Genomic DNA, 56,613 nt, shown 5'->3' on the forward strand with positions numbered 1-56,613 from the left:
TGCCATCCCCAGCATCCGGGCCGGAGCCAGTGAAGCCATGCGGATGGCCTCGTCCAGCGGTACGCCGGCCAGCTGCACCATGTTGCGCACGGCGCCGAGCAGGGTGAGGGTGCTGCCCGCCAGGCCGCCGGTGTCGGTGCGCACCACGCCGTCCTTCATCTCCACCCGATAGTCGCCGAGCAGGTAGTGACTGTCCGGCATGCCGGCGGCGCGCATGGCATCCGTGATGAGCAGCAGGCGATCCCTGGCGCAGCAGTGACAGAGTCTGAGCACGCTCGGGTGAACGTGGTGGCCGTCGGCGATGAGCTCCAGCCAGGCATCGGGATGCACCAGCCCCGCGCCGACCATGCCGGGTTCTCGGTGGTGCAGGCCGCGCATGCCGTTGAAGCAGTGCACCAGTCCGGAGGCTCCCGCCGCCAGTGCCGCCATGGTGGTGTCATGATCGGCGGCGGAGTGACCCAGCATCACCCGGATGCCGGCCTGTTTGAGATGACGGATGGCAGCGAGTGCTCCGGCCTTCTCGGGGGCGAGGGCGACCACCTTCAGGGTGCCTCGCGCCACCTGTTGCAACTGGTCGAGCTCCGCCAGAGCCAGCTCCCGGAACAGGGCTGGATCGTGGGCGCCCTTGTTGTCCGGGGTGAAGTAGGGCCCCTCCAGATAGCTGCCGAGCAGCTGCGCGCCCGGCAGGGGGCTCGCCATGGCATCGGCGATACGACAGAGGGTGCTGAGGATGGCGGGCAGCGGGGCGGTGACCGTGGTGGCGAGGAAGGCGCTCACCCCTTCTGCCGCCTTGGCAAGGGAGAGGCGGGCCAGGGCGTCGGCCGCCTCATCCATCACGTCGACGCCGGCCCCGCCGTGGACGTGGCCATCGATGAGGGCGGGCACCAGCAGCTCGACCTCCCGCACCGGGTTGTCGGCCGGGATGGGGCCGATGGCGGTGATGACGCCCCCTTCATGGGTCAGTACCTGGTGTGTCAGCCAGCCCTGCTCGGTCAGCAGGCGGCGGGCGCGGATCCGCTCTGCCATCTAGATCCCCTCCTCGGCCAGGGTCTCGGCCCGCTCGCGCGCCAGCTCGTCCACCAGGCTGGTGAGGCCGCGATGACCGCAGCACAGCGCCTGTTCGCGAAACTGGGACGGGGTCAGCTCGCCGCGCTCCATCACCATCTCCAGCAGCAGCTGCAGATTGGTGCCGGTGACCACCTCTCTCCCGGGCTGGCGCAGCGCCAGGGTGGAGGCGACCCGAAACGGGGTTCCCCCCAGCAGGTCGGTCAGAAAGACCACCCCATCCCCTCGTTCCACCTGGGTCAGGGCGGTTTCGCACTGATCCTGCAGCAGGGCCGTGGTGGAGGACTCGGGAAAGTCGATGGCGACCACCGCCTCCTGCTCGCCGAGGATCTGCAACATGGCCTGTTCCATGCCGCTGGCGAAGCCGCCGTGTCCGCAAATGATGATGCCCAACATAATCTGTTCCTTTACAGCAAAGGGCCGGCCTGGTGCCGGCACCGGATTAGAGGAAGCCTGCAAACTTGCCGACGATGCCGAGCACGACCGTGATGACGATGAGGCGCAGCGGGCTCCAGCCGCGGCGGATCAGCCCATACATGGCCAGGGTGTAGAGCAGCGGCAGGAAGGCGGGCATCAGCTTGTCGAGCACGTCCGCCTGCAGCTTCACCACCGCATCGCCGGCGGTGATCTCCAGGGTGGTGCCGAGCCGCACATAGGTAGCGACCAGGGCGCCGATCACCGTCATGCCGACGATGGAGGCGGCATGGCCCACCTTGCGGGTGTTGGCCTTGATGAGCGGAATGGCGGCCACCCCCATGCGATAGGCGTAGTGCGCCAGCCCGAAGCGCAGGCCGAAGTGCACCAGGTTGAACAGCAGGAAGAAGACCACAGCCCCCATGATGGAACCCTGCAGGGCAAGATCTGCCCCGATGCCGCCGCAGATGGGCAGCAGGGTGAGCCAGAACATGGCATCGCCGATCCCGCCGAGCGGGGCGCCGACCGCGATCTTGGTGCTCTGGATGCTGTTGACGTTCTGCTTGGAGCGCTCCATCGCCAGCACTATCCCCATCACGAAGGTGACCAGGAAGGGGTGGGTGTTGAAGAAGCCCATGTGGCCCTTCATCGCCCGGGAGAGATCCTTGGGATTGGTGTGGATCTTTTGCAGGGCTGGCAGCAGGCCGTAGAGCCAGCCGGAGGCCTGCATCCGCTCGTAGTTGAAGGAGGCCTGCAGCAGCAGGGATCGCCAGGCGAAGCGGTTGATGTCCTGGCGAGTCAGCTCGGCCCCCAGTTGTTGATCTTCGTAGACGTCGTCGGAGACGGCGCGGGTCGGTTGCGGCTCGGCCGCCTGGGCCAGCCGGGTGGCGGTGCTGTTAGATGCCATCTTCAGTTTCCTCCTGGATGGGGCGGGCTTGTGGCGCCGGGTCCTTGCGCATGAAATCGATCAGAGCCATGGCCAGGGCGGCCGCGGCGATGGCCAGCACTGGCAGCTTGAGCCAGGCGGCGGCAACGAAACCGAGGATGAAGTAGGGGATGTAGACGTTCTTCATCATGATCTTGAGCAGCACGGCGAAGCCGATGGCGGGCATGATGCCGCCGGCGACGCCGAGGCCGTCGATGAGACGGGCGGGCAGCACGTCGATGGCGCTCTTGGCGTGTTCGGCCCCGAAGTAGGTGGGCAGGAAGGCGCACAGGAAGTAGAAGGAACCGAGCGCCAGCAGCGCCAGGTAGTTGACCCGCTCGATGCCGCGCACATCCCCCTGTTCCGCCATCCGGTCACAGCGGGACATGACCCCCGACATCACCGAGAAGAGGAAGGTGATCCCCATCTGGACCGCTACCGCGAACGGCACCGCGACCCCGACCGCCACATCCGGCTTGACCCCGGTGGTGATGGCGAAGGTGGCGCCGACTATGGTGCCGATGATGACGTTGGGCGGCTGCGCCCCCGCCAGCGGAGCCAGCCCCATCCAGACCAGCTCCAGGGTGCCGCCTACCAGAATGCCGGTGGGCAGGTCGCCGAGGATCAGGCCCACCAGCGGGCCCAGTACCACGGGCCGGTGGAAGTGGGTCAGGCCGTTGAACAGGTCAAGCCCGGCGAAGAACGCCAGCATGCCCAGCAAGAGCCCTTGCAACAAACTGATTTCCATCACAATTGTCCTTAATCAGATGAGGTTGAAAATGTCCTGTGCCGGTTCGGTCGGCACCCCCTGGACAAAGCAGGCGACATGGGCGTCCTGCAGGGCGCGAAACGCCGCTATGTCCGACTCGTCCACCGATACCGTCTTGTGGATCTGACGCTTGCCGTCGGCGTAGTGCATGTTGCCGACGTTGATGCGGGGGATGGGCACCCCGCCCTCCACCAGGGTGCGAAAGTCCGCCGGACTCTTGCACACCAGCAGGATCTTCTGGCGATCGGCGGCCTTGCCAATGTTGTCGATCACCTTCTGCAGCGGCCAGAAGCGCACTGCGATGCCTTCTGCCAGCACCATCTCCATCAGGTTCTGCTGGATGGGGTCCTCTGCGACTTCGTCGTTGGCTACCAGCACCAGATTGGCGCCGGCGAAGCCGACCCATTGCACGCCGACCTGACCGTGGATCAGGCGCTCGTCGATACGGCTCAGCACTATGTTCGGCATCAGACGCCTCCTTGCTGGTTGAACGGATAGATGTTGACCCCCTGCACGACCCGGTTGACCCGCCCGCTCGGGCAGGGATTGTCCGGGGTGATGCCCAGCACCAGCGCCGTGTGGAAGGCGTAGTACTGGGCGTAGAGCAGGTAGCAGAGCGCCAGCTCGGCGTCGTCACCGTTGAGGGGGGTGGGCAGATAGATGTGTTCGCCGGCGCTGATGAGCGGATCCGGCCGATCGGCCAGGGCGACCACCCGGGCGGCATGGCCGTCCTGGCGCAGCTCGCCGAGCAGATCCAGGTCGTACTGGCGGGTATAGGGATCGTTGGACACCATCAGCACAATCAGGGTCTGCCGATTGATGGCCGACTTGGGCCCGTGGCGAAAGCCAGTGGGGGAGTCGTGCATGGCCATCACCTGGCCGGCGGTGAGCTCCAGCAGCTTGAGGGCCGCCTCCTGGGCCACCCCCTGCAGGCTGCCGCTGCCAAGGTAGATGACCCGCTCCGGCAACGGCCGATCCCACTCGGGCACCTTCAGCTCGGCCTGGGGCAGGATGGCGTCCCCCAGCGCGATGAGCGGCTGGCTGGCGATCGGGTTGAACTGGCGCGGCAGGAATACCGCCAGGCAGCTCAGCATCATGCTGGTCAGGCTGCTGGTCATGGCAAAGCTGCGGTCGTGGGTCTGGGGCGGCATCAGCAGCGCCAGGGAGCGGGCATCCTTCTGGCAGCGGCGATAGAGCTCCCCCTCACCGTTGCAGGTCAACACCAGGTGGTGGCACTCGCTCAGCAGCTGGCTGGCCAGCTCCACCGCCGCCACGCTCTCCGGGCTGTTGCCGGAGCGGGCGAAGGAGATGAGCAGGGTCGGGCAGTCCTGTGCCAGGTATTCGCCCGGATCGGTGACGATGTCGGTGGTGGCGATCGCCTCGAAGCGGCCGTTGAGGCGGGCACTGAGATAGGGGGCGAGGGCGCGGCCGGCAAAGGCGGAGGTACCGGCTCCGGTCAGGATCACCCGCAGGTTGCCCCGCGACAGCAGGGGCAGCAGGAAGCGCTCTATGGTGGCGCGGCACTCCTCCACCATGGTGAGGGTCTCCCGCCAGGTGGCGGGTTGCTGGCGAATTTCACGGGCGGTGGCCAGGCCGTTGGCCGACCGCAGCGTCTCTTCTGGATAACCAAGGATCATCTCTACAACTCCTTATACAACCGGGGTCAGCCGGGAGTGGCTGGCGGGGGCGGCGCTGCAGGCCGCCGCGTATTGGCGCAGCACCTCCTGCACCTGATCGAGAATGAGGTCGTGAACCCGGGGCGACAGCGTGCCCTGGCGCACCTTGCGGTATTGCAGCGGCAGGTGCTGGCTGAGCAGCGGCAGGGGAATGGGTTCGGCGGCCAGGTTGGCCAGCAGCCGGGCGTAACAGTCGTCGACCCGGCTGTCGGGCCAGTAGTAGCGAATGCGATCGGAGTAGCTGTAGCCGCGGGCCAGCCGGCACTCGTTGGGGCTGCCCTGATAGTGGCTGCGCCAGAAGTCGGGGCGCTCCAGCATGGTCTCTTCCAGCACCTGGCGCAGGCCCGAGCAGGACTTGGCCACCACCAGCTCCTCCTCGATGGCGGCGAGGGCAAACAGTGCCTCGCGCAGGGCAAAGGTGAGGGCGGGGCCAACCTTGAGGATGGCGAAGTGATCGCGCACCAGCTGGCGGTAGGCGTCCGGGGTCTGGTAATCGGTGGAGTGGGCCTCGAACACCAGATGGGGATAGGCCTCGATCATCCGGCTCAAGGGGGCGGCCCGCTCGGGACGGTAGTCGATGACGTGGGTGTGGTCGAACTCCACGCCGGGCTGTACCACCAGACCGATCACCCGCGGCCAGAGCTGGGCCAGCCCGGCCTGCTCGAAGGCCTGCTGGTGGGCGGCCAGGGTGTGGTGCGCCGCCTCCGGCGTGGTGACAGCCAGCTCGGCCAGCTCTTCGTGGGCGCCGCCCGGTACCGGCACTTCGGTGCCAATCACATAGATCAGGTCGCTGTGGCCAAACTGCCGGATGGCGGTCTGCTCGGCCACGTTTGCCAGCCGGGCGGCACGCACCGCCACCAGCTCGTCGGTCAGCGGCACCGGATCCCCCTGGCAGGACATGCTGCAGTCGAGGTGGATCTTCTTGAAGCCGGCCGCGACATAGCTGGCGATGAGATCCTCGGCGTGGGCCATGGCCTGTGCGGCGGGCTCGCTCTGCCAGCGGTTGGGGCCCAGGTGATCCCCACCCAGTACCAGCCGCTGCACGGGAAAGTCGCACTCGGCGGCGAGCCGGTGCAGCAGGTCGCGAAAATCGGCCGGCGTCATGCCGGTGTAGCCGCCAAATTGATCCACCTGATTGGAGGTGGCCTCGACCAGCAGCAGCTGGTCCCCTTGCGCCGCCAGTCGCAGGGCCGCCTCCAGCACCAGCGGATGGGCGGAGCAGACGGCGTAGATCCCGACCTGTTCCCCCTGCTTGTGTTGTGCGACCAGATCCAGCATTGATTTCATTTCCCTCTTCCTCTTGGCCTGAACAAGATGCTTTGCTTTCGATTTCTTTCTTTACCCTAGGCGTACGGCGTTCGAAACGAAATAAAAGCGTGTTCACATCTTGAGCAAGATCACAAAAAGAAATGAATCGAAAGTTACATGGCTGTTTTAGGGAGTCTGACGGCACTTTTCAATTCAATGAAAGCTTGATTTGCCATCGAGGCTGAGTGTTAATAGGAAAACGTAACGAAGTGAAAGCTCTACTTTCACCACAGGACTCCGGCAGAGAGACTATGCAAATCACCGAAAAGAGCGTGCTCGGCACCAGCGAGCGACGGGAGCGCATCATTCAGCAGCTGCGCAGCAATGGCAGCGTTCAGGTCAACGAGCTGGCCGGCCACTATCAGGTATCTACCGTCACCATCCGCAACGATCTGGCATTTCTGGAGAAACAGGGGGTGGCGGTGCGCGCCTACGGTGGCGCCCTGTTGTGTGAATCCGGCCAGCCGGTGGCCGAGCGCACCATCGCCGACAAGAGCGTGCTCAACACCCCGGTCAAGCAGCGCATCGGCGCCATGGCGGCGAGCCTGGTGCAGCCGGGCTGTCGCCTCATTCTCGACTCGGGCACCACCACCCTGGAGGTGGCACGCCACCTGCGCGATCACCAGGAGATAGTGGTGATGACCAACGGCATGAACGTGGCGAATGCCCTGCTGGAGGCGGAAGGGGTGGAGCTGCTGATGACGGGTGGTCACCTGCGCCGCAAGTCGCTCTCCTTCTACGGCGCCCAGGCGGATCTCTCCTTGCAGAACTATCACTTCGATCTGCTGTTTCTCGGGGTGGATGGCATCGATCTGGAGCGCGGCGTCAGCACCCATCACGAAGACGAGGCCAGGCTCAACCGCTGCATGTGCCACGTGGCCGAGCGGATCATCGTCGTGACCGATTCCAGCAAGTTTGGCCGGCTGAGCCTGCACAAGATCATCGATACCCGGCGCATCCACACCCTGATCACCGACGACGCCATCGCGGCCGAGACCCTGGCCGGTCTGCGTCAGGCCGGGATAGAGGTGCTGCTGGTGGAGGCCTGAGTCGGGACTCGACGAAGAATGTGAAAGAGGGACGCCGCGGCGTCCCTCTTTCGTGGTCGGGGGCGAAGCTCAGCGTTGCTCGGGAAAGTAACGCTCGAGTAGGGCAGTGAGGATGGCCTGGCTCTCGGCATCCGGTTCACCGCTGACCAGGGCGGGCCGAAAGTGAAGCTGGAAGGCGCGCAGGGCGGCGCGGCTCTGCTCGTCCCAGTTGCCGCTCGGGGCGATGCCGTAGCCGTAGCGGGCCAGTCGTTGCTGCCAGCCGAGGGCATCCCAGGCCGGCGCCGGCTGCTGGCGCAATTCGGCCAGCCGGGTTTCGTCGGGCCAGGCTCCCACCCCGTAGTGCAGGGCTAGCTCGCGCCAGGGGAAGTGGGGGCCGGGGTCCTGTTTGCGCTCGGGGGCGACATCGCTGTGAGCCAGCACCTGGGTGGGGGGGATCTGGTAGCGCTCGACCAGCTCGCGGGTGAGGGCGCCGAGGGCGGCTATCTGCGCCTGGGTGTAGGGCTGCCAGCGACGCTGGTGGGCGGGCAGCAGCTCGTCTTGTGGCGGGTAGCCGAGGTTGACGATCTCGATGCCGAGCGAGCTGGCGTTGAGGCCCGCATATTGATGCCAGCGACTGCGGCCGGCATGCCAGGCGCGCTGGCTGTCGGGCACCAGCTGGTAGACCGGCAGCGGCCGCTGATGGGTATCGCGCGGTATCAGGTAGTGGGCGCTCACCTGATGGGCCGGCTCGGTCAGCAGGCGCAGGGAGTGGCCATCGTCTTCGTCCGTGTAGTGCAGGATCAGAAAGGCGATGCGCTCGTTCAGGCTGGCACTCTGATAGTCGTTGTTGAGCCGATAGGGGGCGGGCTGGCAGGCGCTGAGCAGCAGGGCGAGGCAGAGCGCAAACCCGTGGTGACGGGTGCGCGGGAGGTGAATACCCAGTTGCCATGGCCGGCGCCACCCACCGGCCGCCTGCTGGCGGGATGACGGTGAGTGTAGACGCCGGCCCATGGTTCAGCCGCGATACTTGGCGGTGAGACCGATGAGGAAGTTGCGCAGGATCTGATCCCCGCAATCCTGATAGTGCTTGTGGTCCCGTGAACGGAACAGGGCGCTCAGCTCGGATTTGGAGAGGTTGAAGTGGGCCAGCTTGAGGGTGCCCAGCATGTCCTCTTCCTTGAAGTTGAGGCCGATGCGCAGCTTGCGCAGGATCATGTTGTTGTTGATCCGGTTCGGGATCACCTGGGCTGGCGCATCTTCCCGTGCGCCGCGGCGCACCAGGATGAAGCCGTCGAGGAACTGGCTCAGGGCCGAATCCGGACAGGCGGCAAAGCCCGCTTCCTGCTCTTCCCCTTCCTCCGCCTCTTTGATCAGCCAGCCGTGCAGCTGGGCATGGGTGACGGTCAGGTTGCCCTTGGCAAACATGTCGACCATCTGGTCGTTGCTGATGCTGAGGGCGTAGCGCAGGCGGCGCAAAATATCGTTGTTGGTCATGTCGACTCCTGTGGAAACGGCGCAACTTTACCATCTGGCGGGGCCCGCGTCAGAAAAAGCGGGTTGCCCGGTTCAGGATAGATAGCGTGGCGCCTCCTGGCGTACCTGCTCCATTGCATCCTGCAGCTCCAGCAGCTCGGGCTCGAGTTCGGCCACCGGCACCCCGTCGCGCAACTGCTGTTCCAGCTGGGAGAGCAGCCGCTGCAGGCCGGGGACGCCGGAATAGGCGCAGCCGCCGTTGAGGCGATGGAGCTGGGCCAGCACCTCGCTATCCTCCACCTGGCCGGCAAGCGCCGCCTCCAGCACCGGATCCACCTCGTCGAAACTGGCCATCAGCATGGTCAGCATCTCCTTGGCCAGATCCAGCTTGCCCGCCGCCTGACGCACCGCCAGCGCCCAGTCGATCTGCTGGCTGGCGTGATTCTGGTGGCGACGATGGGCAAAGTCGGTGATGAGCTTGGCCAGCATGGCCTCGTCGATGGGCTTGGCCAGGTAGTCGTCCATGCCCTGGCGGATCAGCCGCTCCCGCTCGCCGGGAATGGCGTGGGCGGTGACCGCGACGATGGGCGTCTCGGTGTTGAGCGACTGGCTGCGAATCGCCTGGGTGGCGCTGATGCCGTCCATGATCGGCATCTGGATATCCATGAAGATGATGTCGAACGGCTGGCTCTGGGCCAGTCTGACCGCCTCCTTGCCGTTCTTGCACACCACCACCTGGCTCACCATCTCCTTGAGCATGGCGGCGATGAGCTTGAGGTTGGCGGCGTTGTCGTCCACCGCCAGCACCTTGATCTCCTGCACGCTGCGCGGGGAGGGGGTCGGCAGCGGGGCGCTGCGGACCGCCTCGGGGGAGAGCAGGGCGTGCAGCAGCTTGCGATGGTTGATGGGTTTGGAGAGGCAGTGCTGGGCGCCGTGGGCCAGCATGGCCTCGTAGAGCGAAGGCTCGTGGCTGTTGAGCAGCACTATGGTGTTCTGCTGGCGATCCAGCCCGTCGAGGCGCGCCACTACCTGCTGCGGGCTGTGCTGGGTGCCGCTGCCGATGATCACCATGTCCTGGCTGCTCATGTCGGGCCAGGGGGCGTCGCTGGCGAGGGATTGCACCTCCAGCTGCCACTCCGCCAGCAGGGCGCAGAGGGCCGAGTGGCTGAAGGGATCCGGCTCCAGCAGCCAGACCCGCTTGCCCTGGATGCGATCCAGCGGCAGCTTGTCGGTCTGGGGCAGGGGGGAGACCTCCAGATCCAGGCTGAAGGAGAAGACAGAGCCCTTGCCGAGCTCCGATTCGAACCGGATCTGGCCACCCATCTGCTGCACCAGCTTCTGGGTGATGACCAGGCCAAGGCCGGTGCCGCCATAGCGGCGGGAGATGGAGGAGTCGGCCTGGTTGAAGGCCTGGAACAGCTGGCGCTGCTGCTCTTCCGAGATGCCGATGCCGGTGTCGCGGATCAGCACGTTGAGCCGCACCTTGCTGCCGCTGGCACTGCCGATCTGCTCGATGCGCACATCCACGTTGCCGTGCTCGGTGAACTTGATGGCGTTGCCGGTGAGGTTGGTCAGCACCTGCTGCAGGCGCATGGGGTCGCCGGTGAGGTAGTCTGGCACCTCGGCATCCACCTGCAGGGAGAGCTCCAGCTGCTTGTCGTGGGCGCTGGGGCCGAGCAGGTGCATGGTCTCGTTGAGAGTGTCGCGCAGGCTGAACGGAATGTGTTCCAGCTGCAGCTTGCCCGCCTCCAGCTTGGAGAAGTCGAGGATGTCGTTGATGATGCCGAGCAGGTTGCGAGCCGACTTCTCGATGGTCTGCATGTAGTCGGTCTGGCTCGGGGTCAGGCTGGTCTTGAGCAGTTGGCGGGTAAAGCCGATGACCCCGTTGAGCGGGGTGCGCAGCTCGTGGGACATGTTGGCGAGGAACTCCGACTTGACCCGCGCCGCCTCCTGCGCCCGCTTCTTGGCCATGTCGAGCTCGACGTTCTGGATCTCGATCTGCTCCAGCGTCTCGCGCAAGTCGGAGGTGGCCTGATCGATATTCTGCTGCATCTCCTCGTGGTATTCCGAGAGCGCCTTGGCCATGGCGTTGATGCCGTTTTTCAGCATGTCCAGCTCGCCGGTGAGCTGACCGCTGACCCGGGTATCGAGCCGCCCCTCCCTGATCTTGTGCACCGCCTGCACCATGTCGGTGATGGGCTGGGTCACGCTCTTGACCAGCCTGAAGCCAAACAGGGTACTGAAGGCGATGCCGATGAGCACCATGATCACCGCGAAGAAGGTGTCGCGATATTGCAGGATCATGGCCCGGTCGGTGGTCATCTGCATGGAGATGTAGCCGATCATCGGGGGTTCCACGTCGCTTGGCAGCGGGAAGCCATCCATGCTGGTCTCGGCCTGGATCGGGGTGCGCAGTATGATGTCGTCGCCATAGAGGGTGACGCTGGTGAGCTCGGGGATCTGGCTGCCGTCCGGCAGCCGCAGCCGGGTGAAGTCCCTGTGGTAGTTGGACGTCACGAACAGCTGGTTGTCCTGGGTGAAGACGGCGATGGACTTGATGAGCGGCGAGTTCTTGCGGTGGGTGAGGCCGATCAGCCGCTTGAGCGACTCGCGGCTGTGCTGGGTCATCCCGTATTCGCTGGCGATGGCCAGCGGCTCTATGATGTTGATGCCCTGATCGATCAGGTTGTTTTCCAGCTGCTGGTAGCGGTGGAAAGTGAAATAGCCGGCCATCAGGCCGCCGATGATCAGGGTCGGCAAGATGGTAAAGGCCAGCACACGCGCCCGAAGGCCGTATTTGGTCATGCGGATGGTCCCCCGATGAGCAGGGTTGGCAATGGCGTAAACGAGCGGGAGCGGGCCCACAGGCCGTATTTGGTCATACTATTATTCTTGTGGGACAATAGCCTGCTGCAGATTCCACAATCATGACATAGCCACCTATAGGCACCAAGTTTTATGGCCCAGTTTTTCAAGCCCCAAAAGAAATCCACCCAGCCCCAACGCATTGAATTTACGGTAGACAGCCTGGATCACCACTGCGTCGGGATCGGCCGCCACCAGGGCAAGGCGATCTTCATCGAAGGGGCGCTGCCCGGTGAGCAGGTCAAGGCCCGCATCCTCGAAGACAAGAAGCAGTATGCCCACGCCGCCCTACAACAGGTGGTGACCCCGGCGGCCAATCGCATCGCCCCCTTCTGCAGCCACTACCGCGAGTGCGGCGGCTGCAGTGCCCAGCACCTGGCCGAAGCGGATCAGCGCGCCGCCAAGGAGGCCGGCCTGGTCAGCCTGTTCGAGCGGCTCGGCAACATCCAGCCCCCGGCGCTGGAGCCCGTGCTGGGTGGAGAGTCCCGCGCCTATCGCCGGGTCTGCCGACTGGCCATCAAGTTTGATAAGAACGGCCGCTGCACCCGGGTGGGCTTTCGTCGTCGTCAGTCCAACGATCTGGTGGAGATCGGCGGTTGCCCGGTGCTGGCCGAGCCGCTTTCTGTTCTGATCAGCCCGCTGCGCGACTGTCTCAACCGTCTCAAGAGCCAGCGCGAGCTGGGCCATGCTGAGCTTATCCAGGCCGAGCAGGGGATCCTGATGCTGCTGCGTCATACCGGCCGGCCGACCGAGGCGGATCGGGCGCAGCTGATCGAGTTTGCCAAGACGCAGGGGATCGACCTCTATCTGCAGGCGGCCGACGAGCAGATTGAGCCGCTGCACCAGCAGTTTGCCCCCTCCTACTCGCTGGATGGCCTGTCTCTTGCATTTGCTCCCGGTGACTTCATTCAGGTCAATGCGCCGGTCAACCAGCGCATGGTGGAGCAGGCGCTCTCCTGGCTGGAGGCAGGCAAGGATGACAAGGTGCTCGATCTGTTCTGCGGCATCGGCAACTTCACCCTGCCGCTGGCCCGTCAGGCCCGCGAAGTGGTGGGGGTAGAAGGGGAGCTGGCCATGGTGGCGCGCGCCGAAGAGAACGCCCGTCGCAACGGCATCAACAATGCCCGTTTCTACAAGGCGGACTTGAGCGGCGACATCGCCGGCATGTCCTGGGCACGGGAAGGCTTCGATCTGGTGCTGCTGGATCCGGCCCGTCCCGGTGCGTTCGAGGTGATGGAGCACGTCGTGAAACTTTCACCCAGACGGGTGGTCTACGTTTCCTGTAATCCGGTCACCCTGGCGCGCGACAGTCAGGTGCTGGTGAAAGGGGGCTACCGGCTGGTGCGCCTCGGCATGCTCGACATGTTCCCCCACACCGGCCATCTGGAGTCCATGGCGCTGTTCGAGCGCAAGTAACGGGCGCTGCGGGGCAGATGAAACGGTATGGCCGAAGGGGCGTCGGCTCGCCAGGTTGGGTGGCATTTGCCCGGTCCATAACGCTGTCTGGGCGGCCATGATTGGGGTAATCTAGACCCTCGTAAATCGGCAGGGGCTGGCGGAGAACTCTATTGTCTTTCTTGACAATATGCCTTGAAAAAATCTCCGCATATCCCCATTTGAGGCATTCTCATGAGGGGGAGGGGGCGACAGCCTTCGGCCCAATAATTTAAAGGATTGATACCATGGTTGCGGTTCGCGATATTCATTTGAAAGACAACTTCACCCTGGAGGAGTGGGTCAGCTCGCTCACCCTGAGTGACAGTGACAAGGATCAGCTGCGAACCGTCTACCAGTACTGTCTGACGCTCGGTGACGAAGCGCTCACCAACCGCCTGCTGGTCCGCGGGGTCGAGATGGTGGGTATCCTGCTGATGCTCAGCATGGATCTCGGCACCCTCAAGGCCGCCATCATCTACCCCTTCGTCGAAGCCGGTCTCATCAGCCAGGAGCGGATGGACGAGGACTTCGGCCCCAAGATCGCCAAGCTGGTGGAAGGGGTGCTGGAGATGGAGGCCATCCGCTCCCTGCAGACCCTGCACCGCAGCGAAACCTCGCCGGAACAGGTCGACAACGTGCGCCGCATGCTGCTCGCCATGGTCGAGGATGTGCGCGCCGTGGTGATCAAGCTGGCGGAGCGGATCGCCTGCCTGCGGGAAGCGAAGAAGGCGGATGAAGAGACCCGGGTGCTGATGGCCCAGGAGATCACCAACATCTACGCGCCGCTGGCCAACCGGCTCGGCATCGGTCAGCTCAAGTGGGAGCTCGAGGATCTCGCCTTCCGCTATCTGCACCCGGATACCTACAAGCAGATCGCCAGGCAGCTCGACGAGAAACGGCTCGATCGGGAGCGCTACATCCGCGAGTTCGTGCAGTCCCTGCGTGATGCCCTGAAAGAGGCGGGGGTCGAGGCCGAGGTCTACGGCCGGCCGAAACACATCTACAGCATCTGGCGCAAGATGCAGAAGAAGCACCTCGAATTCAACGAACTGTTCGACGTGCGGGCGGTGCGGGTGGTGACCAAGCGGCTGCAGGATTGTTATGCGGCGCTCGGCATCGTTCATACCCACTTCCACCACATCCCCCGTGAGTTTGACGACTATGTCGCCAACCCCAAACCCAACGGCTACCAGTCCATCCACACTGTGGTGGTGGGGCCCGAGGGCAAGACGGTCGAGATCCAGATCCGCACCGACCAGATGCACCAGGATGCCGAACTCGGCGTCGCGGCGCACTGGCGCTACAAGGAAGGGGCGCAGGCCGGCGGCAAGGCCAACACCTTCGAAGACAAGATCGAGTGGCTGCGCAAGCTGCTCGCCTGGCAGGAAGATCTCTCCGAGAGCGGCTCCCTGCTGGAGGATCTGCGCAGTCAGGTGTTCGAGGACAGAGTCTACGTCTTCACCCCGAAAGGGGATGTCATCGATCTGCCGGCGGGCGCCACCCCGCTCGATTTTGCCTATCACGTGCACAGCATGATCGGCCACCGCTGCATCGGCGCCAAGATCGACGGCCGCATCGTGCCGTTCACCTATGCGTTGCAGACCGGCGATCAGGTGGAGGTGATCACCCAGAAGGAGCCGAACCCGAGCCGCGACTGGATGAACCCCAACTCCGGCTTCCTGCGCTCCAGCCGGGCGCGGGCCAAGGTGGCCACCTGGTTCAGAAAGCTGGATCGAGACAAGAACATCGCCGCTGGCAAGGAGCTGCTGGAGAAGGAGCTGGACAGGCACAACCTGACCCTCTCCAAGGTGGACAAGGTGGTGCTGGAGCGTTTCCATGCCGACGAGCTGGAAGATCTGCTGGCCGGCATCGGCAGTGGCGACATCCGCATCAACCAGCTGCTGAACTACCTCGACACCCGCTACAACAAGCCGACGGCGGAAGAGGAAGATCGCCGCCTGCTGGAGAAGCTGGAGCAGAAGGCCAACGTGCCGTTCCGGCCCAAGCCCAAGGATCACATAGTCGTGGAAGGGGTCGGCAACCTGATGACCCATATCGCCCGTTGTTGCCAGCCCATTCCGGGGGACGGCATCCAGGGCTTCATCACCATGGGTCGCGGTGTCTCCATCCACCGGGAGGACTGTGAGCAGCTCAAAGAGCTCTCCCGTCGCAACCCGGAGCGGCTGATCGACGCGGTATGGGGGGAGAACTACTCCGGCGGCTACGGCCTCACCATCCGCATCCTCTCCAATGACCGCTCCGGCCTGCTGCGCGACATCACCACCGTGCTGGCCAACGAGAAGATCAACGTGATGGGGGTGCGTTCGCGCTCCAACGTGCGCGAGCAGACCGCCGAGATCGACATGGAGCTGGAGATTTACAACATCAACGCCTTCAACCGGGCGTTGGCCAAGCTCAGTCAGCTCAACGACGTGATCAGCGCCAAGCGCCTCTGATTGTCATCAACAACCAACTCGTGATCGACCGCCAGGTCGGTCACTGTTTTCCCCTTGCGTTACGAATCAAGAAGCGAATATCCCATGTCCCAACGTTACGACCTGCCTCAACTGCTCGACATCATGGCCAGATTGCGCAACCCGAACGGGGGTTGCCCCTGGGATCTGAAGCAGAGCTTCCAGACCATAGTGCCGCACACCCTGGAGGAGGCCTATGAGGTAGCCGATGCCATCGAAACCCAGGATTGGGACGGATTAAAGGGTGAACTGGGCGATCTGCTGTTTCAGGTAGTGTTCTACGCGCAGCTCGGCAAGGAACAGGGGCTGTTCGATTTCGCCGATATCGTCGATACGGTGAGCGAGAAGCTCATTCGCCGCCATCCCCATGTCTTCTCCGATGCCGATCTTGGCGACGAACAGGCGGTGAAGGTGAACTGGGAGGCAGAAAAAGCCAAAGAGCGGGCCGCGCTCGACAAGGAGAGCGTGCTCGACGACATCCCCCTCTCGCTGCCGGCCCTGACCCGCGCCGCCAAGATCCAGAAGCGCTGCGCCACCGTCGGCTTCGATTGGAAGACGCTTGGTCCGGTGGTGGACAAGATCCACGAGGAGATCGACGAGGTGATGGAAGAGGCGCTGATGGCCGACGTGGACGAGGCGCGGGTGAGCGATGAGCTCGGCGATCTCTTGTTCGCCACCGTCAACCTGGTGCGCCATCTGGGCAAGGATCCGGAGCAGGTATTGCGGGGCGCCAACGCCAAGTTCGAACGCCGGTTTCGTCAGGTTGAGCAGTTTATCGCCGCAGAAGGGCTGAAAGTGAGCGATTGTTCGCTGGAAAAGCTCGATGCCGCCTGGGACAGGGCCAAGGAAACCGAACAAAGTTGATTTGGCGCAAGATGGGGGCGCCGGTAGCCTGATAGATTTTTGTTCATTGTTTGGGAGAGGGGGTTTTGGTATACTGTTTCCCCGTCCTGCTTCATCCCCGAAGCACCCCTTAAAATTCCCTAAACTTCTTTCAGGTTCAGCATGACGACAAAATATATTTTTGTAACTGGTGGCGTTGTTTCATCCCTCGGCAAAGGCATTGCCGCAGCTTCTCTGGCAGCCATTCTGGAAGCCCGTGGTCTGGATGTGACCATCATGAAACTGGACCCCTATATCAACGTGGATCCGGGCACCATGAGCCCGACCCAGCACGGTGAAGTGTTCGTAACCGAGGACGGGGCCGAGACCGATCTGGACTTGGGCCACTACGAGCGTTTCATCCGCACCAAGATGACCCGCCGCAACAACTTCACCACCGGTCGCATCTATGCCGACGTGCTGCGCAAAGAGCGCCGTGGTGACTATCTGGGCGCCACCATTCAGGTGATCCCGCACATCACCAACGCCATCAAAGAGCGGGTGATTGCCGGTGCCGAAGGCCATCAGGTTGCCATCGTCGAAGTGGGCGGTACTGTGGGTGACATCGAGTCCCTGCCGTTCCTTGAGGCCATTCGTCAGCTGGCTGCCGAAGTGGGCCGCAACAATGCCATGTTCATGCACCTGACGCTGGTTCCTTACCTGGCTGCCGCCGGTGAAGTGAAGACCAAGCCGACCCAGCACTCCGTCAAAGAGCTGCTCTCCATCGGTATCCAGCCAGATGTGCTGATCTGCCGCTCCGACCGTGCCATTCCGGCCGTTGAGCGCGCCAAGATCGCCCTGTTCTGCAACGTGCCGGAGCGCGCCGTCATCTCCATGAAAGACGTCGACTCCATCTACAAGATCCCGGCACTGCTCAAGTCCCAGAATCTGGACTCCTACTTCACCGAGCGTTTCGGTCTGGAGTGCAAGGAGGCCGATCTGGCCGAGTGGGAACAGGTCATCTATGAAGAGGCCAACCCGACCGCAGAAGTGACCATCGGCATGGTCGGCAAGTACGTATCCCTGCCGGATGCCTACAAGTCCGTCAACGAGGCACTCAAGCACGGTGGCCTGAAGACCCGTCTGTCCGTCAACATCAAGTACATCGATTCCCAGGACATCGAGACCCGTGGCGCCGAGCTGCTGGAAGGTCTGGACGCGATCCTGGTGCCGGGTGGCTTCGGTGAGCGCGGCGTGGAAGGCAAAATTCAGGCGGCCCAGTATGCCCGCGAGAACAAGATCCCCTACCTGGGTATCTGCCTCGGCATGCAGGTTGCCATGATTGAATTCGCCCGCAACGTGGCGGGCATGGAAGGGGCTCACTCTTCCGAGTTCAAGAAGGATTGCGCCTATCCGGTGGTGGGTCTCATCACCGAGTGGGTGGATGACGAAGGCAACGTCGAGACTCGTACCGAGAAGTCCGATCTGGGCGGTACCATGCGTCTGGGTTCCCAGCTCTGCCACCTGGTCGAAGGTTCCAAGGTGCGCCAGATGTACGGCAGCCCGACCATTTACGAGCGCCACCGTCACCGTTATGAAGTGAACAACAAGTTGCTGCCGCAGATTGAAGCAGCAGGCCTGAAAGTGACCGGTCTCTCCGCCGACAAGAAGTTGGTGGAAATTATCGAGATCCCGGATCACCCTTGGTTCGTGGCCGCGCAGTTCCACCCGGAGTTCACCTCGACTCCCCGTGATGGCCACGCCCTGTTCGCCGGTTTTGTGAAGGCGGCAGGCGAGTATCAGAAGCGTAATCTGAAGTAATTGAAAATAAATGCGGTTGGGGCCCTGTGCCGCAGCCGCTTTTTTTGGCATATTTTTGTTGTTTTTTTACGAAACCTGAGGAAATACACATGTCCAAGATCGTTAAAGTGATCGGTCGTGAAATCATCGACTCCCGTGGTAACCCGACCGTTGAGGCCGAAGTTCACCTGGAAGGTGGTTTTGTTGGTATGGCAGCCGCTCCGTCTGGCGCGTCCACCGGTTCCCGCGAAGCGCTGGAACTGCGTGACGGTGACAAGAGCCGTTTCCTGGGTAAAGGCGTGCTGAAAGCCCTCGAAGCCGTAAACGGCCCGATTGCTCAAGCTCTGCTGGGTAAAGATGCCAAGGACCAGGCCACTGTCGACCAGATCATGATCGACCTCGACGGTACCGAGAACAAATCCAAGTTCGGCGCCAACGCCATCCTGGCTGTTTCCCTGGCCAACGCCAAAGCTGCCGCTGCTGCCAAAGGCATGCCGCTGTACGCCCACATCGCCGAGCTGAACGGCACCCCGGGTGTCTACTCCATGCCGCTGCCGATGATGAACATCATCAACGGTGGTGAGCACGCCGACAACAACGTCGACATCCAGGAGTTCATGATCCAGCCGGTTGGCGCCAAGACCCTGAAAGAAGCTGTCCGCATGGGCGCCGAAGTGTTCCACAACCTGGCCAAAGTGCTGAAGTCCAAGGGCTACAACACTGCCGTTGGTGACGAAGGTGGTTTCGCTCCGAACCTGAAATCCAACGCCGAAGCGCTGGAAGTGATCGCCGAAGCCGTTGCCGCTGCCGGTTACAAACTGGGCACCGACATCACCCTGGCCATGGACTGCGCTGCTTCCGAGTTCTACGACGCAGAGAAGAAAGAGTACAACCTGAAAGGCGAAGGTCGTGTCTTCACCTCCAACGGTTTCTCCGACTTCCTGGCTGACCTGACCACCAAGTTCCCGATCGTCTCCATCGAAGATGGCCTGGACGAATCTGACTGGGACGGTTTCGCCTACCAGACTGCCGAGCTGGGCAAGAAAATCCAGATCGTGGGTGACGACCTGTTCGTAACCAACACCAAGATCCTGAAGCGCGGTATCGACAACGGCATCGCCAACTCCATCCTGATCAAGTTCAACCAGATCGGTTCCCTGACCGAAACCCTGGCTGCCATCAAGATGGCCAAAGACGCTGGCTACACTGCCGTCATCTCCCACCGCTCCGGTGAGACCGAAGACGCGACCATCGCCGACCTGGCCGTTGGTACCGCTGCTGGCCAGATCAAGACCGGTTCCATGAGCCGTTCTGACCGTGTTGCCAAGTACAACCAGCTGATCCGTATCGAAGAAGCGCTGGGTGCCAAGGCTCCGTTCCGTGGTCTGAAAGAAGTGAAGAACCAGGCTTAATTTTCGCCTGCTTCCACGCTTTGCAAAGCCCCGCCAATCGGCGGGGCTTTTTCGTTTCTGCTGCCGCCGCGGCGGGTTTCTGCATTTTTTATTCCGGCCCAACCCATCCGGGGCACAGGCTTTCTTTTGTCTTGCCTGCGAATATGGGAAACTAGGCCGCTTGAAGGAGACTCAGTGCATGCGGCTACTCACTCTTATCCTGCTTCTCCTGTTGGGGGGGCTTCAATATGACCTCTGGCTGGGGAAGAACGGCCTGTCTGACTATCATGAGCTGTCCGATGCCATTACCCGGCAGCAGCAGGACAATCTGGTACTCAAGGATCGCAACAACCTGATTTATCGCGAGATCGACGATCTGACCTCGGGCTTGGAAGCCATCGAGGAGTTGTCGCGCAACGATCTTGGCTACATCAAGCAGGGCGAGACCTTCTATCGGATCATCCCCAAGGACAAAGACAAGGGTTCCAGCTCCGGGGACGCAGCCTACGATGACTGATCGCCGCCCCGGGCTGACCGCCATCGTCCCGGCCGCGGGCATCGGCAGCCGAATGGGGGCCGAGTGCCCCAAACAGTATCTGCAGCTGGCGGGTCGAACTATTCTGGAACATACCCTGACCCGGCTGCTCTCCCACCCGGCCATCGCTCAGGTGATCGTGGCGCTGGCTCCCCATGACCGCTGGTTCGACACCCTGGCCGTGGCCGCCGATCCGAGGATCCTGCGAGTGGAAGGGGGCGCCGAGCGGGCCTTTTCCGTGCTCAATGCGTTGCATGTGGCCGCAGGGGAGTGGGTACTGGTGCACGACGCCGCCCGCCCTTGTCTGACCCACGGCGATCTCGATGCCCTGATTGTCACTGCCATGGCCTGTGATGGCGCCATCCTCGGCAGCCGGGTGCGCGACACCATGAAGCGCTCCGACGGGACGGGCAACATCCTCGCCACCGTCGATCGCGAGCAGCTCTGGCATGCCCTGACCCCCCAGATGTTTCCCACCCGTCCTCTGCTGCGGGCACTGGAAGAGGGGCTGGCGCTGGGGGCCACCATCACCGACGAGGCCTCCGCCATGGAGCGCGCCGGTTTCACGGTGCGGATGGTGGAAGGACGAGCCGACAATATCAAGGTGACCCGGCCGGAGGATCTCTCTCTGGCGGGGCTCTATTTGCAGCAACAGAACGCGCGCCAGCCGGCGCAACCCGATTCACCCACAGAGGAGCTGGCATGATCCGGATTGGACATGGTTTTGATGTACACAAGTTTGGTGGGGTTGGCCCCTGCATGCTGGGCGGGGTGGCGGTGCCGTATGAGCAGGGTCTGCTGGCTCACTCCGATGGTGACGTGGTGCTGCACGCGGTGAGCGATGCGCTGCTCGGTGCCATCGGGGCCGGCGATATCGGCCGTCACTTTCCCGATACCGCCGCCGAGTTCAAGGGGATCGACAGCCGCATCCTGCTGCGGGACGTGTTTGCCCGGGTGCAGCAGTCAGGCTATGCCATCGGCAACCTGGATGTGACCATCATTGCCCAGGCGCCCAAGATGGCGCCGCATATCGAAGCCATGTGCGCCGTGCTGGCCGCCGATCTGCAATGTGACTTGAACCGGGTGAACGTCAAGGCGACCACCACCGAACAGCTGGGATTCACGGGGCGCAAGGAAGGGATCGCCACCGAAGCCGTCGTCTTACTGGTGAAACAATAATGCTGGAACAACTTGCCTATCTGCACGGGGCGCCGACTGCCCGTGGCATCCTCAAGGCGCAAGCCGCCGATTTCGTGGTCAATGAAGATCTCGGGTTTGAACCCTGCGGCGAGGGGGAGCACATCTTCGTCCGGGTGCGTAAAACCGGGGAGAATACCGCCTGGGTGGCTGGCCTGCTGGCCGATGCGGCCGGGGTCAACCGCAATGCGGTGACCTGGGCCGGGCTGAAAGACCGCCACGCGGTGACCGAACAGTGGTTCGGCATTCATCTGCCGGGCAAGGCAGAACCTGATCTCTCCGTCATCGAGAGTGACAGTATCCAGATCCTGCAGGTGAAGCGCCACAACAAGAAGCTGCGGGTCGGCTATCTCAAGGGCAACCACTTCACCCTGCGCCTCACCGGACTGGAGCAGGCCGACGGTCTGGAATCCCGCCTGCAGGCCATCGCTGAGCAGGGGGTGCCCAACTATTACGGCGAGCAGCGTTTCGGCCGGGGCGGCAACAACCTGGAGGCGGCCAAGGCGATGTTCGCCGGCAAGCGGATCAAGGATCGCAACAAGCGCTCCCTCTATCTCTCCGCTGCCCGCAGCATGCTGTTCAATGCCATCGTCAGTGCCCGCATCGAACAGGGACTGGCCCATCAGCTGTTGGCCGGCGACTGTGTGATGCTCAAGGGCAGCCACTCCATCTTCAGCGAAGAGGGCGTGACCCCTGAGCTGGAGGCGCGTCTCGCCTCTGGCGACGTGCAGCTCACCGCGCCCCAGTGGGGCCGTGGCCGGTTGGCCAGCCAGGGTGCCGCCGCCGAGTTCGAGCAGAGCGTGCTGGCCCCCTATCACGATTGGTGTGACGGCCTGGAAAAAGCCGGGCTGGACCAGGACCGCCGCCCGCTGCTGCTCAAGCCGCAAGCGATGAGCTGGCAGCTGGAAGGGGCCGTGTTGACCCTGTCGTTCTTCCTGCCGGCCGGGGCGTTTGCCACCAGCGTGGTGCGCGAGTTAATGCAGGCCGAAGAGGCCGATCATGGTTTCAGGAATCAGTCCGATGAGAATTCTGGTCAGTAATGATGACGGTGTGCATGCGGAGGGCATAAGAGCCCTCAGCGAGGCGCTGGCTGCCTGTGGCGAGGTCATCGTGGTGGCACCGGATCGCAATCGCAGCGGGGCGAGTCATTCCCTGACGCTGGAAGTGCCTCTGCGGGTCACCCGCATCGCCGAAACCGGATATCATGCGGTGAAGGGAACGCCGACCGACTGCGTGCACTTGGCGGTCAACGAGCTGGTGCGTCCGGAGCCTGACATGGTAGTGGCCGGCATCAACCACGGCGCCAACCTGGGTGATGATGTCATCTACTCGGGCACGGTGGCGGCGGCAACCGAGGGACGCCACCTCGGCTTCCCCTCGCTGGCCATCTCGCTGGTAGGCAAGACCCATTTCGCCACGGCGGCCCACTACGCCGCTCAGCTGGTGAGGGGCATGATGGTACACCCGCTGCCCGCCGATCAGATCCTCAACGTCAATGTGCCGGACCTGCCCCTCGACCAGATCAAGGGGATCAGGGTGACGCGCCTTGGCAACCGCCACCGGGCGGAGTCGGTCATATGCAGCGAGGATCCCCGTGGCCAGCCCATCTACTGGATTGGCCCCCCCGGCAGCCAGCAAGATGCGGGCGAAGGCACGGATTTCGCCGCCATCGAGCAGGGCTACGTCTCGATCACCCCCCTGACCATCGATATGACTGCCTACAGCAGTCTGGCGGGGCTGGGGGCTTGGTTGGACCTGCAGGGATGAAGGTGTGATAGTACAGCGCCTGTTAAACCAGCTGATCGCGCAGGACATTCGCGATTTCCGCGTACTCGCGGCGATTGCCAAGGTGCCGCGCCAGCTGTTCGTGGATGAAGCCATGGCTCACAAGGCCTGGGACAATACGGCGTTGCCCATCGGCCACGGTCAGACCATCTCGCAACCCTACATGGTGGCGCGGATGACCGAGCTGCTGATCCAGAACGATCCGGCCCATGTGCTGGAGATCGGCACTGGCTCGGGTTATCAGACGGCGGTGCTGGCTCATCTGGTGGAGCACGTCTATACGGTGGAGCGGATCAAGTCGCTGCAGTTCCAGGCCCGGCGCCGGCTGCGTCAGCTCGATCTGCACAATGTCTCCGCCAAGCACGGCAATGGCTGGCTGGGCTGGCCCAACAAGGGACCGTTCGATGCCATTCTGGTCACGGCTGCCGCCAGCGAGGTGCCGACGGCCCTCACCGATCAGCTGGCCGATGGTGGCCGGCTGGTGTTGCCGGTGGGGGACAGCCAGCAGACCCTGCAGCTGATCGAGCGGTCGGGCTCCCAGCTGACCAGCCGGATCCTAGAGCCGGTCCGTTTCGTCCCCCTGATTGACGGAGATGTCGAGTGAAGTTGTTTTCCCGCCTCTATGTGCTGGTGATGCAGTGGGCACGCCACAAGTATGCCCCCTGGTATCTGGCGATCACCGCTTTCATTGAGTCGGTGTTCTGGCCCATTCCGGTGGACGTCATGCTGGCCCCCATGGCGCTGGCCAGACCACACAAGGCCTGGCACTACGCCGCGCTGGCGACCCTGTTCTCCGTGCTGGGAGCGCTGTTCGGCTATCTGCTCGGTTATGCCCTGTGGGAGCCGGTGGTCCAGCCGCTGGTGGTCTCGGTGGGTTATGAAGACAAGATTGCCCTGGCCCGGCAATGGTTCGAGCAGTGGGGCATCTGGGTGATTTTTATTGCCAGTTTCACGCCGATCCCCTACAAGGTGTTTACCGTGACGGCCGGCCTGTTGCAAATGGCACTGCTGCCCTTCATCGTGACCTCGCTGATCGGGCGTGGCATGCGCTTTTTCCTGGTGGCAGGCCTGATGCGCTGGGGGGGCGAGAAGATGGAGCGCAAGCTGATGCACTATGTGGATGTGCTGGGTTGGCTCTGTATTGGTTTGGCCGTTGTGGCCTATTTCTGGTTTAGTCGTTAAAGGATCCACTATGCGTTCGCGTGTTTGGCAAGGAAGCAGTGTCGTCGTGTTGTCATGGCTGCTGCTCGCTTGCTCTTCCAGTAAGACTGCTGCTCCGGTACAAGGATTGGGCAATGATGGTCTCGTCTCTACCATTCCGGCTCGCCAGATGGCGGCCCAGCCCGCCATTCAGGGCAACAGCTACACGGTGAAAAAAGGGGACACCCTCTACTCCATCGCCTTCAATTCGGGCAATGACGTGCCCTCGCTGGCCAGTCTCAACGGCATCAGCCCCCCCTACAACATCTATCCGGGTCAACAGATCCGGCTCGATGCTTCCGGCAGCACCATGGCTGTTGCGCGCAGTGCAGGTACCTATCAGGTCCGTCCAGGGGATACGCTGAGCAGCATTGGCCGCCAGTTTGGCATGTCGAATCAGACACTGGCACAAAGCAACAATCTGCAGGCACCCTTTGCCCTCCAGGTCGGGCAGGTGCTGAATGTGCAGTCCACCAGCAGCGGCAGTAGCCAGATGGTGGTGGCGACTCGCCCGGTGGTGACCCAGAGCTCCGGCCCCAAACCCCTGGCGCCAGCGACCTCAGGTACGACCACTCCATTTATCAAACAGAAAACGATTGCTCAGCCATCTTCAAAAGAATACGCTCAGGTAAAAGAACAAAAATCAGACAATTCCTACAGCAAGCTATCTTGGCACTGGCCTACCAAGGGCCGGATCGTCGAAGGTTTCTCTGTTGCAGAACAGGGTAACAAGGGCATAGATATCGCCGGTCAGAAGGGGCAACCCATCTACGCGGCGAGCGGCGGCAAGGTCGTCTATGCCGGTAGCGCACTGAGGGGTTATGGCAAGCTGATCATTCTCAAACATGATGATGACTACCTTTCTGCTTACGCCCACAACGACGAGTTGCGAGTGAAGGAAGGGGACAGTGTCAAAGGCGGATCAGTCATTGCCAACATGGGTAGCACGGACGCGCCGGATGTGCGATTGCACTTTGAAATCCGGTACAGAGGCAAGTCGATTAACCCGATGAGCCATTTGCCAAAGGGTTAGACCCAGAGAGTTAAGTCTTACTCTGGTGCCGGTCAGGGAGACACGCCATGAGCCAAGAACAACTGGTTATGCAGGATGCAGAGTTAGAGTTCGACGAAGAGCTGGAGACCCACGAAGAGGAAGAGGTTCAGGAAGTCGCGGCCGAGGCCGAAGAGACGATTTCCGATGAACTGATGGCGCCTGAACTGAACAAGGTGATGGACGCCACCCAGCTCTATCTCGGGGAGATTGGCTTCTCCCCGCTGCTCACCGCCGAAGAAGAAGTCTATTACGCCCGTCGTGCCTTGCGAGGTGACAAAGCCGCCCGCAAGCGCATGATCGAGTCCAATTTGCGACTGGTGGTCAAGATCGCCCGTCGCTACAACAACCGCGGCCTGGTGTTGCTCGATCTCATTGAAGAGGGCAACCTCGGCCTTATCCGCGCAGTCGAGAAATTCGATCCCGAGCGTGGGTTCCGCTTCTCTACCTATGCGACCTGGTGGATCCGTCAGACCATAGAGCGGGCCATCATGAATCAGACCCGTACCATCCGTCTGCCCATTCATGTGGTCAAGGAGCTGAACGTCTATCTGCGCACCGCCCGTGAACTCTCCCATCGGCTCGATCATGAACCGACGGCGGAAGATATCGCTTTCGCGCTGGATCGCTCGGTAGACGATGTGAATCGCATGCTCAAACTCAACGAGAAGATAACCTCGGTCGACACCCCCATCGGTGGCGATCGCGACAAGGCGCTGCTGGATGTGCTCTCCGACGAGCGCGGCATGGGCCCTGAGCTGGAGTCCCAGGATGACGACATGCGCGCCAGCATAGTGCACTGGCTGGAGGAGCTGAACCCCAAACAGCGCGAGGTACTGGCCCGTCGCTTCGGTCTGCTCGGCTATGAGCCGGCGACTCTGGAAGACGTGGGGGCCGAGATTGGACTGACCCGCGAGCGGGTTCGCCAGATCCAGGTAGAAGGGCTGCGCCGCTTGCGGGAGATCCTGCTGGGGCAGGGGCTCTCCATCGAGGCGCTGTTCCGTACCAACTAAGGGTTGCTAGTGAGTGGAGATGCTTACCAAGCAAAACAAAAAGGGGCCAAAGGCCCCTTTTTCATGTCTGCAGGATCCGCTGGATCAAACCGGATCCAGGGTATCCAGCGGCCAGCGCGGCACGGCCTTGACTGCCAGTGGCTCGAACACCCCGGCTTTCAGGCGCTGCATGCCGGCATAGGCGATCATGGCGCCATTATCGGTGCAATATTCGGTGCGCGGGTAGAACACTTCCCCCTTGAGGCTCTCCATCAGCTCGGCCAGCTGGGCGCGCAGGTGACGATTGGCGCTGACGCCGCCGGCCACCACCAGGCGATTGAGGCCGGTCTCCTTCAAGGCACGGCGACACTTGATGGCCAGGGTGTCGACTACCGCGTCTTCAAATGCTCGGGCGATATCGGCGCGGGTCTGTTCATCATCACCGTTGGCGGCGATGGTGTTGGCGGCAAAGGTCTTGAGGCCGGAGAAGCTCATGTCGAGCCCGGGGCGGTCGGTCATGGGACGCGGGAAGGTGAAGCGCCCGGTAGTGCCCTTCTCCGCCAGCCGGGAGAGCAGCGGGCCGCCTGGGTAATCCAGTCCCATCAGCTTGGCCGTCTTGTCGAAGGCTTCGCCTGCAGCATCATCGATCGACTCGCCCAGCAGCTGATAGCTGCCGATACCATCGACCCGTACCAGCATGGAGTGGCCGCCGGAGACCAGCAGCGCCACGAAGGGAAACTCGGGGGCTCGCTCTTCCAGCATGGGTGCCAGCAGGTGGCCTTCCATGTGGTGTACGGCAATGGCCGGTTTGTTCCAGGCCATCGCCAGCGAGCGGCCTATGGTGGCCCCCACCAGAATGGCGCCAACCAGGCCCGGACCTGCGGTGTAGGCGATGCCGTCGATGTCGTCCTTGCCCAGTCCCGCCTCTCGCAACGCGGCCTGGATCAAGGGGATCGTCTTGCGGACGTGATCCCGGCTGGCCAGCTCGGGAACGACGCCGCCGTAGTCCGCATGCAGCTTGACCTGGCTATACAACTGGTGGGAAAGGATCCCTTTTTGATCGTCGAAGATCGCGATCCCGGTTTCGTCACAGGATGTCTCTATGCCCAATACACGCATTGCTAAAAAATTTCACTGCTAAAATGAGACGGCTATGGTAACCTTCGCGGGTTTTTTAAACCAGAGCGATCTCTGCGGGTTTACTTTCATTCCCTGTCCAGAGTATAATTTCGCACCATTTTAAGACATGCTGATCGATTGAAGGTCAGCTAACAATTTATCACTGAGGTGAAAGGCACATGCCAGTAATCAAAGTCCGTGAAAATGAGCCGTTTGACGTTGCTCTGCGTCGCTTCAAGCGTTCTTGCGAAAAAGCCGGTATCCTGTCCGAAGTTCGTAGCCGTGAGTTCTACGAGAAGCCGACTACCATTCGCAAGCGTGCCAAAGCGTCTGCTGTTAAGCGTCACGCCAAGAAGCTGTCCCGCGAAAACGCACGTCGTATCCGCCTGTACTAATCAAGGGTTCATGCCGTGTCGCTGAAGGATCAACTCAAGGATCAACAAAAACTCGCCATGCTTGCCAAAGACAAGGCTCGCTTGGGAGCGATCCGTTTGTTGATGGCTGAAATCAAGCAACGTGAAGTTGATACCCGTGTCGAGCTCAATGATCAGGATATCCTCGCTGTGGTCACCAAAATGGTCAAACAGCGTCGTGATTCCATCAGTCAATTTGAAGCTGCCGGTCGCCAGGATCTTGCCGACAAAGAGTCCGCAGAGATCGTTGTGTTGCAGGAGTTCCTGCCGCAACAGCTGACTGCAGCCGAAATTGCCGCACTGATTGAGCAAGCCATCGCTGAAAGTGGTGCTGCCGTCATGGCTGACATGGGCAAAGTCATGGCTGTCTTGAAGCCGAAAATTCAGGGGCGTGCCGATGTCGGCGCCGTCAGTGCTCAGGTGAAAACCCGCTTGGCGTAACAGGCAACTCTCTTGTTTGGTCAAAGAAGCCGTGCTTCCCTGGGAATGCGCGGCTTTTTTATTTTCTATGCAATGAAACAGGACGGTTATGGCAGGCAGGATCCCACAATCCTTCATCGATGATCTGCTCGTACGCACCGATATAGTCGAGTTGATCGACTCGCGGGTGCGGCTGAAGAAAGCCGGTAAGAACTACCAGGCTTGCTGCCCTTTTCATAACGAAAAAAGCCCCTCTTTTACTGTCAGTCAGGAGAAGCAGTTCTATCACTGCTTCGGCTGTGGCGCTCACGGCAATGCCATCGGCTTTGTCATGGAGTATGACGGGCTCGAATTTCCCGATGCCATTGAGGAACTTGCCAGCCTGCATGGCATGCAGGTTCCCCGTGAGCAGACAGCAGGTGGGGCCAGCAGCAGCCAACCTGCGGTCAGCAAGGATCTGTTCGAGCTGATGAACCAGATTGCCCGTTTCTACGAGAGCAATCTCAAGAACGCGCCGCAGGCGGTGGAATACCTGAAGGGGCGCGGTCTGACCGGTGAAGTGGTCAAGCGATTCAACATTGGGTATGCCCCTGCCGATTGGGATCAGGTGCGTCGGCGCTTTGGCGCCAGCCGGGAGCACGAGCAGTTACTCATCTCGGGCGGCATGCTGATCACTCGTGACAGCGGGCCCGGCAGCTATGATCGCTTTCGCGATCGCATCATGTTCCCGATCCGTGACAAGCGTGGCCGGGTCATCGGTTTCGGTGGCCGGGTGCTGGGGGAGGGGACGCCCAAGTATCTGAACTCGCCGGAAACACCCATCTTCCACAAGGGGCGAGAGTTGTTCGGCCTTTACGAGGTCAAGCAGGCACACAAGGATCCGCGCCGGATCCTGGTGGTGGAAGGCTATATGGATGTGGTGGCGCTCGGCCAGTACGACATCGATTATGCGGTGGCGGCGCTGGGCACCGCGACCACCAGCGACCATATCCATACCCTGTTTCGTACCACGGCCGAGGTCGTCTGCTGCTACGACGGCGACAATGCCGGTCGGGAAGCGGCTTGGCGGGCGCTGGACAATGCACTTTCCCATCTGCAGGACGGCCGTGAACTCAAGTTCGTGTTTTTGCCGGATGGGGAGGATCCTGACTCGCTGGTGCGCCAGATAGGCAAGGAGGGATTTGAAGCTCTGCTCGACCAGGCCCAGCCGTTCGCCGACTTCATGTTTGAGCGCCTCGGGCGCGATGCGGCTCTTTCCGGTGAAGCGGGCAAGTTCGAAGTGGCCAACAAGGCCGCCGAGCTGATCCGGCGAGTCCCGGAAGGTTTCACGCGTGAGGGGTTGATCACCCGCCTCTCCAGCATGATGCGTTGGGGGGAGAACAAGCAGCGAATCGCCGAACTGTTTGCCCGCAACAGTCAGCCGAAGGCCGAGGTCAATAAACCCAAGGCGGCCAAGCTGACGCCGCTGCGCCGGGCATTGGCACTGATGGTGCAGTATCCGGCGATCACGGCCGAGCTGCCGGCCATGCCTGAACTGGCTGGACTGCGCCTGCAGGGCATCAGGTTCTTGCTGCAGTTGCATCAACAGATCCTGACTCAGCCCGGGGTCACGACGGGCATCCTGCTGGAGCACTGGCGTGGCACCAAAGAGGGAGAGATCCTGGCGCAACTGGCGATGCATGATCTGTTTGAAGAGGTAAAACTCGACCAGGAGCCGGATATTCTGGGAGAATTGCAGGATACTTTCGTCGGTTTCATCAACCTGTTCCTGAAGCAGCGCATCGAGGAATTGCAGGCCAAGGTGGCGCAGGAAGGGCTAAGCTCTGAGGAAACTCAAGAGCTGATGATGCTGATCAGAGAGGTGCAAATTGAGAAAAGAAATGAGAGTGGGGCTTGATATTTGAGTGATTAACCCCAATATGAATACCGTTGCCCGAATCGACGGGATTAAAAGCAAACATTTTATAACCGCCTGGCCCCGACAATACTGCGGGCAGGGGTTTCTCATGACCGACGCCGCAACCAGACATAGCATGTCTGGCGGTTTTCTATTACAATTGGCTATTTGCGCAGCAGCGCACTGTACGCGCAACCTAGCAACACCAACCGGATGAGTTCTATGGAGCAAACCCCGCAGTCTCAGCTTAAACTCCTCGTTGCCAAAGGTAAAGAACAGGGCTACCTGACCTATGCCGAGGTGAACGATCACCTCCCGCAAGACATTGTCGACTCTGACCAGATCGAAGACATCATCCAGATGATCAACGACATGGGCATTCAAGTGGTGGAAAACGCCCCGGATGCCGATGACCTTATCATGGCTGAAGGTGGTACCGCCGATGAGGACGCTGCCGAAGCAGCGGCCCAGGCACTGGCATCTGTTGAATCCGAGATTGGTCGTACGACCGATCCCGTCCGCATGTACATGCGGGAAATGGGTACCGTCGAACTGTTGACTCGCGAAGGCGAAATCGACATCGCCAAGCGCATCGAAGACGGTATCAACCAGGTACAAAGCTCCGTCGCCGAGTACCCGGAAGCGATTACCTATCTGCTTGAGCAGTACGACAAATACGAAGCGGAACAGCTGCGTCTGTCCGACATCATTTCCGGCTTCATCGATCCCAACGAGACCGATGACGTCGCCCCGACCGCTACTCACATCGGCTCCGAGCTCAGCGAAGAAGATCTGGCTGACGAAGATGAAGACGAAGATGAAGACGAAGACGGTGATGGTGATGACTCCGATGATGATGGCGACGGTGGTCCGGATCCGGAAGTCGCTCGCGAGAAGTTCGGTGATCTGCGCGCCCAGTACGAAGTAACTCGTCTCTCCATTCAGCAGAATGGTCGTGCGCACGAAGATACTCAGGCTGCGATTGCCCAGCTGGCCGATGTATTCCGTCAATTCCGCCTGATGCCCAAGCAGTTCGATCGCCTGGTCAACAACATGCGCGAGATGATGGAGCGGGTCCGCGTGCAGGAACGCATCATCATGAAACTCTGCGTTGAGCAGGCCAAGATGCCGAAGAAGACCTTCGTCGCGGCCTTCACCAACAACGAGTGCGAAACTGCCTGGTTCGAATACCAGAAGCAGGCCGGCAAGGCCTGGTCACCGCGTCTGGTCGAGATGGACGAAGATGTGCTGCGCGCCATCGGCAAGCTGCAGCAGATCGAGGAAGAGACCGGTCTGTCCATCGCCCAGATCAAGGACATCAACCGTCGCATGAGCATCGGTGAGGCCAAGGCCCGCCGCGCCAAGAAAGAGATGGTCGAGGCCAACCTGCGTCTGGTTATTTCCATCGCCAAGAAGTACACCAACCGTGGTCTGCAGTTCCTGGATCTGATCCAGGAGGGCAACATCGGTCTGATGAAGGCGGTAGACAAGTTTGAATACCGTCGTGGCTACAAGTTCTCGACCTATGCGACTTGGTGGATCCGTCAGGCTATTACCCGCTCCATCGCGGATCAGGCCCGTACCATCCGTATCCCGGTACACATGATCGAGACCATCAATAAGCTCAACCGTATCTCCCGTCAGATGCTGCAGGAGATGGGTCGTGAACCGAACCCGGAAGAGCTGGCCATGCGCATGGGCATGCCGGAAGACAAGATCCGCAAGGTATTGAAGATCGCCAAAGAGCCCATCTCCATGGAGACGCCCATCGGTGATGATGAAGATTCCCACTTGGGCGACTTCATCGAAGATACCACCCTGGCTCTGCCAGCGGATGCGGCCACCAGCGAGAGCCTGCGCAACGCCACCCGCGAAGTGCTGGCCGGCCTGACCGCCCGCGAGGCCAAGGTACTGCGCATGCGCTTCGGTATCGACATGAACACTGACCACACCCTCGAGGAAGTGGGCAAGCAGTTCGACGTTACCCGTGAGCGTATTCGTCAGATCGAAGCCAAGGCGCTGCGCAAGCTGCGCCACCCGAGCCGCTCCGAAGTACTGCGCAGCTTCCTGGACGAGTAATCCTGGGCGGGTCCAACCCGTAACTGCTGTCAAAAAGCCCCGCCATGCGGGGCTTTGTTTTATCCGTGGTGACGGGGGCATGAAGATGAGTCACGGAACCGCTTGAATATGGATGAAATCTCGCCAAGTGGTTGATATGCCTATGGACGGGGTATCCGCCATCCCCTATAATCCACGCCGCAAACCAGTATCAATGGCCCCTTAGCTCAGTTGGTCAGAGCAGTCGACTCATAATCGATTGGTCGTGGGTTCAAGTCCCCCAGGGGCCACCATTTTCAGACAACGCCGCTCTCTTGAGCGGCTTTGTCGTTTCTGGCGTTCACCGGCGCCGGCCCCTGGGCTTCGACATGCGGCTCACAACGCAATACAAATAGCCAGAACCGGACAAGGTTTCGCACCGTGAAGCATCGTAGAGCCTCGCTGTGGCGGCTTTCTGCAAGAGTAAGGGATAGCCTGATCCTCTCGCCTGAGCCTGTCGGGCAGGCTGGTCATGTGATCATGCTGTTCGGCTTGCGTGCGATGCGCTGTGACCTTGAGCGCGCCTTTTTTCGGCGTTGAGGGGGGGCATGGTTTGAAATGAGCCTGGACATGGCGCCAGAGCATCAGCCTGCTGAGCGGCCGGCTGGACGCAGTGGCATGACGCCATAAAAAAAGGTTCTTCGCGCAAGCGTGGGGAAAGGTAAGTTGACAGACAGGGATCGGGTAAACTGGTAGTCGCCAAACAAACCGGTTCCTTCACCCTGCTGTCACTATGCATGATATTAATTTTGCCTCGTTCTGGCCAGGCTACGACGTTTCTGTCCATAGCCGCTGTGCCACACAAATTACTTTCGCTCTTGAACCTCGTTCTAACCACCTGCCTCTTTGTGGCAAGTGTCATCAGCCCTGCCCATTGGTCCACGATCGTCGCACCCGCCTAGTCCGTGACCGCGATCTGTTTGAACTGCGGGTTCGCCTGCAAGTCCCCATCCGTCGCGTTGACTGCCTGCACTGCGGCCGGGTGTCTGAACATATCGCGTGGTTGCCTCCCAGTTCACGCATCACACAACGATTGCAGAGCTGGGTTGAGGCCTTGCTTGAGTTGATGCCCATCAGTCATGTCAACCTGCTCACCGGACTGCATTGGCATACCATCAAGACCATCGACATACGCCGACTCCAAGCCAGTGTTGGCACCTTTGAACCTGGCGCTGTGCGACGGCTGGTGATGGACGAGTTCGCCCTGCATAAAGGCCATCGTTATGCCACTGTGATCATGGATGCTGAACGGACTCGTGTGTTGTGGGTGGGCCACGGTAATAGCCGGGAGGCCATTCGCCCCTTTTTCAAGCTGTTGGGCGAACAATGCCAACAGATTGAAGCCGTTGCCATGGACATGAACTCCGCCTTCGATCTGGAGGTGAAAGAGCACTGTCCGCAAGCCGAGGTGGTTTATGACTTGTTCCATGTCGTGGCGGGCTACGGTCGGAAGGTGATAGACCGTATCCGGGTGGATCAGGCCAACGCATTGCAGCATGACAAGCCAGCTCGCAAGGTGGTCAAGCAAGCGCGTTGGCTGCTGCTGCGCAATCGGGAGAACCTCAAGGAAGGGCAAGAGGTGCAATTGCAGGAACTACTGGCCGCCAATCAGCCCTTGGCCACAGCCTATGTACTCAAGGATGCCTTGAAGGAAATTTGGTACGCCCCCGACATCCGGGAAGGCTGGCGACGGTGGAGGGGCTGGACGCGGCACGCCAGGGAAAGTGGTCTGGCACCCTTGAAGGATTTTGCCAGAAACCTCCGGCGTTACATCCGAGGCATCTTAGCGAGCGCCCTCTTTCCAATGCACACCAGCCAGTTGGAGGGGGTGAATAATCGAATCAAGGTGATAAAACGCATGGCCTATGGGTTTCGGGACTCAGAATACTTTTTCCTGAAAATCAAGGCCGCCTTCCCCGGAAAGACGCGATGAACCTAAAAAAAGGCCTCCCACCGATGGTGGGAAGCCTGGTTCAGTGCTTCAGGGTCTGGTGACCGAGCGTATTGAGCCTTACTGGGCGTTCAGACTATAGGCCAGCGTCTGGTCGTTGAAGCGCACCACATAGACACCGGCTACAGCCGTGGTGATGTCGGCGCCGGCCAGCTCGGCCACACCGTCCTTGTTGGTGTCGCCGTAGTTCTGGGTCCAGTCGCCCTTGACGTCGAACTTGAAGCGCTGAGCGCCGTTGCCATCGCCGCTACCGGTGAAGGTGATGCTGGCCTGCCAGAGGTGATCGCCTACCAGCGACATGGGGGTGGCCCCCCAGTTGTTGGTGGTGCCGCGAATGTTCAGGCTGGCGAAGTTCTTCGCGTAGCCGACGCTGACCGGGGTCAGGCTGTATTGCAGGGTCTGATCGTTGAAGCGCACCCGATACTGGCCGGTGACCGAGGTCAGGATGTCACTGCCGGCCAGTTCGGCCACTCCATCCTTGTTGGTGTCACCATAGTTCTTGCTCCAGTCCCCCTTGACGTCGAACTTGAAGCGCTGGTTTGCCTGACCATCGAAGGTGACCAGAGCCTCCCACTGATTGTCGGCGACCAGCGTCATGGCAAGGGATCCCCAGGCATTGGGAGTGCCGCGGAAATTCAGGGTGGGCAGCACGCTGGCGTAGGTGCCGTTGTCGTCGGTGACGGTCACGGTAGCGCTGGCACTGGCAGTCAACCCTTCTGCATCGGTCACGGTGACCGTCACGGTATGGGTGCCCGGGGTATCGAACCGGACCGTCTCGGTGGCGGCGGTGCCACCGCTGGACCAGCTGTAGCTCACCACGCCCCCGTCGTCGCGGGAGGCGGAGGCATCGAACACCACGCTCTCACCCGCCTTGACGCTGAGGGTCTTGGGAGAGAGGGCGGCCACCGGCGCCTGGTTGCTGGTGAGGGGGGTGACCGTGTAACGCAGATCGCTTTCGTTCAGGGTGATGCGGTAGCTGCCCGCACCGCTGACCAAGATATCCTTGCTGCTGCCTTTGTCGGCGATGCCATCCCCTTCGTTGTCGCCGTAGTTTTCGGCCCAGTTGCCGAAGACGTCGAACTTGAAGCGCTGGGCGCCGGTGGCGTCACCGTTGCCGGTCAGGGTGAGGGTGGCTGACCAGACACGGTTGGCATCGACGGTCATGGGGGTATTGCCCCAGGCGTTGTGGGTACCGCGCAGGTTCATGCTGCTGAACTTGGTGCCCGGCAGGGCGGAACCACCGCAGGGGCTGGCCTTGGTACAACCGGCGATGATGGCGGCCGCCTTCATGCCGGGCACGTTCAGGCTGGCCTTGCCACTGCCGTCGACGGTGACATAGCCGCTGCTGCAGTAGTCATTGCCGCCCAAGAGGTTGCAGTACTCGCCGGCCGGCAGCGCGGTCTGCAGCGAGGCCACCAGGCTGCCGCTCTCGTTGTTGATGGCGATGAAGCCCTTGTCACCGCGGCCGAAGGCGATCTGGTTGTTGCCGTTGTCCCACCAGTTGCTGACCGGCTGGCCTTCGGTCCGGTTGTGGAACAGGGCCATGTTCATGATGGTCGGCCGGCGCTGTTCGCAGTTCCACTGGCTGTCCGTGCAAGGTGTGCTGCCCGGTGCCCCCTTGTCGGTTTCATAGGTGCTCATGTTTTCGAAGCGATAGCCCGACATCACCTGCTTCCAGCCATAGGGCCAGGCCATCATGAAGGTGTTGGCCAGATCGTAGCGAGCGCCGCTCATGAAGGTGAGCATGCCGCCACCGCCGTGGCCGCGTTCGCGGTCGTGGTTGACCACGAAGACGAAGGCCTTAGCGGAGGGGAGCAGGCCCCAGCTTTCGCCCAGGGTCTTGAGGTTCTTGATCTGGCCGTTGAAGTTGGCGGCGAGATCGGTGCCGTATTTGAAGTCGGTGACGGTATCGATGTAGGTGTAGCGACCCGGCTGGATGTCGGCGGACTCCCCGCCTGCGCCGATCACCTCCAGGTAGGCCTTGGGGCTGCCCGCCTTGTCGAGGATGGCCTTCACGTCGGTCGGGGCCATGTGTTTGGCCGCATCGATGCGAAAGCCCGCCACGCCCCAGCCGAGCAAGGTTTTCATGTAGGTGGCGATCTGATCCTGCACGTAGGGAGAGCCGGTATTGAGGTCCGGCATGCCGTAGAGGGCGCCGTTCCAGACGTTGTTGCTGTCGCCGTAGTTGGTGATGTCGCCGCTGTGGTGGAAGTCGTTGTAGCCGAACTGGGGATACTGGTACTGCCCTGCGTTGTAGCTGCCGCCACCGGTGGCGGTGCCTGAACCCGATGCCAGCTGGTTGAAGACGGCGTCGGCATAGACCTTGACCCCGGCTGCGTTGCAGCGGGCGATCATGCTTCTGAGTTCCGCCTCGCTACCACCGAAGCTGTTGAAATTCTGGAAGCTGACGGGTTGATAGACGGTCCACCAGACCTGGCTGCCCTGCTTGTGCTCGGCCGGTGGGGTGATCTGGACGCCCCCGAACCCCTTGGGCCCGAGCACGGTTTCGCACTCGTTGGCGATATCGTTGAACTTCCATTGGAACAGGTGAACCATGACCCCTTCGGCGGTGGCAGTGTGGCTGAAAGAGCCGAGTGCCGCCGTCAGCAGGGCGGTTCGAAGCAGTGTGCTGTGCATGACGATTTTCCCTTCGATCTTGTTATTGACATATCACTGTCGTGTAGTCGAACGGACAACGAACAACCTCGTTCAGCTCAGTAGCATTCATGAAATCGCAGTGGTTGAAAATCGAACAGCCTGAATTAATTAAGAAATGTGAATGAAAATGCTTTCATGACCCCTAGCGATGCAAGCGGCGAAAGAGAGGGCAAGAGCCGGGGACCCGGCGGGTAGTGTGGGATCAGGGGAGTGGCAGAGCAATGAACAGGGGCCCAGCAGGGCCCCATGAGTATTCAGGCGTCAGATTCCTGCGGCAAGGCCCGGGCCTTGCCGCGGCGCCTTGGCAACATGCGCTTCACCAGATTGCTGCGCTGGCGCCAGGAGGTGAACAGGATGGCCAGCAGGTGCAGCGCTATCATGCCCTGCAGGGCCCAGGTACACCAGACGTGCCAGTCGTCCGCCCCCAGTTCGAACCCCATCTCGGTATTCTGGAACCAGCCGGTGCCGGCGGTGGCCAGGATCAGCAGCCAGAGTGTCCAGACCGCCAGCTTGCCGCTGCCGTGGTGACCGGGAGCCGGTGGCGTGCGCTCGCGCAGCTCCACCGCTTGCTGGCGAAAATCTTCCCGGCTTGGGATGAGGGCTCGCAACCGGGCATGGCCCTTGGCAAACGAGAGCCCCCACGCCAGGCGCAGGCTGATCAGGGCGATGGCTAGGTAACCCAGCCGTTCATGCCACTCCTCGCCCGCCTCGTTGAGCCAGAGGTTGCCGATACAGATGGCCGCCACACCCCAGTGGGTGAGGCGGACCAGACTATCCCAGTGGAAGGGATCAGCCTTTTTGCTTGGCATATTTGTGGTACTCCTTCTTCAGGTCGTTGACCTTGGCCAGGTGCTCGCGCGCCTTGGCTTCGTCACCTGCCTTGAGGGCTGCCAGGCTGGCATCCAGTTCGGTCTGCACTTCGTTCATGCCTTCCAGAAACTTCTCTTTCTTGGCGGCCGGCATGTTCTTCTGCTTGGCGATGTCGAACTGCGCCTTCATCTCGTTGATGTATTTTTCCATGGTGGCGGCATCGTCGGCCTTGACCGCCTGTTTGTAGTTGAAGCCGATCTTCTTCATCGGCTGTTCCAGCTCACCGGCCATGGCGGGCAGGGTCATCAGGCCAAACATCAGGGGCAGCAACAGGGGGCGAACAGTTTTCAACATGGGATTTCCTTATTTAAACGACATGCTTATCGATCTTGTGTGGCTTCTTATGAACCCTTATTTGGATTCATCACAGGCATGATGCCATGACAGTGCGTGAACTGTTTGTGAATATTGCTGTTTTTTGTCACAAAGGGTAACAGGGAAGAGGGAGATGTAAGGAAGTTGCTGAGTCAAGCGAACCAGGCCATTCGAGCCATCTGCCGGGCTGCGTGACCGCGAGATACGCCGGATAAAGAGAGGGCCCTTGCGGGCCCTGTTGATTACTGCTGCTGTTCACGCTCGATGGCGCGCCAGCCGATGTCGTGGCGGTAGAAGACGCCGTCCCACTTGATGCGACCTGCCAGCTGATAGGCCCGCTTTTGCGCCTCGGCCACGCTGTGACCGAGGGCAGTGGCGCACAGCACACGGCCACCGGCAGTCACCACGGTATCGCCTTCCAGCTGCGAGCCGGCGTGGAATACCTTCTCGCCGCTCGCCTCTTCCACCGGCAGGCCGCTGATGGGCTTGCCCTGCTGGTAGTCACCGGGGTAACCGCCGGCCGCCAGCACCACGCCGATGGCGACACGGGGGTCATAGATGGCTTCGACCTGATCCAGCTTGCCGGCGCAGGCCGCCAGGCAGAGCTCCACCAGATCGGAGCGCATGCGTAGCATGATGGGCTGGGTTTCGGGATCGCCGAAGCGGCAGTTGAACTCGATCACCTTGGGGTTGCCCTGGCCGTCGATCATCAGACCGGCGTAGAGGAAACCGGTGTAGACGTTGCCCTCGGCCGCCATGCCGCGCACGGTCGGCATGATCACCTGCTCCATCACCTTGCGGTGCACATCGGCCGTGACCACGGGGGCGGGGGAGTAGGCGCCCATGCCGCCGGTGTTGAGGCCGGTATCGCCATCACCGACTCGCTTGTGATCCTGGCTGGTAGCCATCGGCAGCACATGCTCGCCGTCCACCATGACGATGAAGCTTGCCTCTTCCCCGTCCAGAAACTCCTCGATCACCACCCGGGCCCCGGCGTCGCCAAAGGCGTTGCCGGAGAGCATGTCGCGTACCGCTTCTTCGGCCTCGCTCAGGGTCATGGCAACGATGACCCCCTTGCCGGCGGCCAGGCCATCAGCCTTGATGACGATGGGAGCGCCTTTCTCGCGCAAGTAGGCCAGCGCCGGCTCCACCTCGGTGAAGTTCTGGTACTCGGCAGTCGGGATGGCGTGGCGGGCCAGAAAATCCTTGGCAAACGCCTTGGAGCCTTCCAGCTGGGCAGCGGCGGCGGTCGGGCCGAAGATGGCCAGCCCCTCGGCGCGGAACGCATCGACCACCCCTTTCACCAGCGGCGCTTCCGGCCCGACGATGGTCAGACCGATGCGCTGCTCCTTGGCAAACGCCAGTAGGGCCGGGATGTCGGTGGCCGAGATGGCCACGTTCTCGATGCTCCCTTCATGGGCGGTGCCGGCATTGCCGGGGGCGACGAAGACCCGGGTCACCAGGGGGGATTGCTTGGCCTTCCAGGCCAGGGCGTGTTCACGGCCGCCGTTGCCAATGATCAGTACTTTCATCGTATCGCTCGCTTCTATTCGGGGTCACGGGCGGGCCTGGGGCCTGCGCCGGTGAAAATAGCCAGGTGAAAAGAGACAACAAAAGGGCCGCCGGCGGCGGCCCTGATCCATCAGTGACGGAAGTGGCGCATGTTGGTGAACAGCATGCACATGCCGTGTTCGTCGGCGGCGTCGATCACCTCCTGATCGCGCATCGAGCCACCGGGCTGGATGACGCAGGAGATGCCGGCGGCCGCTGCGGCGTCGATGCCATCGCGGAACGGGAAGAAGGCATCGGAAGCCATGACGGACCCCGCCACGGTCAGCCCTTCATCCTCGGCCTTGATGCCGGCGATCTTGGCCGAGTAGACGCGGCTCATCTGGCCGGCGCCGACGCCGATGGTCTGGCCGTCTTTGGCATAGACGATGGCGTTGGATTTGACGAACTTGGCCACCTTCCAGCAGAACAGCAGGTCGTTCAGCTCAGCCTCGGTGGGCTGACGCTTGCTGACCACCTTCAAATCCCCGAGCGTCACCATGCCAAGGTCGCGCTCCTGCACCAGCAGGCCGCCGTTGACACGTTTGAAGTCAAAGCCTTGCGCCGGCGCGGTCCACTGACCGCACTCGAGCAGTCGCACGTTCTGCTTGGCGGCGACCGCGTCGCGGGCAGCCTGGCTGACGGTGGGGGCGATGATCACCTCGACGAACTGGCGCTCGACGATGGCCTTGGCGGTGGCGCCATCCAGTTCACGGTTGAAGGCGATGATGCCGCCAAACGCGGAGGTGGGGTCGGTCTGCCAGGCGCGCTCGTAGGCGCTCAGCAGGTCGCTGCCGATGGCCACGCCGCACGGGTTGGCGTGCTTGACGATGACGCAGGCCGGCTGGTCGAACTCCTTGACGCACTCCAGCGCCGCGTCGGTGTCGGCGATGTTGTTGTAGGAGAGGGCCTTGCCCTGCAGCTGGATGGCGCTTGCCACCGAGCCCGGAGCGGCCTGCTCCTCGGCATAGAAGGCGGCGGCCTGGTGGCTGTTCTCGCCGTAGCGCATGTCCTGCTTCTTGATGAACTGGCTGTTGAAGGTGCGCGGGAAGCGGGACTCCTCGTCACCCTCCTTGTTGTCACCGTAGGAAGGAACCATGGTGCCGAAGTAGTTGGCGATCATGCCGTCGTAGGCGGCGGTGTGCTCGAAGGCGGCAATGGCCAGATCGAAACGGGTCGGCAGTTTCAGGCTGTTGCCGTTGCCATCCATCTCGCGGATGACGCGGTCATAGTCGGCAGCCTTGACCACGATGGCCACATCTTTGTGGTTCTTGGCGGCGGAGCGAACCATGGTCGGGCCGCCGATGTCGATGTTCTCGACTGCATCGGCCAGGGTACAACCGGGCTTGGCGACGGTTGCGGCGAAGGGATAGAGGTTGACCACGACCATGTCGATGGGGGAGATAGCGTGCTGAGCCATGATGGCGTCGTCTTGCTCGCGCCGGCCGAGGATGCCGCCGTGGACCTTGGGATGCAGGGTCTTGACCCGGCCATCCATCATTTCAGGGAATCCCGTGTAATCGGAGACCTCGGTCACCGGCAGACCGGCGTCGGCCAGCAGCTTGGCGGTACCGCCGGTGGAGAGCAGGGCCACGCCACGTTCGTTGAGTGCCTTGGCAAATTCCAGGATGCCAGTCTTGTCAGACACACTCAGCAGTGCACGGCGAATGGGTCGAGCTTGTTCCATCACACTATCGTCCTCAGCATAACGGGGACCGTTCCATGGGAGGCGAGGCTCAACACAGAGAGTCCCCAAATAAATGGAAGTGGGGGATTTCGCAAACCGCTCTCGCCTGAAAAACCTGCCGACAGGCAAAAGCGTTTTAGGAAATGCCCGCTTGACGCGACGCTCTCTTGTGGGCGCGTATTCTACACAAAAAATGTGACCCGTGGTGGATTTTTTAAAGTGACAAAGCCTTGTCTGGTGCGGCGTTAAACGTTTTCCGGTTGGTTTTTGTGAAACGTTTGTCTTTTCAGTCTCTTGATGGCAAAAGGGTGGCCGCGTCCTCTTTCCTGCTGCCGGCTGGCAATCGCCGGGCAAAGGGGCGATAGTGGGGGCCGGTTGTGGCTGTGTGGCAAATTCAACGGGAGAAAAGGCATGTATCGGATCGGGGAGCTGGCCAAGGCGTGCGGGGTGAAGGCGGATACCCTGCGTTTTTACGAGAAGAATGGTCTCATCTCGCCAGGCATTCGCAACGAGTCCGGCTATCGCCTCTATGGCGAGCAGGACAAGCGGCGGCTGGAGTTCATCATCCGCGCCAAGTCGGTGGGGTTCTCGCTGGCCGACATCGGCGAACTGCTGGATCTCGATACCAACAAGGCCAAGGTCACCTGTCAGGAGGTGAAGGCGGTGGCCGACACCAAGCTCGAACAGGTGGAGCAGAAGATCGTCGAGCTGACCCGTTTTCGCGACAACCTGCGCGAGCTCTCCAACATCTGCTGCGGCGGCCCGCGCTCGGCGGAGCACTGCGCCATCCTCGAGACGCTGGAGTCCGGTGCCCCCTCCCGTCATGAGCACCACGACCATGAGCACTGAGCTGCGCCGGCCCCGGGTATCCGCCTTTCTTGCCCTCTCCCTCGACGGCTTCATTGCCGGGGAGAGGGGCGATCTGGCCTGGCTTGAGCCCTACAACGGCGACTCCCAGGAAGAGACCGGCTACAGCGCGCTGATGGCGAGTGTTGATACCCTGCTGATGGGGCGCAACAGCTATGACACTGTGCTCGGCTTTCCCGAGTGGTTTTATGGCGACAAGCCGGTGGTGGTATTGACCCACAGACCCGCCGCTCCCCGTGAGCACGTCTCCTTCCGGCAGGGGGCGCTGGCGCAGGTGCTGGACGAGCTGTGGCAGGCGGGCAGCCGCCATCTTTATCTGGATGGCGGCGAGGTGGTCAGGCAGGGACTGCAGGCCGCGCTGGTGGACGAGCTGATCCTGTTCTGGGTGCCGGTCACCCTGGGGGTCGGGGTGCCGCTCTTTGCTGGATCGCTGCCCGGCGCGCTGGTACCGGTGTCGAGCACCGTGCTGCCAAGCGGGCTGGTGCGGGTCGTCTATCAACCGGCCTGAGGAGCCTACCAGCCCCTTGCAGGCGGGCCGGGAGAGGTGCACAATCGGCACGTTTTTTCGCCGCCTGCCCCGGATCGTGGTGGCAGGGGCGATGGGCAAACACACAACCGCATCAAGGAGCCGACATGGCCAAGAAGAAGGTGACCAGGGTCACCACCGAGCCCGCCTGCGAACATCAGCGCGGCATCATCCAGGACAACCACCTCAAGGCACTGGTGACCTCCCCCCTGTTCCAGGCCCGGGTCGAACCGAGCAAGAAAGGCAAGGGCAGCTATCAGCGCAAGGCCAAGCACGGCAAGCGGTGGGAGCCCGGTCAACAGCAGATGGTACGCGTCTGCTGCTGAGCGGGTTCCTGCCGCAAGGCATCAGCTAACACAATCAGGGCGCCAATGGCGCCCTGATTGTTTCTCTATTCGTTGGTGCTGGTTCACTCTCTTGCCGCAAGAGAGTGAACCCGTGCTCATTCGTCCATAAAGAGCTCGAGCAGCACGTTGAGATAGCGATGGCCGAGGGACGTGAGCTGCCAGCTGTCGCCGAGATCCTCGATAAGCTCCTTGCTCTGGGCGATGGTCAGCATGGTCTCTACCCGTTCCAAGCCAAGGCCGGTATAGGCCTCGAACTCCGCCTTGGGGGCCGGTTCAAACAACCTGAACCGGTTCATGAAGTACTCGAGCGGCAGATCGTCCGCACTCACTTGCCACTGTTCGTCCAGATAGGGGCGGCTCGGGTCCAGATAACCTTTCGGGTGCTTCACCTTGGTGGTGCGCAGGATCTGCTGGTTGGCGAGATCCGTCACCTTGCCGTGGGCGCCGCAGCCGATCCCTAGATAGTCGCCGAAGCGCCAGTAGTTGAGGTTGTGGCGACACTGGTAGCCCGCCTTGGCATAGGCCGAGATCTCGTACTGCTGATAGCCGTGGGCGGTGAGCATGGCGTGGCCCTGCTCGTAGATGTCCCACAGGGTGTCATCCTCCGGCAGGGTGGGCGGCTTGGAGGCGAACGCCGTGTTCGGCTCTATGGTGAGCTGATACCAGGAGAGGTGCGGCGGCGCGCAGTCGATGGCCTGCTGCAGATCCGAGAGTGCGTCCGCCAGGCTCTGATCCGGCAGGCCGTGCATCAGATCCAGGTTGAAGGTGGGCAGTTTGATGGCGTGAGCCAGCTCGGCGGCCTTGCGCGCCTCTTCGGGGCCGTGAATGCGGCCGAGCCGGGTCAGCTTCTCCTGCTGGAAGCTCTGCACCCCGATGGAGATGCGGTTGATGCCGGCCCGCTGGAAGCCGGCGAACTTGTCCGCCTCCACCGTGCCCGGGTTGGCCTCCATGGTGATCTCGCAGTCCGCGGTGAGTTCGATGCGCGCACGCACCCCGTCCAGCAGCGCCTGCATGGCCTCCACGGAGAGCAGACTCGGCGTGCCGCCGCCGATAAAGATGGAGGAGAGGGGGCGCCCCTGGGCCCAGTGCAGGTCTTGCTCCAGATCCTCCAGCAGGGCGGCCACGTACTCGAGGTGGGGCAGCTCTCCCTTCTGGGCGTGGGAGTTGAAGTCGCAGTAGGGGCACTTCTGGACACACCAGGGCACGTGGATATAAAGGGAGAGGGGCGGCAATTGCAGCATGGGGTTTCCAGTATTCAAAAAATCATCAGGGGTCGGGTTGCCCTTGTCGTCGATGACAACGGGCCGGGGCGCCGCGAACGAAACGGGGGCCGACGGCCCCCATTGTAGATGACAACGCGGCGGGAGACAGCGCTTTAGTTGACCGCCGCCAGAGCCGCTTTGAGCTTGGCCAGCGCCTGGCCGCGATGGCTCAGCTGGTTCTTGAGCTCGGCCGGCATCTGGGCCGAGGTGCAGTCGTGATCCGGCACGAAGAACACAGGGTCATAGCCGAAGCCGTGCTGGCCGCGCGGTTCGTCGATGATCATCCCTTCCCAGCTGGCCTGGCAGATGATGGGGGTGGGATCGTCGGCGTGGCGCATGTAGACCAGCACGCACCAGAAACGGGCGCTCTTGAGATACTCGGGGGCGCCTTTCAGCTCGCCCAGCAGCTTGTCGATGTTGTCCTTGTCGCTGGCACCCTCACCGGCAAAGCGGGCGGAGTAGACGCCGGGACGGCCGTGCAGCAGATCTACTTCCAGGCCGGAGTCGTCGGCAACCGCCGGCAGGCCGGTGATGCGGGCGGCGTGGCGGGCCTTGATGATGGCATTCTCGACGAAGGTGGTGCCGGTCTCTTCGGCATCGGAGACCGCAAACTCGCTCTGTGGGATCACCTGGATCTTCATATCGGCCAGCATGGCGGCCAATTCCTTCACCTTTTTCTGGTTCCCTGTTGCCAGGACAAGCTTGTTCATCGAGCACCTCCGCAAAAATAATCTGCGCATTCTATGCGGGGCTGGCGCCCAGGAAAAGCGCCAATTGCCCTGGACCACCCTCGCCGGGGTCATGGCAAGATGCGGATAAAATGAATGTTTCCTGAATGGAATAACAGAAGTGATTAAATACCATTTCAATTCATTACTGTGAGCCAGTAGACTCGCGCCCCAATCTATTTTCCCCATGCCACGAGGTGACTGATGCCATTGATTCTTTTGCTTGTCCTACTGGTGCTGTTCAGTCCGCTGGCCATCGACATCTATCTGCCCGCCATCCCGCAGATGGCCGAGCAGCTGGGGGCCGAGGTGACCCTGATGCAGGGTACCATCACCTGGTTCCTGTTCAGCATGGGACTAGGACAACTGCTGGTGGGGCCGCTGGCCGATCGCTACGGCCGCAAGCCCATCGCCTTGGGCGGTGTGTTGCTCTACGGTCTGAGCGCCCTGGGGGCCGGTTTTGCCGCGAGCCTCGGAGAGCTGATGCTCGCGCGGGTGCTGCAAGGCTTCGGCGCCTGTGCCACCTCGGTGGCCGCCTTCTCGGTGGTGCGTGACAGCTACGGCCCCAAGAAGAGCGGTCAGATGATCTCCTACCTGAACGGTGCCATCTGCTTTATTCCGGCGCTGGCCCCCTTGCTCGGTGGCTGGCTCACCGCCAAGGCGGGCTGGTCGGCCAACTTCTGGTTTATGGCCGGTTATGCGGTCATCGTCGGTAGCTGGCTGCTGTGGCGGATGCCGGAGACCCGTCCGGAAGATACCAGCAGCAGCGGCCCGCTCATCAGCTGGTCGCGCTACAGCCCGGTGCTGCGCTCCCCGAGCTTCCTGTTCAACGCGACGCTGTGCATGCTGGCGATGGCGGTGATCCTAGCCTATGTCACTGCGGCGCCGGTGCAGCTGATGGTGAAGCTGGGGCTGGACATGAGTGGCTTCAGCTACTGGTTCACCGCCAACGCGGCACTCAACATCCTGGCCTGCTTCCTGGCGCCCCGTTTCATCGCCAGAGTGGGGCCAAGACGCACCCTGCGCATCGGCCTGCTGGTACTGCTGCTCTCCGCCATCGCCTTGACCCTGGCCATGCACATCGAGCATCCGCTGGCCATGATGGGCCCGGTGTTCCTCTCCAGCATCGGCTTTGCCATGATCCTGGGCGCGGCCGCCGGCATGGCGCTGGCACCGTTCGGCCACTGCGCCGGCACCGCCGCCGCCCTGCTCGGTCTGTTCCAGATGAGCGGCTCCGGTGCGCTGGTGGGCTTCATCGGCGTGCTGATGCACGATCCGCTCAGCCAGCTGGCGCTGCACATGTGGCTGCTGCTGCCCCCCCTGCTGATGCTGATGACCCGCCAGGGCCGGCGCTTGTGTTTGCAATAAATCCTGTGCTCTGATGGGCACACTCAGGGGGCCTTGGGCCCCCTTCTCTATTTGGCAGGCAAGGGTTTGCCTGCGCCCCGTGACACAGCTACCCGTGGAGAAAACCGGATGAGCCACACAATCAATGCCGCCCTGGTGGGCTACGGCTTTGCAGGCCAAACCTTTCACGCCCCGTTTCTGACCAGCACGCCCGGGCTCTCCCTCGGCTGGGTGGTGAGCCGCGATGCCGCCAAGGTGCAGAGCGATCTGCCCGGCAGCCGGGTCGGTTCGCTGGCCGAGGTACTGGCGGACCCGTCGGTCGATCTGGTGGTGATCGCCACCCCCAACGACACCCATGCCCCCATCGCCCGTGAGGCCCTGCTGGCCGGCAAGCACGTGGTGATCGACAAGCCGTTCGCCCTGGATCTGGCCGAGGCGAAGGCGCTGGTGGAGCTGGCGGAGAAGCAGCAGCGGCTGCTCAGCATCTTCCACAACCGGCGCTGGGACGGTGACTTTCTCACCGTGCACCGCCTGCTGGCGGAAGGAGCGCTCGGTCAGGTCGCCCAGTTCGAATCCCACTTCGATCGCTATCGTCCCGAGGTGCGTCAGCGCTGGCGCGAGGCGGGCGGTCCGGGCTCCGGTCTCTGGTTCGATCTCGGCCCCCACATCCTCGATCAGTCGCTCCAGCTGTTCGGTCAGCCGGACTGGTTGCAGGCGGATCTGGCTCAGCAGCGCCCTGGTGCCCTGGCGGATGACTACTTCCACGTGGTGCTCGGCTATGGCGAGATGCGGGTCGTGCTGCACGGCAGCTGCCTGGTGTCGGCCACCATGCCGCGTTTCGTCATCCACGGCAGCGGGGGCTCCTTCATCAAGTTCGGCATGGATGTGCAGGAGGAGCAGCTCAAGCTCGGCAAGCGGCCGCCGGCGGCAGACTGGGGGGTGGACAACGAACCCGGCCAGCTCAGCCGGATCCGCGATGGTCAGCTGCAGCAGCAGAGCGTGGCTGGCGAGGCGGGGGACTACGGCGCCTACTATCGCGGCGTCTGCGCCGCCATCCGTGGGGAGGGGGCGAACCCGGTGCCGGCCGGCGAGGCGCTGGCGGTGATGGCGCTGCTGGACCTGGCCCGCGACAGCACCCGCGAGGGCAAGCGGCTGGCTTGTCAGATCCTGTCTGATTGAGGCGCAGCCCGGACGGGGTTGCCGGCACAATGCAATAGCCGTTTATTGCCAGCAACCACGGGGCCTGTGGCGTTTTATTGTACAAAACTGCGCCATTTACAGTGTTTTGTATTAATGTTTGTCGTTGTAGTAGTTCTTTTCATCCAGCCAACGAGAAAATATCATTGTGATACTCGTTTTCATTGGGCGCGTATGGGGATATATTTCGCGCGCCTCTTGGCTCCCGGCATATGGGTTTTTCACCGGGTGAAAGGACGCACTGTGATGGTTGTACCAACCATCTCTCCATATTTTTCTGAGGGTATGCACATGAACAAAGTACTGGTAGCCGGTATCCTGGGTCTGATGTTGACCGCTTGTGGTCAGAAAGAAGAAGCCGCCGCTCCGGCTGCTACTCCGGCCGCCGACGTTGCTGCAACTGTTGAGAAAGCCGCTAGCGAAGCCACCTCTACCGTAGAGAAGGCCGCTTCCGAAGCGACTGCAACCGTTGAGAAGGCTGCCGCTGACGTAGCCACCAAGGCAGAAGCCGCAGTGAGCGATGCCAAGGCCAACTAAGCCTGCACCTCATCTGAAGAACGGGCCCGAAGGCAACTTCGGGCCCGTTTTTTTTGGTTCATCGCGGCTTTCCGGGGAAGGCCGCCTTGATTTTCAGAAAAAAGTATTCTGAGTCCCTAAATCCATATGCCATACGCTTTATCACTTTGATCTTGTTGTTCACCCCTTCCAGCACACTCGTGTGCATCGGGTAGTTTGCACTCGCCAGGATCCCCCGCATATATTTCGATAAATTTCGACCAAATCGTTGCAGCGGCGCTAGCCCGCTTTCCTTCACCTGCCGCATCCAGCTCCGCCATCGTCGCCATCCTTCCCACACGCTCGGCGCATACCAGATGCCCTTCAACCCCTCTTTCAGCACGTACACCATCGCCAGCGGTTGATTCGCCGCCAACAGCTCCTGCAACTTCACATCCTGTTTTTCACTCAACTTCGCCCGATTACGTAGCAGCAACCAACGCGCACTTTTGACCACTTTTCGCGCCGGTTTATCGCTTTTCAGTGCATTCGCCTGCTCCACTCGCACCCGGTCCACCACCTCTCGGCCATAGCGAGCCACCACGTGGAACAGGTCGTAGACCACCTCCGCCTGCGGGCAGTGTTGCTTCACCTCCAGGTCGAACGCCGTGTTCATGTCCATCGCCACCGCTTCAATCTGCTGGCATCGCTCGCCGAGCTGCTCGAAGAAGGGACGGATAGCGGCCCGGCTGTTGCCGTGCCCCACCCACAGGACGCGGGTTCGCTCGGCATCCATGATCACGGTGGCATAGCGGTGTCCCTTGTGCAGGGCAAACTCATCCATCACCAGCCGCCGCACCTCCCCAAGTTCGATGGTGCCCACACTGGTCTGCAAACGGCGCTTGTCGATCTCCTTGATGGTGTGCCAACCGACCCCGGTGAGCTGGCTGACATGGCGGATGGGGAGGTACTGAACGAGCGCTTCAATCCAGCACTGCATGCGCCGGGTGAGGCGGGAGCCAGAGGGGAGCCAGTCGATATGTTCACTGACGCGACCACAGCGCAGACAGTCGACGCGGCGAACAGGCAGTTGTAACCAGACTTGTCGGTCAAATAGGTCTCGCTCACGCACCCGGCGGATACGTTGGTCGTGGATCAATGGCGTGGGTTGCAGGCATCGGCGACAACGGGGCAAGAAGTCGGCGCGAGGCTCAAGGGTAAACAGGGTGTGATGGTTGGCAGAAAGCGCTTGGGCGATGACGGTATAACCTGGCCAGAAGGAGGCAATATCAATATGATGCACGGCGACAGCAGGGTGATGGTGGTGGTGTGTTTGGAGACAGCCAGTTTACCAGCACCCTGTCTGTCAACTTCCACTTCCCCAAGATCCCGCGAAGAACCTTTTTTTATGCCCGTTCCCCGCCTTTGACGGGGTCCTCGCCGGCAAGAGAACCGGCTAGAGCGCCGGGTTGAGGCGCGCGGTGAGGATATGATCCTCCCAGCGGCCGTTGATCATCAGGTAGTCTTTGGCGTACCCCTCCCGCTCGAAGCCGAGCCGCTCGAGCAGGGCGCCGCTGCGCTGATTCGACGGCATGTAGCCGGCCATGATGCGGTGCAGGCCGTGTTCCCGGAACAGGTAGTCGATGCCGGTCTCGACAATCTCCTGCATCAGCCCTTGTCCCTGGTGGGCCTGGTCGATGGCGTAACCCAGATGGCAGGCCTTGAAAGCGCCCATCAGGATGTTGGTGAAGTTGCAGGTGGCGATCACCTGTTCACCATGGGGATCGAGCGCCACCAGATGCACCCCGCTGCCATTGAAAAACTGGCCGTAGCTGTCGCGCAGCCGGCCGTGCCAGTGGCTCAGGGTGTAGAAGCTCTCGTCCCGGCTGGGCTCCCAGGGGGCGAGGTGGGCGCGGTTGCGCAGATAGAAATCCAGCATCAGATCGGCCCGTTCGGGGGGCAGTATGGTGAGCTGGCAGCGGGCCGTGCACAGGTGTGGCAGCGCCATCAGTGATCCCTCTGCCTGAGCCACTCATCGCGCAGCAGGCTGTAGTGAACGTGATCCACGATGCGGTCTGCCAGCCGTTCGGCACGGCGGGTGATCCCCTCCTGCTGCATGCCGAGGCGCTCGCAGACGGCCCGGCTGGGCTCGTTGTCGGTGGCGGCGCTGATCTCCACCTTCTCCATCCCCATCTCCTCGAAGGCGTGATGGATCAGGGCCTGGCAGGCGCGGGTGATGATGCCGTTGCCCTGCCAGCGCTCGGCCAGCCAGTAGCCGATGCTGACCTTGGCCAGCGCCCGGTCGATCTGGTTGTAACCGATGACGCCGACCACTTCCCCCTGATACTCGATGGCGGTGGTCAGCCCCTCGCCACGGGCAAACTTCTCGATGGCGTGGCGGATGAAGGTGGCGCTGTCGGCGGGCTGCTGAATGTAGGGCGGCCAGGGCAACCACTGGGTCAGGTAGTCACGGTTTTCCCGACACAGGGCAAAGAGTTCGCTAGCCATGTCGGGCTGCAGGAACAGCAGCGCCAGCTCGTCGTCCAGTTGCCATGAAAACATCCGCACCTCCCCTCCAGTCAGGGCCCGAAGCGGGCCGCCAAACCGCCAATGTAGCCAATCAACCCCTTGTACGCCAAGGGTTTTCCATCTGTTCTTGCGCCCCGCCATCCCCATATGGAGGGGCGATTGGCGGCGGCCAGAAAGCGCCTGGCCATTGTTCGGCTTTTTTTGGTGTTATTCGCCATTTTGATCTCTTCTCACGCTACCAAACAGGGGCAACAGCAGATCCTGCTATGGGTTTGTGCTGCTCTGTCACATATGACAGGCAGCAATCTTGAACGTGCCAACTAGTGTAGGAGCGCCGGGCAACGGACCCGACGTGTAATCTTCATCGACTTAAGGAAAAGACGGATGAACAAAGTCTATTTGGCCGTGGTATTGGCCTGCTGGGGAAGCGCAGCGCTGGCTGCAGAACAGGTGGATGTGCATCAGGTAGCGGGTATTCAGGGGGCGCCGAGCGGCGCTGCCGGGGTGAGCGTGCTGGCAGGGGATGGCGAGTTTCGTCAGGTGCGGGCGGTCAAGCTGCCCAACGGTCAGCAGCGGGTGCGCTATGAGCAGACCTGGCACGGGATCCCGGTCTGGGGCCAGGTGCTGGTGGCCGAGCAATCCCTCGGCGGGCAGATAAGCCAGGTTTCCGGCCAGATCCTGCGCCAGATCGATGCCGACGTGGCCAGTCCGACCGCCGCCCTGTCGCCGGCCGATGCCGCCAGCAAGGCGCGGGCCGGGGCCAAGGGCAGCAACGAGCGGGTCAAACTGTTCGTGATGCAGGATGAGGCCGGTCAGGCCCGCCTGGTCTATCTGGTCTCCTGGCTGGCGGCGAGCGAGGAGCCGAGCCGCCCCTTCGTGGTGATCGATGCCCAGAACGGCAGCGAGCTCAAGCGCTGGGAAGGGATCAACCACAAGGACGCCACCGGCCCGGGTGGCAACGTCAAGACCGGCAAGTATTTCTACGGCGCCGACTTCGGACCGCTGCTGGTGGACGACAACTGCCGGATGACCAGCCCGAACGTGTACACCCTCAACATGAATCACGCCACCACGGGCGGCGCCATTCATCAGTTCACCTGCCCGGAGAACACGGTCAAGGAGATCAACGGCGCCTACTCGCCGCTCAACGACGCCCACTACTTCGGCAACGTGGTGTTCGACATGTACCGCAACTGGTACAACACGGCGCCGCTGACCTTCAAGCTGAAGATGCGGGTGCACTACAGCAAGAATTACGAGAATGCCTTCTGGGACGGCAGCCAGATGACCTTCGGTGACGGCGCCACTACCTTCTACCCGTTGGTGAGCCTGGACGTGGCGGCCCACGAGGTGAGCCACGGCTTTACCGAACAGAACTCCGGGCTGGTCTACTCCGGTCAGTCGGGCGGCATCAACGAGGCCTTTTCCGACATGGCGGGGGAAGCGGCCGAGAACTACATGAAGGGCAGCAACGACTGGCTGGTGGGAGCCCAGATCTTCAAGGGCAACGGCTCGCTGCGCTACTTCGAGGATCCGACCCGGGACGGCAGCTCCATCGGCCATGCCAGCGACTACTACGATGGCATCGACGTGCACCACAGCTCCGGTGTCTACAACCGCGCCTTCTACCTGCTGGCCAACACCAGCGGCTGGAACACCCGCAAGGCCTTTGAAGTGTTCGTGCTGGCCAACCGTCTCTACTGGGGCGCCAACACCACCTTCGATCAGGGCGCCTGTGGCGTGACCAAGGCGGCTACCGATCTGGGCTACAGCGTGACCGACGTGGCGGCCGCCTTTACCACGGTCGGGGTCAATGCCTCCTGTGGCGGCACCACTCCGCCCACTGGCAGCGTGCTGCAAAACGGGGTGCCGGTGAGCGGTCTCTCCGCCGCCAAGGGTGGCAAGCTGAACTTCACCATCGACGTGCCGGCCGGCAAGAGCCAGCTGGTGATCGCCAGCAGCGGCGGTACCGGCGATGCGGATCTCTATGTGAAGTTCGGCAGCGTGCCGACCAGCAGCAGCTATGACTGCCGCCCGTACAAGAGCGGCAACGCCGAGACCTGCACCCTGAACTCGCCCAAGGCGGGGACCTGGAACGTGCAGCTGAGCGCCTACAGCGCCTTCTCTGGGGTGACCCTCAAGGCCAGTTACTGAGCATGAGCCACTGCAAATAGAGAGGGAGCGCCGGACTTGTCCGGCGCTTTTTTTATGCGGATTTGCCCGCCCAGCGCCGGGCCAGGGTACGGGCGGCCTCCAGTACCCGCTCCTTGGCGGGATTGGGCCGTTTGCCGCTGCGCCAGGCCATCATCACGTCCCAGTGATCCGGCGGCAGATCCACCACGTCCAGCTGCACCAGCCGGCCGAACTCCAGATCCCGGGCGATGGCGAGCGCCGGCATCAGGGTGATGAAGCCGTGCTCCAGCGCCAGCTCCCGCGCCGCGCTGGCGGGCTGGATGGCGTGCAGCGGGCTTGCCACCTGGCGCAGCAGACGCAACTGCAAGATCAGCTCGTCGCAGCCGGTGCCCCATTGCTGGGGGGCCAGCCGCTCGTTGGCGATGTCCTGCAGGGTCAGCCCCTGCCGCCCGGCCAGCGGATGGGTGGCGCAGGCCACCGCTATGATGGGGGAGCGATAGAGCAGTTCGAGCTGGATGCCGGCGATGGCCGGGCACTTGAGGATGAAGCCGACGTCGGTCTCGCCGGTCAGCAGCTCCTGCATGATGATGCCGGAGTGATCCGTGTTGCAGCGGATCTCGAAGGTCTCGTCGACCAGTGCCAGCAGCAGGGGGCCGAACACCACGGTCGTCAGGGAGGGCAGGCAGGCGAGCCGGATGCGCGGCAGCGCCGGCGCTCCCTGCATTGCCAGGCGACCCCCTTCCAGCGCACTCAGTGCCGCACTCGCGGCAGGCAGGAACTGCTCGCAGGCCGGGGTGGGGGTGGCGCCGCGCCGATGGCGGCGAAACAGGGGCTGGCCCAGATCCTGTTCCAGCACGGCGATCCGCTGGCTCACCATGGGTTGTGACCAGCCGCGCACGGCGGCCGCCTTGCTGAAGCTGCCGCGATTGACCACATCCAGCAGCAATTGCAGATCGTCGAGGGTCATAGCCATAACATAATCCAATATAAAATATAGCCAGTTGTCGGCTACCACTATATCTGGCGTCCTTCCAGAATAGCAGTATCAATCGTTGTGCTTTGGCATATTGCCATATCGGTTCAGGGGCTTGTTGCACCTTGAGCCCGTTTGGTGACGGCGTCATTCGGGCGATGAGACGAATTAATCGGAATGTCATCAGAAAGCAGGGGACGGGTAGTCATGGTGGAGCGGGCGAGGCGGTTGGGGCGATGGTTTTTGGCGTTGGATTCCCTGTTGGTGATCCTGGGGTTCTTCGTGGTAATGCCCATGATCAGCCTGCGCTTCGTGGATCAGCTCGGCTGGGCGGCCGGGGTGGTCGGGCTGGCGCTGGGATTGCGCCAGCTGACCCAGCAGGGGCTGGGCATTCTGGGCGGCTCGCTGGCGGACAAGTTCGGCGCGCGGCCGCTCATCGTGGGCGGCATGCTGCTGCGGGCGGCGGGGTTTGCCAGCCTGGCCTATGCCCAGAGCGGGCTGGAGCTGATCCTCTCCTGCGTCATCTCGGGGCTGGGAGGCTGTCTGTTCGATCCGCCCCGCGCCGCCCTGGTGATCAAGTTCACCCGGCCCCGTCAGCGGGGGCGCTACATCTCGTTGCTGATGATGCTGGAGAGCGCCGGCGCCGTGGTGGGGGCCCTGCTCGGCAGCTGGCTGCTCAACTTCGACTTCGAATATGTCTGCCTGCTGGGGGCCGGCCTGTTTGTCTGCGCCGCGCTGTGCAACCTGCTGATCCTGCCCGCCTACAAGCTCTCGGTGCGGCCAACCCCGATCCGCGCCGGTCTCGGCCAGGTGCTGGCGGACAAGGCGTTCTGCCGGCTGGTGCTGATCCTGAGCGGCTACTACGCGCTCTGGGTCCAGGTGATGCTGATCTTCCCCATCCTGGTCAAGCAGATGGCGGGCACCACCACGGCGGTGGGCTGGATGTATACCCTGGAGACCGCCATCTCGCTGGCGCTGCTCTATCCGCTGGCGCGCTATGGTGAGCGCCACTTCAAGCTGGAGAGCCGCTTGATGGCCGGGGTGCTGCTGATGACCACCGGCATCGGGCTGGTGGCCTTTGCCAACACCCTGCCCGCGGTGTTCATGCTGCTGGCCTGCTTCTATCTGGGGATCGTGATCGCCGAACCGGCGCGGGAGACGCTGATGACCAAGCTCGCACAGCCGGGGGCACGCGGCAGCTACATGGGTTTCAGTCGGCTGGGGCTGGCGCTGGGGGGCATGACGGGTTACGTGGGGGGCGGTGCGCTGCATGACTACGCCATGCTGCAGGGCCAGCCCTGGCTACCCTGGCTGGTGCTGGGCACGGTCGGGGTGACGACCTTGCTGCTGCTGGTGAACTGCTTTCACCGCGAGCCGAGTCTGGCGCGGGTCAACATCTGACGGGCAATAAAAAACCGGCCGCTGGGCGGCCGGTAAAAAATACAGTAGGCAATTCAGGGAAGACTTAGAAGTTGTACTGCAGGGCCACGGCGACCACGTCGTCGGTGTTTTTGCCCAGCGAGTTGGTGTGGGTACCGTTGACGTTGTCCAGCAGGTTGATCTTGTAATCAACGTAGGCGTTGAAGTTGTCGGTGAAGTTGTACCAGGCACCGATGGAAACGTACTCGGTGGCGGTGTCATCGATGCCGCGAGCGTTGTCCTTCACGTCGGTACGCAGGTAGGCCAGGGACGGCTTGAACTTGCCGAAGGCGTACTGGGCGACGGCTTCGTAGCCATCCATCTTCTCGGCGTAGCCGTTGTTGACGAACAGGTGGTCTTCACCGTGGGAGTAGGTAGCGGCCAGGTAGAGGTCGCCGACGGCGTACTTGGCACCGACACCGTACAGCTTGGCGTCGCGGTCACCACCGAAGGCGGCGTTGGCGGCCTGCTCGTCGGTCTTGCCGGCCTGGTTGTAGGCGGTACCCAGGCTCAGGCCCATGTCGAAGTCATAGTTGGCAGACACGGCGAAGCCTTCGGCGGAACCCTTCGGATTCCAGGTGCCGTTGGTAACAGTCAGGTTGGAGCGATCGGCGTTCTGCGGATCGTTGTTGCCGGTGAACTGGGCACCCAGGGTCAGGCCCTGATAGGTGTAGATGTACTGGGCCAGGCCGTTGGTACGACCGGTACCGAACACTTCGGTGTCCTTGCCCAGACCGTCACCGCCCCACTCTGGCAGCACGTCGGTGTAGTTGTTCACGGCTTTGGTGAACAGGCCATCCTGACGGCCGTAGCTGAAGGCACCGAAACGATCGTGCTTGATGCCGGCGTAGGCATAACGCAGCTCGTCGTTGTCGGAGCCGGAGACCGGCAGGTTGTATTCAGCGAAGCCGAACGCGGTCAGCTCGTTGTCGATCTTGGTTTCGCCGGCAACGTGCAGACGCAGGTAGCTCTGGTCACCTTCAGAACCGTTGTCATCAGTGCCGTAGTACATGCCTTGAGCGCGACCACCGATGTCGAGTTTGGTGTCGTTCTGGTTGTAGACGGTAGCGGCTTGCGCACCACCGGCCAGCAGCACGCTGGAGATGGCCATGGTCAATGCTGTCTTTTTCATTGTTCGTTCCTCTGGTGTAAACACTGTCGGACCTGTGCTCGGCCCTGTTGATCGGTTTCTGTTCCGATGCCCCAGAGTAGATCTGCGAACCTTGATAGAAACTGAAGCGCACAAGGATTAATTAATGATTTGACCTGAAAAGCAGGCATAAAAAACGGTTCTTCGCGGGATCTTGGGGAAGTGGAAGTTGACAGACAGGGTGCTGGTAAACTGGCTGTCTCCAAACACACCACCACCATCACCCTGCTGTCGCCGTGCATCATATTGATATTGCCTCCTTCTGGCCAGGTTATACCGTCATCGCCCAAGCGCTTTCTGCCAACCATCACACCCTGTTTACCCTTGAGCCTCGCGCCGACTTCTTGCCCCGTTGTCGCCGATGCCTGCAACCCACGCCATTGATCCACGACCAACGTATCCGCCGGGTGCGTGAGCGAGACCTATTTGACCGACAAGTCTGGTTACAACTGCCTGTT

Annotated in this window: 52 protein-coding genes and 1 tRNA gene (2 of these 53 cut by a window edge); 30 read left to right on the forward strand and 23 right to left on the reverse strand. The window is 61.9% G+C overall.

What is annotated here, in order from left to right; translation table 11 throughout:
* The 7 genes in view from nagA to kbaZ are tightly spaced (at most 46 nt apart) and all read right to left on the reverse strand, a layout consistent with a single transcriptional unit that may run on beyond the window.
* Nucleotides 1-1,026, reverse strand: partial view of an N-acetylglucosamine-6-phosphate deacetylase gene (gene nagA, locus C2U40_RS02210; protein ID WP_103827908.1) — the 5' portion only. 174 nt of this gene lie to the left of the window's left edge; only the first 1,026 of its 1,200 coding nucleotides appear in the window; its start codon is at nt 1,024-1,026; the stop codon falls past the left edge of the window.
* A complete protein-coding gene (gene agaF, locus C2U40_RS02215; RefSeq protein ID WP_010635027.1) occupies nt 1,027-1,461 on the reverse strand; it encodes a PTS galactosamine/N-acetylgalactosamine transporter subunit IIA in 435 nt (144 codons plus the stop codon).
* A gap of 46 nt (nt 1,462-1,507) precedes the next feature.
* On the reverse strand, nt 1,508-2,386 hold the full coding sequence (gene agaE / locus C2U40_RS02220; protein ID WP_103827909.1) for a PTS N-acetylgalactosamine transporter subunit IID: 879 nt from the start codon (nt 2,384-2,386) through the stop codon (nt 1,508-1,510).
* Nucleotides 2,376-3,152, reverse strand: coding sequence for a PTS N-acetylgalactosamine transporter subunit IIC (gene agaW / locus C2U40_RS02225; protein ID WP_042051145.1), 777 nt, complete (start codon nt 3,150-3,152; stop codon nt 2,376-2,378). The genes agaE and agaW overlap by 11 nt, the downstream gene beginning before the upstream one ends.
* A 15-nt stretch (nt 3,153-3,167) precedes the next feature.
* Nucleotides 3,168-3,641: a PTS N-acetylgalactosamine transporter subunit IIB gene (gene agaV, locus C2U40_RS02230; protein WP_005309404.1), complete on the reverse strand. Its 474-nt coding sequence runs from the start codon at nt 3,639-3,641 to the stop codon at nt 3,168-3,170.
* Entirely contained in the window at nt 3,641-4,810 is a 1,170-nt protein-coding gene (locus tag C2U40_RS02235; RefSeq protein WP_017780936.1) for an SIS domain-containing protein, read from the reverse strand. Before C2U40_RS02235 ends, agaV begins: the two co-directional genes overlap by 1 nt.
* Before the next feature lie 12 nt (nt 4,811-4,822).
* Nucleotides 4,823-6,136, reverse strand: coding sequence for a tagatose-bisphosphate aldolase subunit KbaZ (gene kbaZ / locus C2U40_RS02240; RefSeq protein WP_103827910.1), 1,314 nt, complete (start codon nt 6,134-6,136; stop codon nt 4,823-4,825).
* Nucleotides 6,137-6,408: 272 nt separating this feature from the next.
* On the opposite strand from kbaZ, the gene C2U40_RS02245 reads away from it, so the two are divergent.
* Entirely contained in the window at nt 6,409-7,206 is a 798-nt protein-coding gene (locus tag C2U40_RS02245) for a DeoR family transcriptional regulator (RefSeq protein WP_005309410.1), read from the forward strand.
* 69 nt (nt 7,207-7,275) lie between these two features.
* Here C2U40_RS02245 and C2U40_RS02250 read toward each other — a convergent pair whose 3' ends face one another.
* The 3 genes from C2U40_RS02250 to barA form a co-directional block, all read right to left on the reverse strand.
* Entirely contained in the window at nt 7,276-8,196 is a 921-nt protein-coding gene (locus C2U40_RS02250; protein WP_103827911.1) for an N-acetylmuramoyl-L-alanine amidase, read from the reverse strand.
* Between the two features lie 3 nt (nt 8,197-8,199).
* The gene (locus tag C2U40_RS02255) at nt 8,200-8,679 is read right to left on the reverse strand and encodes a DUF1456 family protein (protein ID WP_011704763.1); all 480 of its coding nucleotides are present in this window, start codon (nt 8,677-8,679) and stop codon (nt 8,200-8,202) included.
* A gap of 72 nt (nt 8,680-8,751) precedes the next feature.
* Complete coding sequence (barA, locus tag C2U40_RS02260) at nt 8,752-11,463, reverse strand: two-component sensor histidine kinase BarA (RefSeq protein WP_103827912.1); 2,712 nt, start codon at nt 11,461-11,463, stop codon at nt 8,752-8,754.
* A gap of 153 nt (nt 11,464-11,616) precedes the next feature.
* Between barA and rlmD the strand changes: the two genes are divergently transcribed.
* The 14 genes from rlmD (at nt 11,617) to rpoS (ending at nt 26,228) form a co-directional block, all read left to right on the forward strand.
* A complete protein-coding gene (rlmD, locus tag C2U40_RS02265; RefSeq protein WP_103827913.1) occupies nt 11,617-12,939 on the forward strand; it encodes a 23S rRNA (uracil(1939)-C(5))-methyltransferase RlmD in 1,323 nt (440 codons plus the stop codon).
* Between the two features lie 266 nt (nt 12,940-13,205).
* Complete coding sequence (gene relA / locus C2U40_RS02270) at nt 13,206-15,416, forward strand: GTP diphosphokinase (RefSeq protein WP_011704766.1); 2,211 nt, start codon at nt 13,206-13,208, stop codon at nt 15,414-15,416.
* A gap of 84 nt (nt 15,417-15,500) precedes the next feature.
* Nucleotides 15,501-16,298 (forward strand): nucleoside triphosphate pyrophosphohydrolase, encoded by a 798-nt coding sequence (mazG, locus tag C2U40_RS02275; protein WP_103827914.1) that lies wholly within the window; start codon nt 15,501-15,503, stop codon nt 16,296-16,298.
* A gap of 141 nt (nt 16,299-16,439) precedes the next feature.
* Nucleotides 16,440-18,077, forward strand: a complete 1,638-nt coding sequence (pyrG, locus tag C2U40_RS02280; protein WP_017410643.1) for a glutamine hydrolyzing CTP synthase — start codon at nt 16,440-16,442, stop codon at nt 18,075-18,077.
* A gap of 89 nt (nt 18,078-18,166) precedes the next feature.
* Nucleotides 18,167-19,468, forward strand: a complete 1,302-nt coding sequence (eno, locus tag C2U40_RS02285) for a phosphopyruvate hydratase (protein WP_011704769.1) — start codon at nt 18,167-18,169, stop codon at nt 19,466-19,468.
* A gap of 178 nt (nt 19,469-19,646) precedes the next feature.
* Nucleotides 19,647-19,964: a cell division protein FtsB gene (gene ftsB, locus C2U40_RS02290; protein ID WP_011704770.1), complete on the forward strand. Its 318-nt coding sequence runs from the start codon at nt 19,647-19,649 to the stop codon at nt 19,962-19,964.
* Nucleotides 19,957-20,688, forward strand: coding sequence for a 2-C-methyl-D-erythritol 4-phosphate cytidylyltransferase (ispD, locus tag C2U40_RS02295; RefSeq protein ID WP_103827915.1), 732 nt, complete (start codon nt 19,957-19,959; stop codon nt 20,686-20,688). Before ftsB ends, ispD begins: the two co-directional genes overlap by 8 nt.
* Nucleotides 20,685-21,161 (forward strand): 2-C-methyl-D-erythritol 2,4-cyclodiphosphate synthase, encoded by a 477-nt coding sequence (ispF, locus tag C2U40_RS02300; RefSeq protein ID WP_016349536.1) that lies wholly within the window; start codon nt 20,685-20,687, stop codon nt 21,159-21,161. Before ispD ends, ispF begins: the two co-directional genes overlap by 4 nt.
* Nucleotides 21,161-22,219, forward strand: a complete 1,059-nt coding sequence (gene truD / locus C2U40_RS02305; RefSeq protein WP_103827916.1) for a tRNA pseudouridine(13) synthase TruD — start codon at nt 21,161-21,163, stop codon at nt 22,217-22,219. Before ispF ends, truD begins: the two co-directional genes overlap by 1 nt.
* Nucleotides 22,200-22,946: a 5'/3'-nucleotidase SurE gene (surE, locus tag C2U40_RS02310; protein WP_029305164.1), complete on the forward strand. Its 747-nt coding sequence runs from the start codon at nt 22,200-22,202 to the stop codon at nt 22,944-22,946. Before truD ends, surE begins: the two co-directional genes overlap by 20 nt.
* A 4-nt stretch (nt 22,947-22,950) precedes the next feature.
* On the forward strand, nt 22,951-23,568 hold the full coding sequence (locus C2U40_RS02315; protein ID WP_011704775.1) for a protein-L-isoaspartate(D-aspartate) O-methyltransferase: 618 nt from the start codon (nt 22,951-22,953) through the stop codon (nt 23,566-23,568).
* The gene (locus C2U40_RS02320; protein ID WP_016349540.1) at nt 23,565-24,146 is read left to right on the forward strand and encodes a YqaA family protein; all 582 of its coding nucleotides are present in this window, start codon (nt 23,565-23,567) and stop codon (nt 24,144-24,146) included. The genes C2U40_RS02315 and C2U40_RS02320 overlap by 4 nt, the downstream gene beginning before the upstream one ends.
* Before the next feature lie 10 nt (nt 24,147-24,156).
* Nucleotides 24,157-25,197 carry a peptidoglycan DD-metalloendopeptidase family protein gene (locus tag C2U40_RS02325; protein ID WP_103827917.1) on the forward strand — a complete coding sequence of 347 codons (1,041 nt, stop codon included), beginning with the start codon at nt 24,157-24,159 and terminating at the stop codon, nt 25,195-25,197.
* A 47-nt stretch (nt 25,198-25,244) separates the two neighbouring features.
* Nucleotides 25,245-26,228 carry an RNA polymerase sigma factor RpoS gene (rpoS, locus tag C2U40_RS02330; protein ID WP_011704778.1) on the forward strand — a complete coding sequence of 328 codons (984 nt, stop codon included), beginning with the start codon at nt 25,245-25,247 and terminating at the stop codon, nt 26,226-26,228.
* A gap of 84 nt (nt 26,229-26,312) precedes the next feature.
* On the opposite strand, the gene tsaD is transcribed toward rpoS, so the two are convergent.
* Nucleotides 26,313-27,326: a tRNA (adenosine(37)-N6)-threonylcarbamoyltransferase complex transferase subunit TsaD gene (gene tsaD / locus C2U40_RS02335; protein WP_024946180.1), complete on the reverse strand. Its 1,014-nt coding sequence runs from the start codon at nt 27,324-27,326 to the stop codon at nt 26,313-26,315.
* A 179-nt stretch (nt 27,327-27,505) separates the two neighbouring features.
* On the opposite strand from tsaD, the gene rpsU reads away from it, so the two are divergent.
* The 6 genes from rpsU to C2U40_RS02365 all read left to right on the forward strand — a co-directional run bounded on the left by rpsU (nt 27,506) and on the right by C2U40_RS02365 (nt 34,086).
* Complete coding sequence (rpsU, locus tag C2U40_RS02340) at nt 27,506-27,721, forward strand: 30S ribosomal protein S21 (RefSeq protein ID WP_005309452.1); 216 nt, start codon at nt 27,506-27,508, stop codon at nt 27,719-27,721.
* A gap of 15 nt (nt 27,722-27,736) precedes the next feature.
* Nucleotides 27,737-28,180, forward strand: a complete 444-nt coding sequence (locus C2U40_RS02345; protein WP_016349543.1) for a GatB/YqeY domain-containing protein — start codon at nt 27,737-27,739, stop codon at nt 28,178-28,180.
* 88 nt (nt 28,181-28,268) lie between these two features.
* Nucleotides 28,269-30,056, forward strand: coding sequence for a DNA primase (gene dnaG, locus C2U40_RS02350; RefSeq protein WP_024946181.1), 1,788 nt, complete (start codon nt 28,269-28,271; stop codon nt 30,054-30,056).
* A gap of 222 nt (nt 30,057-30,278) precedes the next feature.
* Nucleotides 30,279-32,135: an RNA polymerase sigma factor RpoD gene (rpoD, locus tag C2U40_RS02355; RefSeq protein WP_011704782.1), complete on the forward strand. Its 1,857-nt coding sequence runs from the start codon at nt 30,279-30,281 to the stop codon at nt 32,133-32,135.
* Between the two features lie 195 nt (nt 32,136-32,330).
* Nucleotides 32,331-32,407 (forward strand) — tRNA-Ile (locus C2U40_RS02360).
* Between the two features lie 479 nt (nt 32,408-32,886).
* The gene (locus C2U40_RS02365) at nt 32,887-34,086 is read left to right on the forward strand and encodes an ISL3 family transposase (RefSeq protein ID WP_158656423.1); all 1,200 of its coding nucleotides are present in this window, start codon (nt 32,887-32,889) and stop codon (nt 34,084-34,086) included.
* 78 nt (nt 34,087-34,164) lie between these two features.
* Here C2U40_RS02365 and C2U40_RS02370 read toward each other — a convergent pair whose 3' ends face one another.
* The 5 genes from C2U40_RS02370 to purH form a co-directional block, all read right to left on the reverse strand.
* Nucleotides 34,165-36,741 carry an alpha amylase C-terminal domain-containing protein gene (locus C2U40_RS02370; protein WP_103829263.1) on the reverse strand — a complete coding sequence of 859 codons (2,577 nt, stop codon included), beginning with the start codon at nt 36,739-36,741 and terminating at the stop codon, nt 34,165-34,167.
* 275 nt (nt 36,742-37,016) lie between these two features.
* Nucleotides 37,017-37,571, reverse strand: a complete 555-nt coding sequence (locus tag C2U40_RS02375) for a cytochrome b/b6 domain-containing protein (RefSeq protein ID WP_103829262.1) — start codon at nt 37,569-37,571, stop codon at nt 37,017-37,019.
* The gene (locus tag C2U40_RS02380) at nt 37,552-37,926 is read right to left on the reverse strand and encodes a cytochrome b562 (protein ID WP_011704785.1); all 375 of its coding nucleotides are present in this window, start codon (nt 37,924-37,926) and stop codon (nt 37,552-37,554) included. Before C2U40_RS02380 ends, C2U40_RS02375 begins: the two co-directional genes overlap by 20 nt.
* A gap of 263 nt (nt 37,927-38,189) precedes the next feature.
* The gene (gene purD / locus C2U40_RS02385) at nt 38,190-39,479 is read right to left on the reverse strand and encodes a phosphoribosylamine--glycine ligase (protein ID WP_011704786.1); all 1,290 of its coding nucleotides are present in this window, start codon (nt 39,477-39,479) and stop codon (nt 38,190-38,192) included.
* A gap of 110 nt (nt 39,480-39,589) precedes the next feature.
* Nucleotides 39,590-41,182 (reverse strand): bifunctional phosphoribosylaminoimidazolecarboxamide formyltransferase/IMP cyclohydrolase, encoded by a 1,593-nt coding sequence (gene purH / locus C2U40_RS02390; protein ID WP_103829261.1) that lies wholly within the window; start codon nt 41,180-41,182, stop codon nt 39,590-39,592.
* 411 nt (nt 41,183-41,593) lie between these two features.
* Here purH and zntR point away from each other — a divergent pair, with 411 nt between their 5' ends.
* The 3 genes from zntR to C2U40_RS02405 all read left to right on the forward strand — a co-directional run bounded on the left by zntR (nt 41,594) and on the right by C2U40_RS02405 (nt 42,901).
* Nucleotides 41,594-42,031: a Zn(2+)-responsive transcriptional regulator gene (gene zntR / locus C2U40_RS02395; protein ID WP_005309469.1), complete on the forward strand. Its 438-nt coding sequence runs from the start codon at nt 41,594-41,596 to the stop codon at nt 42,029-42,031.
* Nucleotides 42,021-42,557, forward strand: a complete 537-nt coding sequence (locus tag C2U40_RS02400; RefSeq protein ID WP_103829260.1) for a dihydrofolate reductase family protein — start codon at nt 42,021-42,023, stop codon at nt 42,555-42,557. Before zntR ends, C2U40_RS02400 begins: the two co-directional genes overlap by 11 nt.
* A 125-nt stretch (nt 42,558-42,682) precedes the next feature.
* The gene (locus tag C2U40_RS02405) at nt 42,683-42,901 is read left to right on the forward strand and encodes an alternative ribosome-rescue factor A (protein ID WP_017410628.1); all 219 of its coding nucleotides are present in this window, start codon (nt 42,683-42,685) and stop codon (nt 42,899-42,901) included.
* A 116-nt stretch (nt 42,902-43,017) separates the two neighbouring features.
* Here the strand turns inward: C2U40_RS02405 and hemW are convergent, their stop codons facing one another.
* Both hemW and C2U40_RS02415 read right to left on the reverse strand, forming a co-directional pair.
* Nucleotides 43,018-44,163, reverse strand: coding sequence for a radical SAM family heme chaperone HemW (gene hemW, locus C2U40_RS02410; protein ID WP_103829259.1), 1,146 nt, complete (start codon nt 44,161-44,163; stop codon nt 43,018-43,020).
* 134 nt (nt 44,164-44,297) lie between these two features.
* Nucleotides 44,298-44,894, reverse strand: a complete 597-nt coding sequence (locus C2U40_RS02415) for an XTP/dITP diphosphatase (protein ID WP_011704791.1) — start codon at nt 44,892-44,894, stop codon at nt 44,298-44,300.
* A gap of 222 nt (nt 44,895-45,116) precedes the next feature.
* On the opposite strand from C2U40_RS02415, the gene C2U40_RS02420 reads away from it, so the two are divergent.
* The 3 genes from C2U40_RS02420 (at nt 45,117) to C2U40_RS02430 (ending at nt 47,993) form a co-directional block, all read left to right on the forward strand.
* On the forward strand, nt 45,117-46,280 hold the full coding sequence (locus tag C2U40_RS02420; RefSeq protein WP_181014972.1) for a multidrug effflux MFS transporter: 1,164 nt from the start codon (nt 45,117-45,119) through the stop codon (nt 46,278-46,280).
* Nucleotides 46,281-46,388: 108 nt separating this feature from the next.
* Nucleotides 46,389-47,438, forward strand: coding sequence for an oxidoreductase (locus C2U40_RS02425; protein WP_103829258.1), 1,050 nt, complete (start codon nt 46,389-46,391; stop codon nt 47,436-47,438).
* Nucleotides 47,439-47,747: 309 nt separating this feature from the next.
* A complete protein-coding gene (locus C2U40_RS02430) occupies nt 47,748-47,993 on the forward strand; it encodes a hypothetical protein (RefSeq protein WP_005309486.1) in 246 nt (81 codons plus the stop codon).
* Nucleotides 47,994-48,051: 58 nt separating this feature from the next.
* Here C2U40_RS02430 and C2U40_RS02435 read toward each other — a convergent pair whose 3' ends face one another.
* The 3 genes from C2U40_RS02435 to C2U40_RS02445 form a co-directional block, all read right to left on the reverse strand.
* On the reverse strand, nt 48,052-49,254 hold the full coding sequence (locus C2U40_RS02435; RefSeq protein ID WP_081000878.1) for an ISL3-like element ISAeme19 family transposase: 1,203 nt from the start codon (nt 49,252-49,254) through the stop codon (nt 48,052-48,054).
* A gap of 153 nt (nt 49,255-49,407) precedes the next feature.
* Complete coding sequence (rimJ, locus tag C2U40_RS02440) at nt 49,408-49,959, reverse strand: ribosomal protein S5-alanine N-acetyltransferase (protein ID WP_103829316.1); 552 nt, start codon at nt 49,957-49,959, stop codon at nt 49,408-49,410.
* Complete coding sequence (locus tag C2U40_RS02445; protein WP_017410624.1) at nt 49,959-50,513, reverse strand: GNAT family N-acetyltransferase; 555 nt, start codon at nt 50,511-50,513, stop codon at nt 49,959-49,961. Before C2U40_RS02445 ends, rimJ begins: the two co-directional genes overlap by 1 nt.
* A gap of 351 nt (nt 50,514-50,864) precedes the next feature.
* On the opposite strand from C2U40_RS02445, the gene C2U40_RS02450 reads away from it, so the two are divergent.
* Nucleotides 50,865-52,634 carry a M4 family metallopeptidase gene (locus tag C2U40_RS02450; protein ID WP_103829315.1) on the forward strand — a complete coding sequence of 590 codons (1,770 nt, stop codon included), beginning with the start codon at nt 50,865-50,867 and terminating at the stop codon, nt 52,632-52,634.
* 52 nt (nt 52,635-52,686) lie between these two features.
* Here the strand turns inward: C2U40_RS02450 and C2U40_RS02455 are convergent, their stop codons facing one another.
* Complete coding sequence (locus C2U40_RS02455) at nt 52,687-53,586, reverse strand: LysR family transcriptional regulator (RefSeq protein ID WP_024946193.1); 900 nt, start codon at nt 53,584-53,586, stop codon at nt 52,687-52,689.
* 207 nt (nt 53,587-53,793) lie between these two features.
* Between C2U40_RS02455 and mdtH the strand changes: the two genes are divergently transcribed.
* A complete protein-coding gene (mdtH, locus tag C2U40_RS02460) occupies nt 53,794-54,987 on the forward strand; it encodes a multidrug efflux MFS transporter MdtH (RefSeq protein WP_011704798.1) in 1,194 nt (397 codons plus the stop codon).
* A gap of 64 nt (nt 54,988-55,051) precedes the next feature.
* On the opposite strand, the gene C2U40_RS02465 is transcribed toward mdtH, so the two are convergent.
* On the reverse strand, nt 55,052-56,137 hold the full coding sequence (locus C2U40_RS02465; RefSeq protein ID WP_103829314.1) for a porin: 1,086 nt from the start codon (nt 56,135-56,137) through the stop codon (nt 55,052-55,054).
* Between the two features lie 254 nt (nt 56,138-56,391).
* On the opposite strand from C2U40_RS02465, the gene C2U40_RS02470 reads away from it, so the two are divergent.
* Nucleotides 56,392-56,613, forward strand: the start of a protein-coding gene (locus tag C2U40_RS02470; protein WP_081000878.1) for an ISL3-like element ISAeme19 family transposase. The gene runs 981 nt beyond the window's last position; only the first 222 of its 1,203 coding nucleotides appear in the window; the start codon lies at nt 56,392-56,394; its stop codon lies off the right edge, out of view.

The sequence above is a fragment of the Aeromonas sp. ASNIH4 genome, from assembly GCF_002934425.1.
GTDB lineage: Bacteria > Pseudomonadota > Gammaproteobacteria > Enterobacterales > Aeromonadaceae > Aeromonas > Aeromonas hydrophila.

Coding starts and splice junctions, on each gene's coding strand:
- agaF (WP_010635027.1), bottom strand. CDS start 1,461: ATGTTGGGCATCATCATTTGCGGACACGGCGGCTTCGCCAGCGGCATG.
- agaE (WP_103827909.1), bottom strand. CDS start 2,386: ATGGCATCTAACAGCACCGCCACCCGGCTGGCCCAGGCGGCCGAGCCG.
- agaW (WP_042051145.1), bottom strand. CDS start 3,152: ATGGAAATCAGTTTGTTGCAAGGGCTCTTGCTGGGCATGCTGGCGTTC.
- agaV (WP_005309404.1), bottom strand. CDS start 3,641: ATGCCGAACATAGTGCTGAGCCGTATCGACGAGCGCCTGATCCACGGT.
- C2U40_RS02235 (WP_017780936.1), bottom strand. CDS start 4,810: ATGATCCTTGGTTATCCAGAAGAGACGCTGCGGTCGGCCAACGGCCTG.
- kbaZ (WP_103827910.1), bottom strand. CDS start 6,136: ATGAAATCAATGCTGGATCTGGTCGCACAACACAAGCAGGGGGAACAG.
- C2U40_RS02245 (WP_005309410.1), top strand. CDS start 6,409: ATGCAAATCACCGAAAAGAGCGTGCTCGGCACCAGCGAGCGACGGGAG.
- C2U40_RS02250 (WP_103827911.1), bottom strand. CDS start 8,196: ATGGGCCGGCGTCTACACTCACCGTCATCCCGCCAGCAGGCGGCCGGT.
- C2U40_RS02255 (WP_011704763.1), bottom strand. CDS start 8,679: ATGACCAACAACGATATTTTGCGCCGCCTGCGCTACGCCCTCAGCATC.
- barA (WP_103827912.1), bottom strand. CDS start 11,463: ATGACCAAATACGGCCTTCGGGCGCGTGTGCTGGCCTTTACCATCTTG.
- rlmD (WP_103827913.1), top strand. CDS start 11,617: ATGGCCCAGTTTTTCAAGCCCCAAAAGAAATCCACCCAGCCCCAACGC.
- relA (WP_011704766.1), top strand. CDS start 13,206: ATGGTTGCGGTTCGCGATATTCATTTGAAAGACAACTTCACCCTGGAG.
- mazG (WP_103827914.1), top strand. CDS start 15,501: ATGTCCCAACGTTACGACCTGCCTCAACTGCTCGACATCATGGCCAGA.
- pyrG (WP_017410643.1), top strand. CDS start 16,440: ATGACGACAAAATATATTTTTGTAACTGGTGGCGTTGTTTCATCCCTC.
- eno (WP_011704769.1), top strand. CDS start 18,167: ATGTCCAAGATCGTTAAAGTGATCGGTCGTGAAATCATCGACTCCCGT.
- ftsB (WP_011704770.1), top strand. CDS start 19,647: ATGCGGCTACTCACTCTTATCCTGCTTCTCCTGTTGGGGGGGCTTCAA.
- ispD (WP_103827915.1), top strand. CDS start 19,957: ATGACTGATCGCCGCCCCGGGCTGACCGCCATCGTCCCGGCCGCGGGC.
- ispF (WP_016349536.1), top strand. CDS start 20,685: ATGATCCGGATTGGACATGGTTTTGATGTACACAAGTTTGGTGGGGTT.
- truD (WP_103827916.1), top strand. CDS start 21,161: ATGCTGGAACAACTTGCCTATCTGCACGGGGCGCCGACTGCCCGTGGC.
- surE (WP_029305164.1), top strand. CDS start 22,200: ATGAGAATTCTGGTCAGTAATGATGACGGTGTGCATGCGGAGGGCATA.
- C2U40_RS02325 (WP_103827917.1), top strand. CDS start 24,157: ATGCGTTCGCGTGTTTGGCAAGGAAGCAGTGTCGTCGTGTTGTCATGG.
- rpoS (WP_011704778.1), top strand. CDS start 25,245: ATGAGCCAAGAACAACTGGTTATGCAGGATGCAGAGTTAGAGTTCGAC.
- tsaD (WP_024946180.1), bottom strand. CDS start 27,326: ATGCGTGTATTGGGCATAGAGACATCCTGTGACGAAACCGGGATCGCG.
- rpsU (WP_005309452.1), top strand. CDS start 27,506: ATGCCAGTAATCAAAGTCCGTGAAAATGAGCCGTTTGACGTTGCTCTG.
- dnaG (WP_024946181.1), top strand. CDS start 28,269: ATGGCAGGCAGGATCCCACAATCCTTCATCGATGATCTGCTCGTACGC.
- rpoD (WP_011704782.1), top strand. CDS start 30,279: ATGGAGCAAACCCCGCAGTCTCAGCTTAAACTCCTCGTTGCCAAAGGT.
- C2U40_RS02365 (WP_158656423.1), top strand. CDS start 32,887: ATGCATGATATTAATTTTGCCTCGTTCTGGCCAGGCTACGACGTTTCT.
- C2U40_RS02370 (WP_103829263.1), bottom strand. CDS start 36,741: ATGCACAGCACACTGCTTCGAACCGCCCTGCTGACGGCGGCACTCGGC.
- C2U40_RS02375 (WP_103829262.1), bottom strand. CDS start 37,571: ATGCCAAGCAAAAAGGCTGATCCCTTCCACTGGGATAGTCTGGTCCGC.
- C2U40_RS02380 (WP_011704785.1), bottom strand. CDS start 37,926: ATGTTGAAAACTGTTCGCCCCCTGTTGCTGCCCCTGATGTTTGGCCTG.
- purD (WP_011704786.1), bottom strand. CDS start 39,479: ATGAAAGTACTGATCATTGGCAACGGCGGCCGTGAACACGCCCTGGCC.
- purH (WP_103829261.1), bottom strand. CDS start 41,182: ATGGAACAAGCTCGACCCATTCGCCGTGCACTGCTGAGTGTGTCTGAC.
- zntR (WP_005309469.1), top strand. CDS start 41,594: ATGTATCGGATCGGGGAGCTGGCCAAGGCGTGCGGGGTGAAGGCGGAT.
- C2U40_RS02400 (WP_103829260.1), top strand. CDS start 42,021: ATGAGCACTGAGCTGCGCCGGCCCCGGGTATCCGCCTTTCTTGCCCTC.
- C2U40_RS02405 (WP_017410628.1), top strand. CDS start 42,683: ATGGCCAAGAAGAAGGTGACCAGGGTCACCACCGAGCCCGCCTGCGAA.
- hemW (WP_103829259.1), bottom strand. CDS start 44,163: ATGCTGCAATTGCCGCCCCTCTCCCTTTATATCCACGTGCCCTGGTGT.
- C2U40_RS02415 (WP_011704791.1), bottom strand. CDS start 44,894: ATGAACAAGCTTGTCCTGGCAACAGGGAACCAGAAAAAGGTGAAGGAA.
- C2U40_RS02420 (WP_181014972.1), top strand. CDS start 45,117: ATGCCATTGATTCTTTTGCTTGTCCTACTGGTGCTGTTCAGTCCGCTG.
- C2U40_RS02425 (WP_103829258.1), top strand. CDS start 46,389: ATGAGCCACACAATCAATGCCGCCCTGGTGGGCTACGGCTTTGCAGGC.
- C2U40_RS02430 (WP_005309486.1), top strand. CDS start 47,748: ATGAACAAAGTACTGGTAGCCGGTATCCTGGGTCTGATGTTGACCGCT.
- rimJ (WP_103829316.1), bottom strand. CDS start 49,959: ATGGCGCTGCCACACCTGTGCACGGCCCGCTGCCAGCTCACCATACTG.
- C2U40_RS02445 (WP_017410624.1), bottom strand. CDS start 50,513: ATGTTTTCATGGCAACTGGACGACGAGCTGGCGCTGCTGTTCCTGCAG.
- C2U40_RS02450 (WP_103829315.1), top strand. CDS start 50,865: ATGAACAAAGTCTATTTGGCCGTGGTATTGGCCTGCTGGGGAAGCGCA.
- C2U40_RS02455 (WP_024946193.1), bottom strand. CDS start 53,586: ATGGCTATGACCCTCGACGATCTGCAATTGCTGCTGGATGTGGTCAAT.
- mdtH (WP_011704798.1), top strand. CDS start 53,794: ATGGTGGAGCGGGCGAGGCGGTTGGGGCGATGGTTTTTGGCGTTGGAT.
- C2U40_RS02465 (WP_103829314.1), bottom strand. CDS start 56,137: ATGAAAAAGACAGCATTGACCATGGCCATCTCCAGCGTGCTGCTGGCC.